Annotated in this window: 43 protein-coding genes, 1 tRNA gene, 3 pseudogenes and 1 riboswitch (2 of these 48 cut by a window edge); of the genes and pseudogenes, 35 read left to right on the plus strand and 12 right to left on the minus strand. The window is 70.7% G+C overall.

The window, feature by feature from the left end; all coding sequences use genetic code 11:
• Window positions 1-1,003 carry the 5' portion of a class I adenylate-forming enzyme family protein gene (locus BJY16_RS19315; RefSeq protein ID WP_185040913.1) on the minus strand. Its footprint begins 416 nt before the window's first position, so the window shows 1,003 of its 1,419 coding nt (coding positions 1-1,003); it begins with the start codon at window positions 1,001-1,003; its stop codon lies beyond the left edge, outside the window.
• 262 nt (window positions 1,004-1,265) lie between these two features.
• Between BJY16_RS19315 and BJY16_RS19320 the strand changes: the two genes are divergently transcribed.
• Entirely contained in the window at window positions 1,266-2,453 is a 1,188-nt protein-coding gene (locus BJY16_RS19320; protein ID WP_203759064.1) for a sensor histidine kinase, read from the plus strand.
• Between the two features lie 12 nt (window positions 2,454-2,465).
• On the opposite strand, the gene BJY16_RS19325 is transcribed toward BJY16_RS19320, so the two are convergent.
• Window positions 2,466-3,152, minus strand: coding sequence for a response regulator transcription factor (locus BJY16_RS19325; protein WP_185040915.1), 687 nt, complete (start codon window positions 3,150-3,152; stop codon window positions 2,466-2,468).
• Between the two features lie 179 nt (window positions 3,153-3,331).
• Between BJY16_RS19325 and BJY16_RS19330 the strand changes: the two genes are divergently transcribed.
• Both BJY16_RS19330 and BJY16_RS19335 read left to right on the plus strand, forming a co-directional pair.
• The gene (locus BJY16_RS19330; protein WP_185040925.1) at window positions 3,332-4,294 is read left to right on the plus strand and encodes an ATP-binding cassette domain-containing protein; all 963 of its coding nucleotides are present in this window, start codon (window positions 3,332-3,334) and stop codon (window positions 4,292-4,294) included.
• A gap of 35 nt (window positions 4,295-4,329) precedes the next feature.
• Window positions 4,330-5,073: an ABC transporter permease gene (locus BJY16_RS19335; RefSeq protein WP_185040926.1), complete on the plus strand. Its 744-nt coding sequence runs from the start codon at window positions 4,330-4,332 to the stop codon at window positions 5,071-5,073.
• Window positions 5,074-5,124: 51 nt separating this feature from the next.
• Here BJY16_RS19335 and BJY16_RS19340 read toward each other — a convergent pair whose 3' ends face one another.
• The 3 genes from BJY16_RS19340 to BJY16_RS19350 form a co-directional block, all read right to left on the minus strand.
• Window positions 5,125-7,815, minus strand: a complete 2,691-nt coding sequence (locus BJY16_RS19340; protein WP_185040927.1) for a helix-turn-helix transcriptional regulator — start codon at window positions 7,813-7,815, stop codon at window positions 5,125-5,127.
• Window positions 7,816-8,288: 473 nt separating this feature from the next.
• Entirely contained in the window at window positions 8,289-8,948 is a 660-nt protein-coding gene (locus BJY16_RS19345) for a 4'-phosphopantetheinyl transferase family protein (protein ID WP_185040928.1), read from the minus strand.
• Complete coding sequence (locus tag BJY16_RS19350) at window positions 8,945-9,793, minus strand: metallophosphoesterase family protein (protein ID WP_185040930.1); 849 nt, start codon at window positions 9,791-9,793, stop codon at window positions 8,945-8,947. The genes BJY16_RS19345 and BJY16_RS19350 overlap by 4 nt, the downstream gene beginning before the upstream one ends.
• Window positions 9,794-9,898: 105 nt before the next feature.
• On the opposite strand from BJY16_RS19350, the gene BJY16_RS19355 reads away from it, so the two are divergent.
• The 8 genes from BJY16_RS19355 to BJY16_RS19390 all read left to right on the plus strand — a co-directional run bounded on the left by BJY16_RS19355 (window position 9,899) and on the right by BJY16_RS19390 (window position 20,697).
• Entirely contained in the window at window positions 9,899-11,755 is a 1,857-nt protein-coding gene (locus BJY16_RS19355) for a methylmalonyl-CoA mutase subunit beta (protein ID WP_185040932.1), read from the plus strand.
• A gap of 26 nt (window positions 11,756-11,781) precedes the next feature.
• Entirely contained in the window at window positions 11,782-13,926 is a 2,145-nt protein-coding gene (scpA, locus tag BJY16_RS19360) for a methylmalonyl-CoA mutase (protein WP_425551366.1), read from the plus strand.
• Window positions 13,923-14,939 carry a methylmalonyl Co-A mutase-associated GTPase MeaB gene (meaB, locus tag BJY16_RS19365; RefSeq protein WP_185040936.1) on the plus strand — a complete coding sequence of 339 codons (1,017 nt, stop codon included), beginning with the start codon at window positions 13,923-13,925 and terminating at the stop codon, window positions 14,937-14,939. Before scpA ends, meaB begins: the two co-directional genes overlap by 4 nt.
• A gap of 407 nt (window positions 14,940-15,346) precedes the next feature.
• Window positions 15,347-16,099 carry a hypothetical protein gene (locus BJY16_RS19370; protein ID WP_185040938.1) on the plus strand — a complete coding sequence of 251 codons (753 nt, stop codon included), beginning with the start codon at window positions 15,347-15,349 and terminating at the stop codon, window positions 16,097-16,099.
• Between the two features lie 187 nt (window positions 16,100-16,286).
• The gene (locus BJY16_RS19375; RefSeq protein ID WP_239177548.1) at window positions 16,287-16,547 is read left to right on the plus strand and encodes a hypothetical protein; all 261 of its coding nucleotides are present in this window, start codon (window positions 16,287-16,289) and stop codon (window positions 16,545-16,547) included.
• 172 nt (window positions 16,548-16,719) lie between these two features.
• Window positions 16,720-17,538, plus strand: a complete 819-nt coding sequence (locus BJY16_RS19380; protein WP_185046555.1) for an IS5 family transposase — start codon at window positions 16,720-16,722, stop codon at window positions 17,536-17,538.
• A gap of 316 nt (window positions 17,539-17,854) precedes the next feature.
• Window positions 17,855-18,520 (plus strand): nucleotide exchange factor GrpE, encoded by a 666-nt coding sequence (locus tag BJY16_RS19385; RefSeq protein WP_185040940.1) that lies wholly within the window; start codon window positions 17,855-17,857, stop codon window positions 18,518-18,520.
• 11 nt (window positions 18,521-18,531) lie between these two features.
• Complete coding sequence (locus tag BJY16_RS19390) at window positions 18,532-20,697, plus strand: GmrSD restriction endonuclease domain-containing protein (RefSeq protein WP_185040942.1); 2,166 nt, start codon at window positions 18,532-18,534, stop codon at window positions 20,695-20,697.
• Between the two features lie 77 nt (window positions 20,698-20,774).
• Here BJY16_RS19390 and BJY16_RS19395 read toward each other — a convergent pair.
• Window positions 20,775-20,962, minus strand: a pseudogene (locus BJY16_RS19395) (transposase family protein); the annotation flags it as partial.
• Between the two features lie 484 nt (window positions 20,963-21,446).
• On the opposite strand from BJY16_RS19395, the pseudogene BJY16_RS47235 reads away from it, so the two are divergent.
• The 5 genes and pseudogenes from BJY16_RS47235 to BJY16_RS19415 form a co-directional block, all read left to right on the plus strand.
• Window positions 21,447-21,530 (plus strand): annotated as a pseudogene (locus BJY16_RS47235) (RHS repeat-associated core domain-containing protein); the annotation flags it as partial.
• Window positions 21,531-21,602: 72 nt separating this feature from the next.
• Entirely contained in the window at window positions 21,603-22,493 is an 891-nt protein-coding gene (locus tag BJY16_RS19400; RefSeq protein ID WP_260418710.1) for a polymorphic toxin-type HINT domain-containing protein, read from the plus strand.
• A 95-nt stretch (window positions 22,494-22,588) separates the two neighbouring features.
• The gene (locus BJY16_RS19405; RefSeq protein WP_185040946.1) at window positions 22,589-23,197 is read left to right on the plus strand and encodes a hypothetical protein; all 609 of its coding nucleotides are present in this window, start codon (window positions 22,589-22,591) and stop codon (window positions 23,195-23,197) included.
• 330 nt (window positions 23,198-23,527) lie between these two features.
• On the plus strand, window positions 23,528-23,710 hold the full coding sequence (locus tag BJY16_RS48965) for a hypothetical protein (RefSeq protein WP_373873459.1): 183 nt from the start codon (window positions 23,528-23,530) through the stop codon (window positions 23,708-23,710).
• 204 nt (window positions 23,711-23,914) lie between these two features.
• Window positions 23,915-24,262, plus strand: a complete 348-nt coding sequence (locus tag BJY16_RS19415; RefSeq protein ID WP_185040950.1) for a hypothetical protein — start codon at window positions 23,915-23,917, stop codon at window positions 24,260-24,262.
• A 2-nt stretch (window positions 24,263-24,264) separates the two neighbouring features.
• Here the strand turns inward: BJY16_RS19415 and BJY16_RS19420 are convergent.
• Window positions 24,265-24,347: transfer RNA gene (locus tag BJY16_RS19420), tRNA-Leu, on the minus strand.
• A gap of 284 nt (window positions 24,348-24,631) precedes the next feature.
• Between BJY16_RS19420 and BJY16_RS48970 the strand changes: the two are divergent.
• From BJY16_RS48970 to BJY16_RS19450, 7 genes and pseudogenes are all read left to right on the plus strand, one after another.
• Window positions 24,632-24,886 (plus strand): annotated as a pseudogene (locus BJY16_RS48970) (tetratricopeptide repeat protein); the annotation flags it as partial.
• Between the two features lie 726 nt (window positions 24,887-25,612).
• The gene (locus BJY16_RS19425) at window positions 25,613-27,541 is read left to right on the plus strand and encodes a hypothetical protein (RefSeq protein ID WP_239177549.1); all 1,929 of its coding nucleotides are present in this window, start codon (window positions 25,613-25,615) and stop codon (window positions 27,539-27,541) included.
• A gap of 185 nt (window positions 27,542-27,726) precedes the next feature.
• Complete coding sequence (locus BJY16_RS19430; protein WP_373873460.1) at window positions 27,727-30,315, plus strand: fibronectin type III domain-containing protein; 2,589 nt, start codon at window positions 27,727-27,729, stop codon at window positions 30,313-30,315.
• Between the two features lie 22 nt (window positions 30,316-30,337).
• Window positions 30,338-31,312, plus strand: a complete 975-nt coding sequence (locus BJY16_RS19435; RefSeq protein ID WP_185040956.1) for an AAA family ATPase — start codon at window positions 30,338-30,340, stop codon at window positions 31,310-31,312.
• The gene (locus BJY16_RS19440) at window positions 31,309-32,418 is read left to right on the plus strand and encodes a DUF58 domain-containing protein (protein ID WP_185040958.1); all 1,110 of its coding nucleotides are present in this window, start codon (window positions 31,309-31,311) and stop codon (window positions 32,416-32,418) included. Before BJY16_RS19435 ends, BJY16_RS19440 begins: the two co-directional genes overlap by 4 nt.
• Window positions 32,412-34,739, plus strand: coding sequence for a transglutaminase TgpA family protein (locus BJY16_RS19445; RefSeq protein WP_185040960.1), 2,328 nt, complete (start codon window positions 32,412-32,414; stop codon window positions 34,737-34,739). The genes BJY16_RS19440 and BJY16_RS19445 overlap by 7 nt, the downstream gene beginning before the upstream one ends.
• 192 nt (window positions 34,740-34,931) lie before the next feature.
• Window positions 34,932-36,728 (plus strand): hypothetical protein, encoded by a 1,797-nt coding sequence (locus BJY16_RS19450; RefSeq protein WP_185040962.1) that lies wholly within the window; start codon window positions 34,932-34,934, stop codon window positions 36,726-36,728.
• 48 nt (window positions 36,729-36,776) lie between these two features.
• Here the strand turns inward: BJY16_RS19450 and BJY16_RS19455 are convergent, their stop codons facing one another.
• Window positions 36,777-37,484, minus strand: a complete 708-nt coding sequence (locus tag BJY16_RS19455; RefSeq protein WP_185040964.1) for an alpha/beta hydrolase — start codon at window positions 37,482-37,484, stop codon at window positions 36,777-36,779.
• 52 nt (window positions 37,485-37,536) lie between these two features.
• Here BJY16_RS19455 and BJY16_RS19460 point away from each other — a divergent pair, with 52 nt between their 5' ends.
• The 4 genes from BJY16_RS19460 (at window position 37,537) to BJY16_RS19475 (ending at window position 42,773) form a co-directional block, all read left to right on the plus strand.
• A complete protein-coding gene (locus BJY16_RS19460) occupies window positions 37,537-38,703 on the plus strand; it encodes a sensor histidine kinase (RefSeq protein WP_185040970.1) in 1,167 nt (388 codons plus the stop codon).
• Between the two features lie 7 nt (window positions 38,704-38,710).
• Complete coding sequence (locus tag BJY16_RS19465) at window positions 38,711-40,354, plus strand: sensor histidine kinase (RefSeq protein WP_239177552.1); 1,644 nt, start codon at window positions 38,711-38,713, stop codon at window positions 40,352-40,354.
• A gap of 127 nt (window positions 40,355-40,481) precedes the next feature.
• Window positions 40,482-41,702 (plus strand): putative hexosyltransferase, encoded by a 1,221-nt coding sequence (locus BJY16_RS19470; protein ID WP_185040972.1) that lies wholly within the window; start codon window positions 40,482-40,484, stop codon window positions 41,700-41,702.
• 309 nt (window positions 41,703-42,011) lie between these two features.
• Window positions 42,012-42,773: a class I SAM-dependent methyltransferase gene (locus tag BJY16_RS19475; protein WP_185040974.1), complete on the plus strand. Its 762-nt coding sequence runs from the start codon at window positions 42,012-42,014 to the stop codon at window positions 42,771-42,773.
• Window positions 42,774-42,878: 105 nt separating this feature from the next.
• Here the strand turns inward: BJY16_RS19475 and BJY16_RS19480 are convergent, their stop codons facing one another.
• Window positions 42,879-43,883, minus strand: coding sequence for a hypothetical protein (locus tag BJY16_RS19480; protein WP_185040976.1), 1,005 nt, complete (start codon window positions 43,881-43,883; stop codon window positions 42,879-42,881).
• A 37-nt stretch (window positions 43,884-43,920) separates the two neighbouring features.
• Between BJY16_RS19480 and BJY16_RS19485 the strand changes: the two genes are divergently transcribed.
• Both BJY16_RS19485 and BJY16_RS19490 read left to right on the plus strand, forming a co-directional pair.
• Window positions 43,921-44,766, plus strand: a complete 846-nt coding sequence (locus BJY16_RS19485; RefSeq protein ID WP_239177553.1) for an aminoglycoside phosphotransferase family protein — start codon at window positions 43,921-43,923, stop codon at window positions 44,764-44,766.
• 38 nt (window positions 44,767-44,804) lie between these two features.
• A complete protein-coding gene (locus BJY16_RS19490) occupies window positions 44,805-45,668 on the plus strand; it encodes a class I SAM-dependent methyltransferase (RefSeq protein ID WP_185040980.1) in 864 nt (287 codons plus the stop codon).
• A 71-nt stretch (window positions 45,669-45,739) separates the two neighbouring features.
• Here the strand turns inward: BJY16_RS19490 and BJY16_RS19495 are convergent, their stop codons facing one another.
• Window positions 45,740-47,332 (minus strand): glycoside hydrolase domain-containing protein, encoded by a 1,593-nt coding sequence (locus BJY16_RS19495; RefSeq protein ID WP_239177554.1) that lies wholly within the window; start codon window positions 47,330-47,332, stop codon window positions 45,740-45,742.
• 252 nt (window positions 47,333-47,584) lie between these two features.
• Between BJY16_RS19495 and BJY16_RS19500 the strand changes: the two genes are divergently transcribed.
• Window positions 47,585-47,908 (plus strand): STAS domain-containing protein, encoded by a 324-nt coding sequence (locus BJY16_RS19500; protein ID WP_185040983.1) that lies wholly within the window; start codon window positions 47,585-47,587, stop codon window positions 47,906-47,908.
• 76 nt (window positions 47,909-47,984) lie between these two features.
• Window positions 47,985-48,584 carry an HDIG domain-containing metalloprotein gene (locus BJY16_RS19505; protein WP_185040985.1) on the plus strand — a complete coding sequence of 200 codons (600 nt, stop codon included), beginning with the start codon at window positions 47,985-47,987 and terminating at the stop codon, window positions 48,582-48,584.
• 31 nt (window positions 48,585-48,615) lie between these two features.
• Here BJY16_RS19505 and BJY16_RS19510 read toward each other — a convergent pair whose 3' ends face one another.
• Both BJY16_RS19510 and BJY16_RS19515 read right to left on the minus strand, forming a co-directional pair.
• Complete coding sequence (locus BJY16_RS19510; protein ID WP_185040987.1) at window positions 48,616-49,758, minus strand: M20 family metallopeptidase; 1,143 nt, start codon at window positions 49,756-49,758, stop codon at window positions 48,616-48,618.
• A complete protein-coding gene (locus tag BJY16_RS19515; RefSeq protein ID WP_185040988.1) occupies window positions 49,703-50,497 on the minus strand; it encodes a DUF1684 domain-containing protein in 795 nt (264 codons plus the stop codon). Before BJY16_RS19515 ends, BJY16_RS19510 begins: the two co-directional genes overlap by 56 nt.
• Before the next feature lie 39 nt (window positions 50,498-50,536).
• A riboswitch (SAM riboswitch) is annotated at window positions 50,537-50,651 on the plus strand.
• 33 nt (window positions 50,652-50,684) lie between these two features.
• Between BJY16_RS19515 and BJY16_RS19520 the strand changes: the two genes are divergently transcribed.
• The 4 genes in view from BJY16_RS19520 to BJY16_RS19535 are tightly spaced (at most 53 nt apart) and all read left to right on the plus strand, a layout consistent with a single transcriptional unit that may run on beyond the window.
• The gene (locus BJY16_RS19520) at window positions 50,685-51,911 is read left to right on the plus strand and encodes an aminotransferase class V-fold PLP-dependent enzyme (protein ID WP_185040990.1); all 1,227 of its coding nucleotides are present in this window, start codon (window positions 50,685-50,687) and stop codon (window positions 51,909-51,911) included.
• Between the two features lie 53 nt (window positions 51,912-51,964).
• Window positions 51,965-54,199: a putative bifunctional diguanylate cyclase/phosphodiesterase gene (locus BJY16_RS19525; RefSeq protein ID WP_239177555.1), complete on the plus strand. Its 2,235-nt coding sequence runs from the start codon at window positions 51,965-51,967 to the stop codon at window positions 54,197-54,199.
• A 44-nt stretch (window positions 54,200-54,243) separates the two neighbouring features.
• On the plus strand, window positions 54,244-56,460 hold the full coding sequence (locus tag BJY16_RS19530) for a GH92 family glycosyl hydrolase (protein ID WP_203759068.1): 2,217 nt from the start codon (window positions 54,244-54,246) through the stop codon (window positions 56,458-56,460).
• Window positions 56,461-56,487: 27 nt separating this feature from the next.
• Window positions 56,488-57,671 carry the 5' portion of a glycosyltransferase gene (locus BJY16_RS19535; protein ID WP_185040992.1) on the plus strand. 70 nt of this gene lie beyond the right edge of the window, so 1,184 of the gene's 1,254 nt are visible here — the first part of the coding sequence; the start codon lies at window positions 56,488-56,490; its stop codon lies beyond the right edge, outside the window.

Genomic DNA, 57,671 nt, shown 5'->3' on the forward strand with positions numbered 1-57,671 from the left:
GGCCCTGCATCGCGTCCGGGGTGTCGACCTCGACCTCGCCGGCCACACCCGGGCCGTTCTCGTGTCCCTCGTCGTCGACGATCCGGACCCGGATGCCGTCCATCGCCCGGCCGCAGGCGACCGGGTTGTCCAGGGTGGCGAACGAGATGTTGCCCAGTTCGGTGCTGCCGTAGCTGTCCAGCAGCGGCATCCCGAACTCGGTGGTGTACCGGTCGACCAGGGCACTGTCCAGGGGAGCCGCGCCGACGCAGAACATCCGGACCCGGTCCAGGCAGGAACGCAGCTCGGGGTTGCGGGTCACCAGGTTCAGCATGCTGCGGTAGCTGGCGGGGGTGGCGTCGATGACCGTGGCGCCGCTGATCCCGGCCAGCAGCAGCGAGCGGTCCAGCCGCCAGTACGGTGCGACGACCAGCGAGCACCGGCGCAGCCAGGCGATCAGGACCATGGACAGGCCGTACTGGTGGGCGAACGGCAGCAGGGGGAGCAGGACGTCGCCGGAGTGGTGTCCCACCTGGTCGGCGTTGCGCTCCAGGTTGCGCAGGAAGCTGCGGCCGGTTTTCACCGCGCCCTTCGGCGAGCCGGTCGAGCCGGACGTCCACATGATCAGGCCGTCGTCGAGAGAGCGCCAGATGCCGGCGTCCACCCGGTCGCCGAGCACCGTCCGGCCCGCGCCGGCGACGAGGAGTTCGGTCAGAGTGATCGGCTGAAGCGCGGGGTCGACCGGCGCGTCGTTGTCGACCAGGACCACCTTCACCCGGGCGCGTTGCGCGATCCGAGTGGTGGCCTCGACCTGCTCGCGCTGGTCGGCCAGGACGATCGAGGCGCCGACGTGCATCAGTCCGAGCAGGGTGGCGACCCAGGCCGGCGAGTTGCCGGCCTTGAGCATCACCCGGTCGCCCGGACCGACGCCGTAGTCCTGCAGGACCGCGGCGATGCGCAGCGCCTCCAGCTCGAACGCCGCCATGGCCTGTGCCGAATCAGGGCTGATGATGGATGCGGTCATCGGTGGCGAGATTCCTCTCCTGCCCGGCCCGCCGGGACGGCGCGCACGGCTGTGCCGCCGGCTCCGGCTGCGCGGCTCCGCGTTCGTCGAGAGACCAGCGTCGCGGCGACGGCCAGCACCCGGTAACCCCTACCGTCCCTTGCCCGGACCCGTGACCGGCGCCGCATCGGCGGAGTCGCGACTGCGTGTGCCGGGTCGGCTACTGTGACCGGATGTTTGGTTTGCCGCCGTCCCGAATGTCCGCACTTTTCCGGCCGGCGCGGTGAGCCGGAGCGCTGCCGACAGCCCACCCCCGCCGGCCGGTGGTGACGCGCGGGCCCACCTGATCGACCGCCTCGCGCCCAGCTGGCTGGTCATGCAGCTGTTCGGCACGGTGGTCCTGCTCGGCGCGCTGGCGACCAGCAGGGAAAGCCGGTTCTGGATGTGGTCGCTGTACTGCGCCAGCCTGGTGTGCTGGCTGGTCTACCTGGTCAGCGGCCGGCGTTTCCCCCGCTTCGCCTGGATCGAGCTGGCCGTCGGCACGCTGCTCGCGGCGGCCACCCTCGGGCACGCCGACGACGTCACCGCGAGCGTGCTGGCCAGCGTCTTGATCGGACGATTCACCGCGCTGGCCGGACCACCGGCACGGGTCATCACGATGGTGGTGATCCTGGCCGTCAGCATCCCGGCGGTCACCACGCTGGCCACCGGCCGATCCACCTCGGAGCTGATCACCTACGTGGCGCTGTTACTGACCGCGGCCCTGCTCGGGCTCAACCGTCGGCAGTACCTGCTGCGCCTGGTGCAGACCGAGGAACTGCTGGCCGAGACCCGGCAGCGACGGGCCGAGGAGGAGCGGGCCGCCGCGCTGGGAGAACGAGCCCGGATCGCCCGGGAGATCCACGACGTGCTGGCCCACTCGCTCGGCGCGCTCGGCGTCCAGCTGCAGGTGGTGGAGACGCTGCTGGAGCAGAACCGGGACGTCGACACGGCGCTGGTCCGGGTCCGCCGATCGCAGGAACTGGCCCGTGAGGGGGTGAACGAGGCGCGGCGGGCGGTCGCGGTGCTGCGCGGCGACGTTCCGGAGCTGTCCAGCGCGCTCGCCGAACTGGTCGCCGCGCACCGGCACGATCACCTGGTGGCCGTCCGTGCGGAGGTCGAGGGGCTGGCCCGGGCGCTGCCCAAGGAGGTGGCGACTTCGCTGATCATGGTGGCCCGGGAGGCGCTGACCAACGCCGCCCGGCACGCGCCCGGCGCCGAGGTCACGATCACCCTGAGCTATCGGCCGGGTAGCGTACGACTGCGGGTCCGCAACGGCATCCCGGCCGCGCCGGGCAGGACCGCGGTGCCGCGCACCCACGGGTACGGGTTGGTCGGCATGCGGGAACGGGTGGCGCTGGTCGGCGGCACGCTGACCGCCGGCCCGCTGGCCGGCCAGGCCTGGCAGGTGGAGGCCGAACTGCCCGGCTGAGTCCGGCGCCGGCTATCGCCCGAGGTGGTGGTCGTTGGCGTAGCGCGCCGCCTCGACCCGGTTACGCACACCGGTCTTGGCGTACGCGTTGTTGAGGTGTGTCTTGACCGTCGCCTCGCTGATGAACAACTGCCCGGCGATCTCGGCGTTGCTGAGACTGCGCGCCACCATGCTCAGTACCTGGGCCTCGCGCCTGGTCAGGCCGTCCGGCAGCGGGCCGTCGGCCGGTGCCTCGTCCCGAGCGACCGGCGAGTGTTGCCGGGCGGTCAGCGCGTCGATCACGGTCCGTGACACGTTGGCGTCGAGCGTCCAGTTGCCGGCCGTCGCCGAGCGGATCGCCGCCAGGATCTCCTGCCGCCCGGAGTTCTTGGTCAGGTAGCCGCGGGCCCCGGCTCGCAGCGCGTCGGCGACCGACGCGTCGTCGGCGAAGGTGGACAGCACGACCACCGCGACACCAGGGCAGGTCTCGGTGATCACTGAGGTGGCCGCGACCCCGTCCATCACCGGCATCCGCAAGTCCATCAGCATCACGTCCGGCGCGGCCTCACGGGCCAGCCGCACCGCCTGCTCGCCGTCGGTCGCCTCGCCGACCACCTCGACACCGTCGAGCAGTTCGGCCAGCGCCACCAATCCTTCCCGGATGGTCTGCTGATCGTCGACAATGGCCAGCCGGACGACCGGCGTCTGGTGCTCCTGCACGGATGTCCCTCGGGGGTTCGAGAAGCGGGTACCGGCTGTCAGGGTAGCGGTTACGCCTGATCCGTCCCGATCTCCGGCCGCCCCTCACTGGGGCGGCTAGGGGTTGTTGGCCGATCCCGGCGCTTCCTACGGTTTGACCCACCGGCTCGCCGGCAGCCGCTTTCAGACAGGGTGCATTGATGATCAAAGTGCGGGGCCTGGCGAAGACGTTCAAGACCCGGGGCCGGACGGTCCCGGCGGTCCAAGGCGTCGACATCGACGTCGCCGAGGGCGAGATGGTGGGTTTCCTCGGCCCCAACGGCGCGGGCAAGAGCACCACTCTGCGGATGCTCGCGACACTGCTGCGGCCGTCCGCGGGGGAAGCCGTGGTGGCCGGCTGCGATCTGCTCTCCGACCCCTCCGGGGTACGCCGCCGGATCGGCTACGTCGGGCAGGGCAACGGCGCCGGCGCCGGTCAGCGGGTCGCCGAGGAGTTGATCACTCAAGCCCGGCTCTACGGCATGCCGGCCGCAGCCGCCCGCGAACGGGTCGGCGAGCTGCTCGAACGCTTCGACCTGGCGGCGCTGGGCGAGCGTACGGCCGGAACGCTCTCCGGTGGCCAGCGGCGCCGCCTCGACATCGTGATGGGCGTGCTGCACCAGCCCCGGCTGATCTTCCTCGACGAGCCGTCCACGGCGCTCGACCCGCAGAGTCGAAACAACCTCTGGCAGCACATCCGGTCGTTGCGCGACGAGCACAACTGCACCGTCTTCCTCACCACGCACTATCTCGACGAGGTGGACGCGCTGTGCGAGCGGATCCTGATCATTGACGCCGGCCGGATCATCGCCGAGGGCAGCCCGGACGTCCTGAAAGCGGAGATCTCCGGCGACCAAGTCACGCTGGGCGTGAGCGATCCGGCGGAAGCCGCGGCGACGGTCACCCGCGAGCCGGAGGTGCAGGACCTGACCACGCACGGCACGCACCTGAGCTTCCGGGTGCCGGGCGGGGACACCGTGGTGCCCGTGCTGATGCGTGCCCTGGACGCGGCCGGCGTCACCGTCACCTCGGTGCAGATCCAGCGGCCGACCCTCGACGACGTCTTTCTCACCCTCACCGGCCGCAGTCTGCGCGAAGCCGGCCCGACTCCCGACCCGGCGTAGGCCGGGTCCCGACCCCTGGCCCAAGAGGGATGACCATGCAACTAGTGCGGCAGACCGGCCTGATCCTGCGGCGCACGGCGCGTACCTGGTATCGCAGCCCCGTCGCGATCTTCGTTGGGTTCTCCGGTCCACTCATCTATCTCGTTCTGTTCGGGCCGCTGCTGGAGGGCAGCCTCGGCGGTGACCCGTGGCAGTGGTTCGTCCCGGGCATGCTGATGCAACTCACCGTCTTCGGTGCGGCCTACGCCGGTTTCTCCCTGACGCCCGAACTGCGCAACGGCGTGATGGAGCGACTGTGGGTCGCCCCGGTCAGCCGCATGGCTCTCCTGCTCGGCCGGGTGCTCAGCGACGTGGCCCAGCTGACGCTGCAGGGTGTGCTTCTCCTGGCGGTGGCGGTGGCGCTGGGCTTCCGCACCTCGCTGCCAGCGATGATCTGCGCGTTGGCGCTGGCCGCTCTGCTCGGCGCCGGGCTGAGCGCGGCTTCGTACGCGATGGCCCTGCGGATCCGGGAGGAGAATCGCTTCGCGCCGCTGCTGAGCATGCTGCTGCTGCCGTTGATGCTCCTCTCCGGGGTGCTGCTGCCGATGGAGTCGGCGCCGGGCTGGCTGCACGCGCTGTCGCTGGCCAACCCGCTGACGTATGTCGTTGACGCGTTGCGGGCCATCACCGCGCAGCAATACGCCACCGACGACACGCTGACCGGCCTGGCGGTCACCGCCGGGCTCGGGGTGCTCTGCACGTTCTGGGGCCTGCGGGCGATGGCCCGCGAGCAGACCTGATCGGTGTCGGCTCGGCCGGCCCCGTTCGTCACCGGACGGGGCCGCTCCATGTCAGCCGCGGGCGACCAGGCGGTCGAAGGCGGCCGGCAAGGCGTTGCGGCCGCTGAGGTTCAGTTTTCGATACACCCTGGTCAGATGCTGTTCTACGGTGCTCATCGTGATGTAGAGCTTGGTAGCGATCTCCCGGTTGGTGTGCCCGGCCGCGGCGAGGGTGGCGACTCGGTGTTCCGCGTAGCTGAGGGCCGGATGCCCGTCGAGCTCGGTCACCGGGCCCTCGTGGGTGGCCCCGTCCGAGCCGGAGGACTCCGCCACCAGTCGTTCGAGCAAGGGGATCACCCGCGGCTCCTCGCCCGGGCGGTCCGCCTGCCGGGACGTGGTCCGTATCCGGCGATGCTCCCGGATCGACCGGTACGCCTCCCCGAGATCGGACAGCGTGCACGACAGTTCGGCCCGGTCCGTATCCGGAGCCGGTCGTGCCGGGGCCGGGCGATAGCGGCTGTCGGAGACCGGGCTGTGATGCCTCAGCATGGTGCCGAACCCGCGAGCCGGCTGTGCGCCGGTCCGGCGGCTCTGTTGCGGCCGGTTCAGCCGTGCGTTGGCCCGGCTCGCGGCGGCCCGCCAGGGAACCAGTGTGGCCAGGTCGATGCCCCAAGCCCGCATCAGCTCACCGCAGCGGAGAAAATCGGCGAGCGCGGCCTGCGGGCGGTCGGCGGCCAGGTGGAACTCACCTCGGGCGTACAGGTAGTGCAGGCCGTATCGCGTCCCGAGCATCTCCTGGGGAAGCGGGCGGCCGGCGTACTCGGCAGCCGCGGTCAGGTCACCGCTGATGGTGGCGGCGAGCAGCAGCACCGAGATCGGACCGGCCACGGCGACTCCCCAAGCCGGCTCCGGCAGGTGCCGCAGGGCGAGCCGCGCTTGGGTCACCGCCGTGGTGAGGTCGCCGTGTCGCAGCGCTGTCTCGGCATGCAGCCCGGCAAGCCGCGCCCGCCACGCCGCGCTGCCGGTGCGCGCGGCCCGGTCCAGCATGACCTCACCGGCCGCCGCGGCCCGGCCCAGCTCATCTGAATAGATCAGGGCGAGTAGAGCGGATTCGACGTCCTCGAAGGCAGCCGACGTCGGCTCCGCGGCCTGCAGCAGGCGCTCGGCGGCGATCGGGTCTTGACTGTCGGCCTGCTGGGTGAGCACCCGGTGCAGGATCGCCGGGCCGGTCCGCTGATACGCCCGCGGGCCGGGCTCGGGATAGCCCAGGTGGTCGACCAGTGCGGGGTAGGAGACCGCGATCAGCAGGCGCAGGTCCTGGAGATCCGCCGGGTGGAGGTCGCCGGTGCGTTCGCCGACAAGCGTGACTGCCTCCACCGCGTCCGCGTAGTGGCTCTGCCGCAGCAGGTAACGCAGCATGGCAGCGGTGTACGCGCCGCCGGAGCGGATCTCTTGCAGCGCGCCGCGCACGTTGGCCGTGCACCTGGCCATGCTGAATGCGGCGAGCTGCCACTCGACCCCGGTCAACCGAACCAGGATGCCGGCCAGTCGCCGGTCGTCGGCGCCCTGTGCCCGGGCCTGTTCCAGGCAGCGGTGCGCGAAGTCGGCGTCGTCGGCGATCGCCTCGTCGGCGGCCTGGCACAGGACATCGACCATCGGATCCGGCCCGGATCCGGCAGCCAGCAGGTGCCGGGCGACCCGCCGGGCGCTCGCGCCCCGAGTGTGCAGCAGCTGCGCAGCCCGGCGGTTGAGCCCGGCGGTTTCGCTGGTCGCCACATCGTCCAGGACGGCGTCGCGGACGGCGGGGGACACCGGCTTGTCGTGCCGGGTGAGCCCGGCCCGGTCGAGCTCGGCGAGCAGACGCACCACCCGGTCCGGGGCGAGACCGATCAGATGCGAGACCAACTCCGTCGAGCTGGACTCGCCGAGCACGGCTGCGGCCCGGGCAGCCCGGGTGACCGTCTCGTCGTAGCGGCCCAGGCAGGTCAGCACAGCGTGCTGGAAACGATCGCCGTACCCCAGCGTGGCCCGGTGGGCCACGTCAGGGCTGTCGGCCGGCGCCGCCTCGCAGTCGTCGAGCAGCGCCTGCAGCAGGGTCGGGTTGCCGCCGCTGACGCTGTGGCACCGAGCGCTCAGGGCGTCATCGGGCGTGCCCGTCCGTTGCGCCACGACCCGGCCCACGCCGGCGCGGGACAGCAGCTCGAGCTGGATGCGTTGGTCGGCGGCTCCTCGCAGCCGGCTGCCGAGCGAGCCGTCCTGGGCGGTCGGCAGATCGCTGACTACCAGGAGGATGCGGCGTCCGTCGAGTCGCCGGGCGAGCGCCACCAGACACTCCAGCGACTCGGTGTCGGCCTGGCCGATGTCGTCGACGCAGATCAGCAGCGGGGCTTGGACGGCCAGTTCGAGCAGGATCGTGCTGAGGTCCTCGGACGACGGCCGGCTCTCGACGGGCGGTCCGGCATCACAGTCCGTATCGGTCAGGTACGGAACAGCGAACCGTGGAGTGGCCGGCCCGGCGAAGGCCTCGGTCATCAGCTGGCCGAGCACGCCCAGCGGGAAATCGGCCTCGCTGCTTGAGCTCGCGGCGAACAGCACGGTCGCGCCGGAATCGGCGGCGTCGGCGCACAGGGCGGCCAGCAGGGCGGTCCGGCCACTACCGGCCGGACCGGTGACCGCGACCAGGCTGCCACGTCCCCGGCCGGCCGCGGCGAGCCGATCGCGGAGCGCCCGGCCCGGGTCCTCTCGTTCGACCAGTACATGCAAGTGTGACAACTGATCCCCCGTACCATGAACTTCTCTCGGCCTTGCCTTTTGGGCGCGACCATTGCCAAATGTTTCCATCCCGTTAAGCGGGACCTGGGCTTCGCCTTCCTTGCGGTGTGAGGAATGGCGGAACGACCAGGAACCTAGCACGCGAATAGTTCGTTCGGGTGATCCAGAACATTTGACAGAGTGATGCCACGGCAAGATCGAGATTGCGATTCGACTGCACAGAGTGGGTCTGGGGCGCGGTCGCTGCTCGCATCGCTATTCACTGTGATGAATAGCACTCCTGTGTCCGGCCTCCTCGCGGCGCCGCTGAGCAGGCGCTCTGTCGGCGTTCCGGCCGGTAGGGGTTGCCTCGCGAAGCGAGTTGTGATTAGCGGCCGCGCGGAGCCTGCGGATGCTCGGCGAGAGCATGAATTTGTTCCGCAAGACAATCATCGTGGGCGATTGATAATGGCACGATGCAAATTTCAGGCGTGGACCGTCACCGCGGTCAGCATGAGATCTCCGCGGACCAGCCAGCGCCCCGTGAAACCGGTCAGAGCGGGCCCGCCGTCGAGCCGATCTCCCGGGACGCGCAGACGCGCGGAGAACTCCGCGGCGAACGGGTCGATGCTCAGCTCCGCCTCGTCGAATCCGAGCATCCGCCCGGTCAATGGGAACCATGCCTTGAACACGGACTCCTTGGCGCTGAACAGTAGCCGGTCCCAGCGGATCGCTGGATACCGCAGGGCGAGCCCGGCCAGCCGGCGCCGTTCGGCGGGCAGCGACACCGCCTCCAGGATCCCCTCGGGCAGCGGCGCGTGCGGCTCGGCGTCGATACCCAGCGAGGTCAGATCGGTGCGGGCGGCCACGGCGGCACCCCGGTACCCGGCACAGTGCGTGATGCTGCCGATCACCCCGGACGGCCACACCGGATCGCGCCCCGGCCCGGCCGGGATCGGCACGGGCGCGAAGCCCAACTGGGTCAACGCCTCACGGGCACAACGCCGGGCGGTCACGAACTCGCGCCGCCGAGACTCCACGGACCGGCCGACCGACGCCTCCTCGCCGGGGAACACCGGTTCGCCGGTCCGATCGGAGAACGCTTCGGCGACGCACACATCGGCCGGAAGGATCTCGCCGATCATGACGCGTACTCCGGCGCCGCCAGGACGGTGCGCAGCACGGTGGGGTGCTCGCCCCGGCGGGGCAGCCACTCCCGCGGATAGCCCAGCGAGACCTCCTCGAACCGAACACCGTCGTAGTGGGTGGTCCGCGGGATGTGCAGATGGCCGTAGACGGCGACCTCGGCACGGAACCGCACGTGCCAGTCCGCGGTCCGTTCGGTGCCGCACCACTGCGCGAACTCGGGATGGCGCAGCACCGCGGTGGGCTGCCGGACCAGCGGCCAGTGGCTGACCAGGACGGTCCGCATCCCCGGATCGCAGGCTTGGAGCCGGCGTTCGGTCGCGGCGAGACGGGCCCGGCACCACGCCTCGCGGCTGGGGTACGGATCCGGGTGCAGCATCATCTCGTCGCTGCAGACCACCCCGGTCTGGTACGCGTACCGCAGCGACTCGGCCTTGGTCCGCGTTCCCGGCGCCCGGAAGGTGTAGTCGTAGAGCAGGAAGAGCGGTGCGATCACCAGCGGACCATCCGGGCCTGGCCAGACGGCATAGTCGTCCTCGGGCGTCAGCACACCCCATTCCTGCACGGCGGCCACCAACGCGCGATACCGGCCTTCGCCCCGCAACGTCACCGGATCCTGCGGGTGCGTCCAAAGCTCGTGGTTGCCCGGAGTCCAGATCACCCGGGCGAAGCGCCGGCTGAGCATCCGCAGCACATCCACCACGTCGTCGAACAGCTCGCCGACGTCACCGGCGACGAGCAGCCAGTCCTGATCGGACCGCGGCTGCAGCGCGTCGGCGAGCCGGCGGTTCTGCGGGTACGTCACGTGCAGGTCGCTGACGGCGAACAGCGTTCCGGCGCTCATGGCGGACACCGTAGGCAGCCACCGGCACCGACGGCCATCACCCCTACCCGGGTCAGGGGTTCACACCGGGTGAGATGTGGCTCGGCCCGCCGTTATGTTCGGCCCATGATCGTGCCGTCGCCGGAGTCCCCGGGCCGGACCACCGCCACGCCGCAGTTTCCGCCCCGTACCACCGCGGACTGGCGCCGGACCGCCCTGCTCGTGCTGCAGCGCGCCGGCCGAGCGGACGAGCGAACGAGCGCCGACCAGGTCGACGCATTGCTGGCCACGACCAGCCCGGAGGGCATCCGGTCGGCGCCGCTCTACACCGTGGCCGACGCGCTGCCGGACCCCGGGATTCCCGGGCGGTTCCCGTTCGTGCGGGGCGGCCGGCCGGTGGACCAGAGCGTCGGCGGCTGGGATGTCCGGCAGCGGTACGCCGACCCGGACCCGGCCAGCACGCGCGACGCACTGCTAGCCGATCTGCGGCACGGCGTGACCTCGCTGTGGCTGGTGCTGGGCGAGGCCGGCCTGCCGGTTGACGCTCTCAGCGAGGTGCTGGCCCCGGTTCAGCTCGACCAGGCCGGCCTGGTGCTGGACGCCGGGAACGAGGCTGCCGAGGCGGTCGAAGCCTGGCTACGGATCGCTCCGGCCGGCGCCCACGGCAGCCTGGGACTCGACCCGCTCGGTGTCCGGGCCCGGCTCGGCCGGCCGGCCCGGACCGATCCGGCAGAGGCCGCGGCCCTGGCGCTGCGCTGCGCGACCAGGCACCCCGGGATGCGCACGTTCACCGTCGATGCGACCGTCCACCATGACGCCGGCGCCGGTGACGCCGAGGAGCTGGGGTTCGCGCTGGCCACCGGTGTGGAGTACCTGCGGGCGCTGACCGCGGCCGGGTTCGACGTCGCTTCGGCTCTCGACCGGCTGGAGTTCCGGTACGCGGCTACCGCCGACCAGTTCGCCACCATCGCCAAGTTTCGCGCCGCCCGCCGGTTGTGGGCCCGGGTCGCGCAGGTCTGCGGGGTGCCCGCCGCCGGAGCACAGCGGCAGCACGCGGTCACGTCGGCAGCGATGATGACCGTCCGTGCCCCGTGGTCGAACCTGCTGCGCACCACGATCGCCACCTTCGCCGCCGGGATCGGCGGCGCTGACGCGATCACCGTCCAGCCGTTCGACCTCAGCCTCGGCCTGCCCGGCGCGGACGCCCGTCGGCTGGCCCGCAACACACACGCCGTGCTCCTGGACGAGGCCGGCTTGGCGCGGGTCGCCGACCCTGCCGGAGGCTCCTGGTATGTCGAGCGGCTGACCGCTGACCTGGCCGCCGCGGCCTGGGATCGGTTCACCGAGATCGAACGGGCCGGTGGTATGGAGGCCGCCCTGGACAGCGGGATGATCGCCGACCGGCTGGCAGAGACCTGGGATCGCCGGCACGTCGCCATCAGCAGCCGAGCCGCGCCGATCATCGGGGTGACCGAGTTCCCGGACCTCGACGAGCAGCTACCGCTGCGCGTTCCGGCCCCGGCCGGGCTCGCCGGCGGGCTGCCTCGGCACCGCTACGCCGAGACGTTCGAGGCGCTGCGCGACCGGGCCGAGATGCACACCGCGGCGACCGGGCGGCGACCCACCGTCTTCCTGGCCACGCTGGGCCCACCGGCGGTGCACAACGCCCGGGCGGCCTTCGCGGCCGGCCTGTTCGCCGCCGGTGGCATCGCGGTACTGCGCGACGAGACCGGCGACGCCCCGGCGGACCTGGCCGCCGCGTTCCGCGCCAGTGGCCTCTCGATCGTCTGCCTGTGCTCTTCGGACAAGCGGTACGCCGAGGACGCCGGCCGGGTCGCGGCCGCCCTCGCCGCAGCCGGCGCGCGGCGGGTCTGGATGGCCGGGCGACCCGGCCCCTACGAGGCCGTCAATTCTTACTTGTACGCGGGATGCGACGCCGTGGACGTGCTGCGCACCACGCTGAGCGACCTCGAGGTGGCCTGATGATCCCGGATTTCTCCACCGTCGGCCTGGGCGAGCCCCGTTCCGAGGATGCCGCGCCGTCGGCGGTGCCGGCCCGGCCGACGCCCGAGGGCATCCCGGTCAAGCCCTTGTACACCGCGGACGACCTGGCCGGGATCGACTTCCTGGATTCGCTGCCCGGCTTCGCCCCGTTCGTTCGCGGCCCCTACCCGACGATGTACACCACCCGCCCGTGGACGATCCGGCAGTACGCCGGCTTCTCCACCGCGGAAGAGTCCAACCAGTTCTACCGCCGCAACCTGGCCGGCGGTCAGAAAGGTCTGTCGGTCGCCTTCGATCTGGCCACCCACCGCGGTTACGACTCCGACCACCCGCGGGTCAGCGGTGACGTCGGCATGGCCGGAGTCGCCATCGACTCCATCCTCGACATGCGTGAGCTGTTCGACGGCATCCCGCTGGACCGGATGAGCGTCTCGATGACCATGAACGGCGCGGTCCTGCCGATCCTGGCGCTGTACATTGTGGCGGCTGAGGAGCAGGGAGTGGCGCCGGAGCAGCTGTCCGGAACCATCCAGAACGACATCCTCAAGGAGTTCATGGTCCGCAACACTTACATCTACCCGCCCGGGCCGTCGATGCAGGTGGTCTCGGACATCTTCGCCTATACGTCGGCCAGGATGCCGCGGTACAACTCGATCTCCATCTCCGGGTACCACATGCAGGAGGCCGGGGCCACCGCCGACCTGGAGCTGGCGTACACGCTCGCCGACGGTCTGGAATACCTGCGCGCCGGGATCGCCGCCGGGCTGGACGTCGACGCGTTCGCGCCCCGCCTGTCGTTCTTCTGGGGTGTCGGGATGAACTACTTCATGGAGGTCGCCAAGCTGCGCGCCGCCCGGCTGCTCTGGGCTGGGCTGGTCCAGCAGTTCGGGGCCACCGATCCGAAATCGCTGAGCCTTCGCGCGCATTGCCAGACCTCGGGCTGGTCACTGACCGCCCAGGACCCCTGGAACAACGTGATCCGGACCGGTCTGGAGGCGATGGCCGCGGTGCAGGGTCAGACCCAGTCGCTGCACACCAACGCGCTCGACGAGGCGCTCGCTCTGCCGACCGATTTCTCCGCCCGGATCGCGCGCAACACCCAGTTGCTGCTGCAACAGGAATCCGGCGCGACCAGCGTGATCGATCCGTGGGGCGGCAGCTACTACGTCGAGCGACTCACCCACGATCTGGCGCGCCGGGCCACCACACATCTGGACGAGATCGCCGCGGCCGGCGGAATGACGCAAGCGATCTCCGAAGGCATCCCGAAGCTGCGGATCGAGGAGGCCGCGGCCCGTACCCAGGCTCGCATCGACTCCGGCCGGCAGCCGGTCATCGGGGTCAACAAGAATCTCGCCCCGGAGGAGAGGCGGCTCGACGTTCTCAAGGTCGACAACGCGGCGGTGCGAGCCGGTCAGCTGGCGAAACTACGACGGCTGCGCTCGGAACGAGACGGTGCCGCGGTCACCGCAGCGCTCGGAGCGCTCGCTGACGCGGCCCGCGCGGCTCTTGCGAATCGGCGTGGGTCCGGGCTCGACCAGAACCTGCTCGCCCTGGCGATCGACGCGGCCCGGAACAAGGCCACGGTCGGGGAGATCTCCGCGGCTCTGGAGGAGGTCTTCGGACGTTACGCCGCCAACCCGCGTACTGTCTCCGGCGTCTATCGATCCGAGGCCGGACCCGAGGCCGGCCTGGAGCGGACCCGGTCCGCGGCGGACGCGTTCGCCGCGGCCGAAGGCCGCCGGCCGCGGATCCTGATCGCCAAGATGGGCCAGGACGGGCACGACCGCGGCCAGAAGGTGATCGCCTCCGCGTTCGCCGACCTTGGTTTCGACGTGGACGTCGGCCCGCTGTTCAGCACCCCCGCCGAGGTCGCGCGCCAGGCCATCGACGCGGACGTGCACATCGTCGGGGTCAACTCGCTCGCCGCCGGCCATCTCACCCTGGTGCCGGCGCTGCGCGACGAACTGGCCGCCCTCGGCCGGGGCGACATCATGATCGTGGTCGGTGGCGTCATCCCGCCGCAGGACGTCGACGCTCTGGTCGAGGCCGGGGCGACTGCGGTCTTCGGCCCCGGTACTGTCCTCGGCACGGCCGCCGGCGACCTGCTCACCGCATTGGCTCGATCACTCGGACACCCGGCGGGATGACCAGCGGCCGGCCCGTCGATGTCGAGCAGTACGCGGCCGGGGTGCGAGCCGGCGCCCCGGCATGGGTCTCCCGCGCCATCACGCTCGTGGAGTCGGTCCGACCGGATCACCGCTCCGCCGCGCAACGGCTGCTGACGCTTCTACAAGCCACACCCGCCGCCGCCGTCCGGGTCGGCGTGACCGGTGTCCCCGGCGCCGGCAAGTCGACCTTCATCGACGCGCTCGGCAGCCGACTGGTCGAGAACGGCCACCGGGTCGCGGTACTCGCGGTGGACCCGTCGTCGACCCGCACCGGCGGAAGCGTCTTGGGGGACCGGACCCGGATGGCGCGGTTGAGTGCGCATCCCGCGGCGTTCGTCCGGCCGTCACCCTCCGGCGGTACTCTGGGTGGCGTCGCCCGGGCGACCCGTGAGGCGATGGTCGTCGTGGAGGCGGCCGGCTACGACGTGGTGCTGGTCGAAAGCGTCGGCGTCGGGCAATCGGAGGTCGACCTGGCCGGGATGGTCGACACCATGCTACTGCTGACCCTGGCCGGCACCGGTGACCAGCTGCAGGGGATCAAGAGGGGGATCCTGGAGTCGGCCGACATCATCGCGGTGAACAAGTCCGACGGACCCAACCTGGCCGGCGCGCGCCTGGCGGCCCGTGAACTGGCGGTGGCGTTGCGTCTGCTCACCAACCACACCACCAGCTCCTGGCGGCCACCGGTCCTCACCTGCAGCGCTCGGGAGAACACCGGCATCGCGGAGATCTGGCGATCAGTGACCGAGCATCATGCCCGATCCGCCGCCTCGGGTGAGCTCTCCGCTCGACGCGAACGCCAGCGGGTGGACTGGTTGTGGGCCTTGGTCCGCGACGGACTCGCTGAGCTGCTGACCGAAAATCCCGTTGTCCGACGCGAGGCTAGCGCCATGGAATCCGAGGTGGCCGCGGGCAAGTTGCCTCCGGCGACAGCGGCCGAGCGGATCCTGGCAGCGCTCCACGGCAACTACCGCGCTGACGACGGCGAATGAACGGGTGGGCCGCGGTTGCAACAGCCGTGAGCGGCGGCGTTGTTGGGGACGGCCCAGCTGCGGTTCTCTGCGGTTCGCCTTCCGATGCTGACCGGATGGGCGCGAGTCCCGAATCAGAAGAAGCCCGACCGGAGGCGAGAAACAAACCCCCATCGAGATCCACAGAATGTGAACGATCTCTTTGGGGGTTAACGTGTCCGGAGCCCAACACGTCGGATACGCACACCATTATTGCGGTCAGAGATCTGATCATCGCAAGTTGAGGACGATCGCCTCCGGCGCTGTTCAATGCTGATGGTCGGCATGGCCTGCGGTTACCATGCCGTGTTAGGTGCAGACGCATACTGATATCCACGGGCCTCGCCGGATTCGCTGCACTGTGGCAGGTGCGCTGTACCGTTTCGATCATGCTCTTCGATGAATCGGTGGATGACAAGCTGAGAAGGTTTGAGCACGACGTTCTCCACAAGCCCGGTAGAGCACGGAAGACCCTGTCGCAGTGGGCCGGTTCGGTTTGGTATCAAGATAGGTACGGCGAGCGATACGGCGTCGTAACTCCAGAATCAGCGGAAACAGCCATGACCCGTCAGCGCCTCCTGTCGGTGATTGCAGCTAGGCTGCCGTATGTCGCCCCTACGAGGAGATGTATCGGAAGATCATGCGAGTGCCGCTATCTCCGGCTGGCCTTATCGGCGTTTGACCGCGAGCGACTGGCGATGATCCGGCGACGTCGACTGACTACTTCCTCAACTGCGGTGAGCAGCGTATTCGCGGCATTCGCACTGATCCTGGCCTTCTGGTTCCTTGGCAACGCGAACACGCTGCCTTCAGACCGGGCTTTCGGCTTCATAGCGGGAATCTCCGGCGGACTCGTCGTGGCCACCATCCAGATGATCTTTGCGATCACAACTCTGCTGACGGACCGTGTCGCGGAGACGGTTGAGTGGCGCTGGTACCACCCGGACAGTGACTGGCAGCTTCTCGGCCTCTTGAACCCCCGCCATCGTCGGCGACTGCGGCATGCTCACCTACGTCGGGCCGCGAGCGTCGTACTGGGGCCGGTGGCGAGGGAGTCGGCAAACCCAACGCCAGCTCCTGGTTTCGTTGCACGGTTGAGCCGCGCCTACCGAGCATTCAAAGCCGGTAGCGAGCCCTCGTGACCTCCGAAACAACTCACTGGGTGCATCCGTCCCCCTCCTGGCAATCGGGAGCAGACTTGCCTGACGATGTGGCCGAAAGCCAAGTGCGTCACCGCGACCGGTTGCCGGCCGGTTCAAGGCTGGCGATGGCGTGATCGCCGGCAGGTGATCACGCCATCTGCTGGGTCAAACGCACCGGTTCATTCAGATGATCTCCGCGCACTGGCTCCGGCACACGACACTGACGTGGGTTGAGCGGGTCTACGGTTACGCGGTCGCGCTTGCGTATGCCGGCCACGCCGAAACACCTAACGACGCTGGCACTACCGCCCGGTACGTGGAGGCGACCTTGCAGGAGATCGCGACGGCGCTGTCCAGGCTGACGGGTGAGCCGCACCCGCTCGCGTTGCCGGGCAACCTGCCGGTACTCGATCTTCCTGGTGATGCTCTGGTCGGCGACTACGACTGACCGAGAGTGAGGCCTGGCGGCGGACTTCGGTCCGCCGCCAGGCCGGAGTGCCGAGGCGCTTCTTCGCCATCCCGAAGACCTCCTTCGCTTAAGAGGGCGTCTGATCCTCTAAGGGGATAGTTCACGTTTGCGCACGTCATAGGCCGTGATCGTTCGTTGGTCAGGCATGGGGATGGAGCGACTTCCATATCGAACGGATCTGTCGGATGCCCGGTGGGCGTTGATCGAGCCCGTGCTGGTGCAGTGGCGTGAGGCCCGGCGGGGTCTAGGGATCAAGCCGCCAGTGCACGATCTGCGGGAGATCGTCAACGCGATCTTGTACGTGGCGAGGACCGGCATGGCGTGGGAGTACCTACCGCACGACTTTCCGCCAGCGAAAACCGTCTATGACTACTACGCCAAGTGGGAGTCCGATGGCACGACGGCTCGCATCCACGACCTTCTGCGGTCTCGGGTGCGCGAGACGATGGGCCGAGATGCTGAGCCGAGCGCTGCGGTGCTGGACGCTCAGAGCGTCAAAACGTCCTGCAACGTAAGGGAATCCGAGCAGGGCATCGACGCGGCGAAGAAGATCAAAGGGCGGAAAAGGCACATCGCGACCGACACCCTTGGACTACTGCTGGCGGTAGTGGTCACGGCGGCGTCGGTATCCGACTCGGCCGCCGGCAAGGGCCTGCTGAGCACGCTGGCCGCCGAGCATCCGACGGTGAGCAAGGTCTGGGTCGACGGCGGCTACCAGAACACGGTGCTGCGCCACGGGGCAGGACTCGGCATCGACGTCGAGGTGGTGCCACGCCGTGCCGAGCGGGGATTTCATGTCCTTCCGCGTCGATGGGTGGTCGAGCGGACGTTTGGATGGCTGATGCAGCACCGGCGCCTGGTCCGCGACTACGAGGCACTCCCGCGCCGTTCGGCGGCGATGGTCCAATGGGCGATGTCTAACACGATCATGCTCAGACTGACCGGAGAATCCGCCCAATCCTGGCGCTGAGTGACTCATATTTCGCTGCCGAACGGACATGTCGGGATCAGATGCCCTCTAAGACCGGATGTAGATGAACCGACCTGGGGTGCATCGAGGCCGTCTGTGGGGCACCCCACGTTGATGGTGGTTAGAGGCGGGCCGGCTGGATGATGAGCGGGATCAGCGCGCCGGTGAGTTGTTCGGTGTCCATGCGTCAGCTGGCGTAGCAGTTCGTTCTACATATTGCTACGCGAACTAGATGTCGCAACGCTGACAGTGACTACCTTCAAACCGCTTGTTTAGCATGCGAGTACGTTCAGGTCGGGTCTGGGGGTAATAGGCGTTGGATACGAAAACCCTCGTCAAGCAGTTCGCAGACGACCATGGAGCCGTATTCCTTGAGGTGATCCGAACTTCGCCTGAGCCGATCCGCGCGCAAGCCATCAAGGCGCTGCTGGTCGAGGCCGGTGTCAAGAAGGCAGATGTCGATCGCCGTTGGACGGCTTTTCAGCGTGTCCTCAAGCTGCATCCACAGATCACCGCCGTCAATGGCAAGTACGGCTGGTCTGTCGGGCGGAAGCCCGCCCGGGACTCCCTCGATGTGCTGGCAGGAAACCTGCTCGCGAAGCTGCCGCCGTGGTTGGTTCAACCTCTCGTGCACAATGTGGCGGCTGCTCTCGATGCCGGCGAGATGACCGTCTCCGGGCCGACGAGTCACGACTTCGAGGAGGCCAGGCTGGTTGCCGATCTCGCCGTGGCTGTTGAGGTCCTGCAGTCTCGCGGCGACACCATTGCTGAGGTGGCGAAGCTCTTGATGGATGAGACGCGCCGCAAGCGGCTGTGGCCGCTGGGCCGGCCCGGCGAGACGGTCCCGTTCGACCCGGACTCTCACGAGGCCGAAGTGACGATGCCCAGTCCCGGGACCGTTGTCCGGGTTGTGCGCCCCGGCTACCTCTGGCGTGGCGGCGGTGAACCGGTGGTGGCCGCCAAAGCGGTCGTGGCCCTGTAGTCGGGGCTGTCATGGCCAGGAGTCGCGGTGGCAAGAAGCTGGTCAGTGCCCGCGAGCAGTCCGTTGACGCGTTGTTTGGTACGGAGTCGTTCGGTCTCGACTACTACCAGCGTGAGTATGTCTGGGAGGAGCCGCAGGTCGCGCGGCTGATGAACGATCTCTCCCGAAAGTTTCTCGACCAGTTGAGTGATGAGCATTCGCTGGGCGACGTGAAGTCCTACGATCCGTACTTCCTCGGTCCGTACATCATCTGCACCGCGGACGGACGGACCTCGCTGGTTGACGGCCAGCAGCGCATCATCACGCTACTGCTGTTGTTGATCTATCTCCATCGGCAGGCGGTGGCGGCGCCGAAGGCGAGGAGCAAGGCCGGCCAGCTTTTGACCTTGATCATGTCCGAGCGGTTCGGCAGGCGCACGTTCCGCGTGGATGTCGACGAGTACGACGCCTGCTTCAACGCTTTGCTGAACGGGCGTGGGTTCGATGTTGCCGGTGCCCGGCCATCGGTCCGGCGTATCTGGCAGGCGTACCAGTACATCGATCTTCATTACCCGGCACAGCTGCGCGGCGATGTCCTGATCATGTTCATTGACTGGCTGCTCTACCGGGTCTCCCTGGTCGTGATGGATGCGGGGGACCGGGAACGTGCCGAGGAGATGTTCCAGTCGATCAACGACTGCGGCGTTCGTCTCTCGCCGATGGATCATCTCAAGCGTTTTCTGCTCAGTGATGCCGAAGAGGATCCGCGTGAGATCGAAGGCGCGTGGACCACGATGGTGTCGGCTCTGGAGGACGTCGAGAAAGGTGCCGCGTTCGCCTATTTGCGCGCCGTCTTCCGGGCGAGGTTCCCCGAGGCCGTGGGAAGGCCGGGGCCGAGCCTGAACGATGCGACTCACGAGTGGGTGCGGGCGCACGAGCGCGAGATCTGGCCCAACCGCAAGAGCGGCGATCGGGCCCGCCTGGTGACCGAGGTGCTCTACCCATTCCACACCACGTACGTCACGATGCTACGCGCGCGATCCGAGATCAACCGGGGTCTGCGGGCGGTGCGGTACAACGCTTTCAACGGCATTGCCGAACAGTTCGATCTCACCCTTGCCGCGCTGAGGTCTGGCGATTCGGAGATCGAGCGAGAGCAGAAGGCCGGTCTTGTAGCCAATTTTCTGGACCTTTTCTATGTGACGCAGACGCTTGGTGACGAATCGGTCGAGCAACGGCACGTCGATGAGCTTGTCTCCTCTGTCATGCCCGCAGTACGGCTGTCCGAGTCGGTTCAGGAGCTCGGCCGTGTACTCGGGGACCAGGCCGCAGACTGGCCAGTCCGGCTGGACCTCATCTCGGAACTGCGCTACGACACCAAGCGAAGATTCGTGCATTACGTGCTGACCCGTCTGACCGCGTGGGTCGAGATGGGCGCGACCAATGGGGAAACGGATCCCACCGACCGCTTCCTGCTGCGTCGGCACCATGACCGCGACTTCGAGATCGAGCATCTCTTCACCAAAACGGCGTCGAAGTATGCACACAAGGTGTCGGACGCTCGCTACTACGGCTTCCTGCGGAACCGGATCGGGGCGCTTCTGCTACTGGACGGCCTGGACAACGGAAGCTATGGCGGGATGCTGTTGGAGGACAAGCTCGCGTTGTACCGGAAGGACACGCGATTGGCCGGGATGCTCAACCCGGACTTCTTCCAACGAGGCAACGTCCGGCTCCGGAGGTTCCTCACCAACGAAGGCCTGTTCACCATGATCGCCACCTATGACCCGAGCACCGCGTTGGAGCCGTTCATCGACGCTCGCGGTCGTTTCTACCGCGAAATCGCCAAGAAGATCTGGAGCCTGGATGCGATCGGACTGGCGCCGCCACCGGCGCCCGGACCGGTGGCGACTGGGAGGCGCACCCGCTACGGAGTCCGGTTCCAGGACTTGGTCCAGACCGGTTTGCTGAGCGCGGGAGACAGGCTCTTCGGCAGCCGACGTGGCCAGATGTACTACGCCCGGGTCCGCCCGGACGGGCGGATCGAGACCGCCGCCGGCGTCGCAAGCGCGCCCAGTAAGGCGATGGAGGACGCGGTGGGCGTTGCCGGCAACGGCTGGGCCTTCTGGTCGGCCGAAGGTACCAAGGAGCGGCTCGATGCGATTCGGCAGCAGTACCTCGAACAGTTCGGGCGATAGTGCGTCGCATGCCGCACTGCTCGTGGCGCGTTCCTGCTTGAACAAGGCGCAGGCGCCGGGTCATGTCTTGCGCCTTTTCATCCTGCGTAGCGGTTGTCTTCGACGTGGTGCAGAACGAGGATGGCCTGCACGATCGCGATCGCTCGGCGGGGGCAGCAGCGTAGCTTGGTCAGTAGTTTCCAGGTCTTCAAGGTGGCGATGGCTCGTTCGCCGCAGGCGCGGATCCGGCGTGCTGGCGGTTGTAGCGCTTCTGCCAGCGCTGGAGTACGGCCGATCCCAGGCATCCCGCAACCGACGGCGAACCCGTGGGGCCGTATGGCACCCCCTGACACCGGTCGGCCAGCCGTGGTGGATGAACGAGATGACGGCCATGTTTGTCGGCTTCGTAGCGCCAGCTGTGGTCGTCGGCATCGTCGTGAGCGGACCGGAAGTGGCCGGGGCGCGGCTGGAGCTGGTGTTGTGACCGGTTTGCGGCCTGCTTTTGGGCAAGATTCCCGACATGAGTTTGGTCCGGGATATGTGCCGAGGTCGGCAGGAGGCTGGCTGACCTCGGCGTACAGCCGAGGTACGAATGAGGTTACCTGTGCCCGGCGAGCGTGGCGACGCGATCTTCGTCGACCCGCAGCGGAAGCAGTCCGGTCTACCCGATGTGGAAGAGTTCATGGTGGTCCTCACTCACCATCTAAGCAGGTAGCCGGAAGTTCGGTACGTAACGCGCTCGGTTAGAGGGACATACCAACACAGGCCGCTTCCTCAGCCGCGACCCGCTCGGCCTCGCCTCCGGCGACACCAACCCCTACACCTACGTGCTCAACCAGCCCACCGGCCTGGTCGATCCGATGGGCACCAAACCTCAGTCGTCGGACTGCGTCAGCAACAGCTTCGTCGCAGGCACACCAGTGCTCATGGCCGACGGCACCACCAAACCGATCGAACAGATCCAACCCGGCGACCGGGTCATGGCCGGCACCCCGAACTCGACCCGGCTCACCCCCGAGCCGGTATCCGCCACCATCGTCGGCAACGGCGACAAAAACCTTGTCGACATCGACGTCGAAACCGCCGACGGCACCCCCACCACCATCACCGCCACCGACGGCTACCCCTTCTGGACCGACGACGACGGCTCACCCCAAACCCCCGGCGGCGACTGGATCAACGCCGCCGAACTCCGCCAAGGCAGCTGGCTCAAAACCTCCACCGGCACCCTCGTCCGCGTTGCCGGAGCCCACGCACACGCACAACACGCCAAGGTCTACAACCTTACCGTCGAAAATCTTCAAACGTATTATGTGCTTGCGGCTAATGAGCCGGTACTCGTGCATAACTGTGTTGCAGGAAAGGCCGGCGGGCATGACATTGTCGAGGACCAGGATTGTGTCCATGTATGCCTCGGAGTGAATCCGTATTCCGATAGACTGGCTGCCCGGCTCGGCTCGCACACATTCAACGGGAATCCGTGGGGAAGTGCGAATGCCGCGTCTGGATCCCCGCTGTGGATGGAAGGAGTCAGTCGTGTGGTTCGTAACGGAAGGATCAGACTTTCTATCACGTTGGACGATTTATTTGGCGAGGATGGCAGAAATCCGGCTGATTCTGCTCAGGAAGCATTTGAGGTGAACTATGCTCGGGGTTCGCAGATGGACAGGGTCAGCGGATGTATGGGTGGTAATCAGACTGCTTGGGAAATTGGTGAGGTTGGAAAGGCTGTGATATTTGGACATCGCGACTGGGAATCAATCGATTGGTATTGGGGCGGAGGGCGGGTTGATGTAGCGAATCCTTTCGGTGGATAGCATGAATATCGACGGTGCGCAGGTGCCGGTTGACCCGTTAGAATAGAGGCGTCCATCAGCTCCTGATCGGGAGTGGCTGAAAGGGTGGTGCATCGGTGACGCTGGTTGAAGAAATAATAAAGAATGCTGCGTTGTCCGGTGCTTCGCTGGATGGCCTGTACAGCGGCAACGATCGATTCGGTTCCGCCGACGCTCTCTTGCCGACAGTCGACGGACACGTCACTGTGCGGCTAGGTTGCGACACTAGCTATGAATTATCGGTCTGGGTGCGCGACGAAATCGTCGCAGAGGGCAAAACGTGCATCTTAAATCAATTGGTGAGCACCATGATCGGCATTCAGAACGGGGTTTCGGTCGGGGAGCTCTGCCTGCGTCACGGCTACCTTAGCGTCACCGATGCTGAAGCCGCTAATGACGCGTTGTGGCACCTTCTGATCGAGCACGGCGAGGAGCACCTTCGTGCAGAGGCCGCCGTGGTTGGTGCGAACCCGGTACTACGCCGGCTGCGGCCATGGGTCAGTCACGGCACCTTGCATTTAATCCATCCTCGCGACCGAGTCGAAGCGGTGCGGTACGGATTGGTGTTCTATCCGACCGTCGACAACATGTTTCAGCTCAACGTCTACAATGAGTCGCTTGGGCCAGCCGAACCGCTTGGCTCCGCCGTTGCCAGAGCTGCAGCGGTGGCCGAAGGTTGGCACTGAAGGCTATCGTTGACGCGCGTTCTCGAGTCTGATCAAGCCGTACCCGCGCTTACTGGCAGCCATGGTGCGAACGCAGCGGCTCCAGTCACAGTCTGAAGATGTTCGGTCGTGCGGAGGAGCGCGCTCGTAGGGCGAGATGCCTTCGTAGGTGCTTTCGCAAGGATCCTCGTGTTGCAGCTGCACCCATGGGCACGTGCGGTGGATCTTCGCCAGGCGTCGCGAGGGGATGAGTGCCGCGGCGATCGCCCGCGCGCTCAACGATCGCGGTGTCGCGTCGCCGGGAGCGTATGACCGGGTGCGGAATCGGCATCGGTCGATTCGGTGTGGACGGTGCGGACGGTGGCGGCGATTCTGGCCAATCCGCGGTACACCGGCCGGCAGGTGTGGAGCCGGCAGTTCACCGATCACCGGGAGGCGGTGCCGGGCGACAAACGTTCAGCCTCGGTCCGGTCCGGGTGTGGAACCAGCGCTCGGACTGGGTGGTGTCGGACGAACGAACTCATCCGCCGCTGATCAGCGACGATGAGTTCCTGGCCATCCAGCGGGTCACCGCGCTGAGCGTGCCGGGGGATGGGCAGCAGCGGCGGTACGCGTTCACCGGTCTACTGGTGTGCGGGCGCCGGCTGGAAGGCCATTGGGTGAACCAGCAGCCGGTTTACCGATGCCGGCACGGGCACACCAGCGCGCGTCCCTCCGGCGAGGCGGGGGCCGCGGTGGGTGTACCGGTCGCAGGCGCGCCTGGGCCGGGAACTGGCGGCGACCTATCCGGAACTCGCGGCAGTCGACAACGTCGAGGAGATGGCGTCATTCCTGCGGGCGCGGGACCTGGTCGTCGTGTGCGCGGCGGACCGGTTGAGGATCGAGGCAGCCATTCCCGATGGCGGCAGCCCGGCGATCGAGGCGAGCGACGTACAGCTCGCACTGCCGATGCCGGCGATGGGCCGGCGCCGTGGCCGGAAGAAGGCCCGCACGCCGAAGAGCCGAACTCCGGGACGGCGCCGGAAAAGCAAAAAACCCCCGGTCAGGCCGTACCTAGAAACCGTGCGATGCCCTCTTGGGGGTTAACGTGTCCGGAGGGGGACTTGAACCCCCATGCCCTTGCGGGCACTAGCACCTCAAGCTAGCGCGTCTGCCATTCCGCCACCCGGACTTGCCTGTCTAAGCCTAGCGGCATCCTTGGCCCGGGTTCCACCTGGGTCTTGGCTGCCTCGTCGGCCTGACAGGTGAGAACAGTACACGGTCCTCGGGGCGGGCTGCGGGAGGGGGTGGGGGAGAGGACATTGCGGCGGATATGGGGACGGAAGGGGATGCGGCCTGGTTTCTCGGGGGAGGAGCGGGCAGCATGGCGGGGTGTCCCACCCCTCCCCGTTGACTCCGGCCCTGGAAAGGGCGCACTCGCTGGTCGCCGCTGGTGATCTGGCGGGGGCTGCCGAGATGCTGGAACGTGCTGTTGAAATCGGTCAGGCGACGCTCAGTCAGGGTGATCCTGACGTGTTGGCCACGCAGCGGGAGCTGGCTGCGGTGCACCACCAGCGCGGGGATGCGGCGGCGGCTCGTGGGGTGCTGGAGGCGGCCTACGGGGTGGGGCGGTTCAGCCTGGGGGACGACGACCCGCTGATGCTGCAGATCTCCTATGACCTCGGGGTGGTCGCGGAGGAGCTGGGGCAGCGGGACGAGGCTCGGGCGGCGTTCGGGCGGGTTGCCGACCACGGGCCGATGATGCTCGGGGCCGGGCACTGGGCGGTGACGCGTGCACAGGCCTATCTCGGACAGGACCCGACAACGCCGTTCCGGGTCGAGCCAGCACACCAGATGCCGCAGGGCGGGTTGACCATTCCGGCAGTGCCCGCCGCGGAGCCGCAGCAGCCGCTGGTCACCCCGCCGGACGCGCAGCCGACGGTCATCTGGCCGGCCCAGCCCGGGCCCGCCAACGCGTGGACTTCGACCCAGCCACCCGCGGCGGAGTCTCAGTCACCCCCGGCTGAGGCATGGCCAGCCGCGACGGAGGCACAGGCGCCGGCGGCAGAGGCGCGGTCACACCCGGCTGAGGCGTGGCCAGCCGCGACGGAGACACAGGCACCGGCGGCAGAGGCGCGGTCACACCCGGCTGAGGCATGGCCAGCCGCGACGGAGACACAGGCACCGGCGGCAGAGGCGCGGTCACGCCCGGCTGAGGCATGGCCAGCCGCGACGGAGGCGCGGTCAGCCACGACCGACCAGCCCGTGGCGTCGATCCCCGCGCAGGCACAGCGGACCCAGGAGCCGTCGGGCCACGGTGACCAGCCGCCTCGCACGCTTCCGGCGCCTGCCGAACTCCCGGCCTGGCTCCAGAAGCCGGAGGCAGCCCATGGCGCAGAGCGGGCAGACCAGGCCGAACCGCGCATGGCGACGACCGGAGAGTCAGCCACGTCACAGGTGACGGAGCGGCGGACGGCCGAGGGCCGCCCTTCGACGCCGACAGAGCCGGCGATCCCGGCGCAGCGGCAGCCGGAGGTGCAGCAGCGAGAGGTGCAGCAGCACTCGGAGGTGCAGCAGCGAGAGGTGCAGCAGCACCCGGAGGTGCTGCAGCAGCGAGAGGTGCAGCAGCACCCGGAGGTGCCGCAGCAGCGAGAGGTGCAGCAGCCCGGGGTACAGCAGCAGCCCGAAGAGCAGCAGCAGTCGGAGGTGCGGCGGCAGCAGCCGGCAGCGCCCGCGCCGCCGAGCCCGTTCGGGCTGTTGCCGCCGCCCAGCGCGCTGAGTTTTCCGCCGGCCGGGCAGGGCGGCTCGGTGCTGCCCCCTCCGCTCAACCCACCACGGGCCGACGCGGACCGCGCCCAGGGGACGGCGCAGGATGGTCCCGAATCGTTCCGGCCGGAGTCTCCGTGGGGCCCCGCTCCGCGGACCGGCAAGGAGCCGGAGGAAAGCCCGTTCCAGCAGTTCAAGCCGGAAACGCCCGAGACCGCGGCGCCGCCCGCGCTCTATCACCGTGGCGCCAATGATTCCGTGGTCGTCCAGCGCCCCGATCCGGTGATCATGCCGCTCGGAAACGAGCCGGACGCCGGGCCGCGGGCCCGACCGGATTCGATCACCGCAGGCGATCCGGTTCCGGGTCAGAGCCCTTTTCCGGTACGACCCGAGCACCCGCCCGTAACCCGACCAGAATCGGTCACGCCGGGCGTGTCGGCTCCTCCTGGCTCGGCCACTGCGGAATCAGGCGTCCCCGATCGGGTGACCGCCCCTGCGGACGCCAAGCCGGCGGCACCCGGCCCGTGGAGCGGTGAGCCGCAGACCAGGCACCCGCAGCCGCCGTCCCCGCTGACCGAGCCCACGGCGAAGCAGCACACCATCACGCCCGCCCGCGTCGACGACCAGCCCGCCGCCGATGGTCCGGCGGCGAAGCGGCAGCCCACCAGCCAGGCGGGCGTCTACCGGACCGGCGACGTCCAGCAGCACGTCGGTGGACAGCCCGGCACCGTCCAGCCGCCGACCCCGCAGCGCGCGGACCTCGGCCACCAGGGCGGCGTTCCGGAGCGGCCGGTCAGCGGCGCCGCCCGCGTCTACCAGAGCGGCGAAACAAGGCAACCGGTCAGCGGCCCGCCCGGCATCCAGTCGCAGCCGGTCAGCCCTCCGCCCGGCGTCTACCGCACCGGCGACCTTCCGCACCAGGTCAGCGCCGCCCCGAGTCAGCCCGTCGGCTACCAGCCGATCCAGCCCGGCGTCTACCAGCAGGGTCACGCTGCCGGTCAGCAGGCGTTCCCGTACGGACCGTCCGCCCACCAGGCCGGATACCAGCAGTCCGGCACGGCCGGTGTCTACGAGCAGGGCCAGCAGGGCGTCTACCACCAGGGTGAGGGCGGCGTCTGGCAGCACGGCCCGGGCGGCAATGCCACGGCGAGCGCGCTCAGCTCGTACGAGAAAAGTCAGGAAGCGCAACCGGCGGCGAACCGGAAGCGAGGGATGGCGCTGTTCGCGGTGATCGCGGCGACCCTGGCGGCGGTCGTCGCGGTGGCGGCGATGGTTTTCACGCTGGCGCAGCGCACCCAGGAGGGTGAGGAAGGCGACACCGGCGGGAACTCGCCGGCGCTGGCCGGGAACCCGCCGACCGGGGTGAAACTGAGCGATCTGGGCACCAAGATCGACGTGTCCTGGACCGATCCGGCGAACGCCACGGCGAGCTTCATGGTGACCATGGCGCACCCGGGTGAGCAGTTGAAACCGGTCAGCACGGTGGGTCCCGGACAGACCTCGCGGCGGATCGAGGGGCTCAGCTCGTCGCTCGAATACTGCTTCGCGGTGGTGGCCGTTTATGCGACCAACAAGTTCGCCACTTCGGCGCAGGTCTGCACCGATCGCGGCAAAAAGTGATCTAGCTGGTTGTCCACAGGCGGGAACGGTGGGTATCGACGCCTGCCGCAATCCCCCTATGATGGCCTGCGTCCTGGACACGCCAAGCTCTGCTGAACGGGGGGACAGCCGCAGTGAGCAGCGCAGACGCCGCACCGACGACGGCTAGCAAGCGCCGGTTACCGAGTCGTGGTTACCTGGTCACGATCGGTACGGTGCTGGCCCTGACCGCCGGTCTCGGCCTGACGGTGCTCGGGCTCGGCGCCGCCGACGAGGCGGTGGCCAGCTTCGACGCGGCCTCCTGGGTGTGGAGCCGGGGCAAGGGCGAGGTGTCCCGGGTCAACGGCGTGACCGCGAAGATCGACACCCGGGTCGACATCGGGCAGGCCCGCGGGCACAGCCTCGAGGTCAGCCAGAGCGACCGGTTCGTCATCCTGCGTGACGTCAACACCGGCGCGATCGCGTCGATGGACCTCACCCAGCTGCAGGCGTTCTGGAACCAGCAGACCTCCCCGGGCGTCGGCGTCAGCGTCGCGCTGCACGACGACTCGGCGTTCATCGTCGACTCGGTGCAGGGCAAGGTGCAGCAGGTCGACCCGGCCAGCCTGCAGGCGATCGGGCAGCCGATCAACTTCCCGCCGGGGATCACCGGCGGCGCCTTCGACGGCAAGGGCCGGCTCTGGATCGTCGCGCCCAGCGAGGGCACCGCGACCGCGATCACCCCCGCGCCGAAACCGACCGAGGGCGGCGGCGGGCAGGGCGGCAGCGCCACCGGCGAGCCGCAGCGGGTGCGCACCGAGTCGGTCGGCGGCCCGAGCCACGACTTCAAGGTGACCACCCTGGGCGACGGCATCGCGGTCCTCGACCGCACCACGAACGAGCTGGTGCGGGTCACCGACGCGCCGACCACGCGGACCACGCTGCCGCTGACCGGGCCGGGCACACTGCCGGAGCACACCGCCGGCGGCACCGTCGCGGTCACCGTGCCGGACTCGCGCCAGGTGCTCGGCGTCGACCCGCAGGGCGGGGTCAAGGCGAAGTTCACCGTGCCGCCCGGCGCCGCCCAGTCCGAGCTGCAGCCGGCGGTCGCCTACGAGGGCTTCTACTACGTCGCCGACGCCGACGGCGGCACGGTGCACGTCTTCGACCAGGCCGGTCAGGCGCAGAAACCGATCACCTTCGCCAACCCGGGCGGCTCGCTGGAGCTCGAGGTCCGGGAGAACTACCTGTTCATCAACGCGCCCGGCTCGCCGGTCGCCCAGGTGGTGGACAACCAGCACGGCGTCCGGCCGGTCGACAAGTACGCCGACGACGTGCTCGGCGGCGACCCGCCGCCGGTGAAGACGCCGCCGGCCACCCCGCCGAAGCAAAAGAAGAAGAAGCCGCAGAAGCCGGCGATCAGCAAGCCCGGCCCGCCGCGCAACGTGAAGGCCGCGGCCGGCAACGCCGAGGCCCGGGTGACCTGGCAGGCCGCCGCCAACAACGGCGCCCCGATCACGAAGTACGTGGTGGCCGGCAACAACCAGACCTTCCAGGTCGGCGCGGACCAGCGGTCCCTGGTGGTGACCGGGCTGACCAACGGCGAGACGTACCAGTTCCAGGTCCACGCGGTGAACTCCAAGGGCGACGGCCCGGCCCGGGCCAGCAACCCGGTCAAGCCGACCGCCGAGGTGCCGGACCCGCCGGGCACCCCGGCCGCCGAGGCCAAGCCGGACGGCTCGGTCACGGTCACCTGGCCGGCGGCGAACGGGCAGGGCCTGGCGATCGAGCGGTACACGGTGACCGCGATCGCCGAGGGCGGCACCGCGCCGATCGGCGACGCCAAGGAGACGTCGCTGACCATCCCGGCCGGCCAGTTGGAGTACGGCAAGCAGTACGCCTTCACCGTTGTCGCCGTCAACGAGCGCGGCGCCGGGTCGAAGGTGTCCGCGGTGAGCAACAGCGTCGTGCCGTTCACCAAGCCCGGCAAGCCGGAGAACGTCGAGGCGGCCACGGTCGGCACCAAGGCCGGCACGATCAAGGTCACCTGGGCCGCGCCGGCCGACAACGGCCGCCCGATCAGCAAGTACGTGGTGAAGGCCGGCGGCAGGAGCACCGACGTGACCGGCGGCACCTCGGTCACCCTGGACGGCTTCGGCGCGGGCGAGAACGTGACCGTCGAGGTCATCGCGGTCAACGAGGGCGGCGAGAGCGAGGCGGGGTCGGCGACGGCCCGCACGGTGGCCAAGCCGACGATCACCGTCACCGGGGTGGACACCACCTTCAACACCGCCACCGTCAAGCTCAGCGTGGACGCCGGTGGTGGCACGGCCACCTGCGCGCTGGCCGTCTCCGGCGGCACCGGGTCGAACGGCAGCTGCAGCAGCCTCAAGGCGACCAAGCTGGCGCCGAGCACCAAGTACACGTTCACGGTGAAGGCGTCGAACGCGGCCGGCGAGGTGACCAAGACCGCCACCGGCACCACGGAGGCGCTCTACGGCACCGCGACCTGCATCAACGGCAGCACCGGCGACCAGAAGACGTACTGCAACAAGGACGTCGACGGGCGGAACGGCAACGAGATCTTCAAGGTCACCAAGCAGGACGACGACCAGCAGGCCGGATGGGTGGCCAACGGCACCCGGTTGCAGACCTACTGCAAGAAGTCGGGCGAAGAGGTCTACGCGTACGTCTACAACAACGACAAGCGCAGCACCTGGTGGATCCAGATCGACTACAAGGGGAAGACCTACATCCCGTGGGCGTGGCTGAACCTCGACGGCGGCGACGACCTGGACAACCTGCCCACCTGCTGACTGCTGTGATGAGGATCGAACTGTGACCCCGGAACCGCTGCCACCGTCGTACGTCACCGGCTTCGCCCAGGTGGCCGGCCAGCTCGCCGATCGGATCGGCTCGGTCGTGCTGGGCAAGCCGGAGGTGGTCCGGCTGGCCCTGACCGCGCTCTTCGCCCAGGGCCACGTGCTGCTCGAGGATGTCCCCGGGGTCGGCAAGACCACGCTGGCCCGGGCGCTGGCGGCGTCCATCCGCGGGCAGTGGCGGCGGATCCAGTTCACCCCGGACCTGCTGCCCTCGGACGTCTCCGGCGTCACGATCTTCAATCAGGGCAGCCGGGCGTTCGAGTTCCACCCCGGCCCGGTGTTCGCCAACATCGTGATCGCCGACGAGATCAACCGGGCCTCGCCGAAAACCCAGTCGGCGCTGCTCGAGGTGATGGAGGAGCGCCGGGTCACCGTCGACGGCGTGCCGCACCCGGTGCCGCAGCCGTTCCTGGTGGTCGCCACGCAGAACCCGGTCGAGATGGACGGCACCTACCGCCTGCCCGAGGCGCAGCTGGACCGCTTCCTGGTCAAGCTGTCGGTCGGCTATCCCGACGAGGAGGTCGAGATCGAGGTGCTGCGCGGCGCCGCCGGTCGCTCGCCGGACACGCTGGAGCCGGTCACCGACACCGCCACGATCGGCGAGATGGTCAAGATGGCGCTCCAGGTCCACGTCGCCGACCCGCTCTACGCGTACGCGGTCCGCCTCGCCGCCGCGACCCGCAACCACCCGCAGGTCCGGGTCGGGGTCAGCCCCCGCGGCGTGATCGCGCTGACCCGCGCGGCGTGCGCCTACGCGCTGATCAACGGCCGCGGCTACGTCCTCCCGGAGGACCTGAAAGCGCTGGTCGAGCCGGTCTTCGCGCACCGCGTGCTGCTGTCCCCGGACGCCCAGCTGCGCGGCGTCACGGCCGCCGAGGTGCTGGCCGACGCGATCGGCGCGGTGCCGGTCCCGCTGCCGGCCGGCACGTGACCGCTCGCGGCATCGGCCTGCTGGTCGCCGCGGTCGCCCTGCTCGCCGCCGGCTTCACCTTCGGCTACCCGGATCTCGCCCTGCTCGGCGCGGCCGCCCTGGTCGCGGCCGGGTGCGCGCTGGCCTTCGCCTTCTGGCGGCCGCGGCTGGGCGTGCAGCGCGTCGCCGAGCCGGATCGGGTGGCCCGCGGCGAGCCGGCCCAGATGCGGCTCACCGTCAGCAACACCAGCCGGCTCCGCGCGGCCAGCCTGATCGCCACCGACCGGTGCGGCAGCACGACCGTCCCGGTCCCGCTGCTGCGGCTGCGGCCCGGCAACGACACCACGGTCGAGTACCCGGTGCCGACCAGCCGCCGCGGCGTCGTCCCGATCGGCCCGCTCCGGGTCACCCGGGGCGACCCGCTCGGCCTGGTCACCCTGGCCCGGACGTACGGCGAGGTGGCCCAGGTCTGGGTGCACCCGCGGATCCACCTGCTGCGGGCCAACCCGGCCGGGATGGCGCGCAGCCTGGACGGCCGGATCGACAAGGTGCCGCACGGCACGATCACCTTCGACGCGCTGCGCGAGTACGTGGTCGGCGACGAGCTGCGGCGGGTGCACTGGCGCAGCTCGGCCAAGGTGGGCGAGCTGATGGTCCGGGAGCAGCTGGACACCTCGGAGCCGACGATCGTGGTGCTGCTCGACGACCGGGACACCGCCTATCCGGACCCGGAGGCGTTCGAGTCGGCGTGCGAGGCGGCGGCGTCGATCGTCGCGGCGGCGGTGCGCGAGGACCTGCCGGTCGGGCTGCACCTGGTGACGTCGGTGGCGACCGGGCCGTACCTGGACGTGCTCACCGAGGTGGTCCCGCGGCCCGGCGACCTGGACGCGACGCTGCGGCGGCTGCGGGCGCAGCGGCTCGGCGACACCCTGGTCTTCCTCACCGGGCCGGGTGGGCGCGCCGACCTGGCCACGGTCAGCTCGCTGCGCGGGACGTACCCGGTGGTGCTGGCCGGGCTGTTCGGCGACCGGGACGCCGCGCCGGTGGCCGGCGACCGGTTGATCGTCATCGAGGCCGCGGACGGGACCGAGTTCGCCGCCGCGTGGGACGGGGTGCGCGGATGGTGAGACTGCTCCGCGCGGCCGTGGTCCCGGTGGCGCTGATCGGCATGCTGGCGCTGTCCGGCGTGGTGCTCGGCCGGATCTACGCCGACGACCTGCTGTTCCGGCTGGTCGCCGGGGCCGCTGTCGGCTCGATCGGGGCCGGGCTGGCGACCAGGCGGCTGCCGTCGTGGAGCGCCGCGCCGGTCTCCGCGGTGCTGCTGGCCGGCTACACCGCGCTCGCGCTGAAACTGGCCGCCGGGCACGCCGGGATGACCACGCCGTTCCCGGCGATGGTCCGGGAGGCGCTGGTCAACGGCATCCCGCGGCTGCTGACCGCGATGATCCCGGTGGAGTCCACACCGGACACCGTGGTGGTGCCGGTGGTGGCCACCTGGCTGGCCGGGCTGGCGGCGGCCGAGGTCGGCGTGCGGGCCCGGCGGGTGCTGCTCGGGTCGCTGACCCCGGTGCTGCTCTACGTGGGTGCGCTCTACGTGGTGGGGCCGAACGCGGGGGCGGCAGTCGGACCGACACTCGGGTTCGCCGCGCTGGTGGTGGTGGCGCTGGCGGTTTCCGCTCGGCAGCCCGACCAGGCGTACCAGAAGATGTCCGCGAAAATCCGGGCACGATCACTGGCTGGCGCGGCGGGCGGATTGGTCGCGGTGCTGGCCCTCGGGGCGGTGGTCGGCCCGTGGATCAGCGGCCAGGTCGGCGCCGACCCGGTCGACCCGCGTAAATACGTCGAGCCGCCGCAGGTGGACAGCCTCGACGAGAGCCCGCTGAACCGGATCTCCGGCTGGATGCTCGCGCCGAAACAGCAGCTCTTCGCCTACCAGCCGGAGACCGCGCCGACCGGCAAGGCGCCGACCGTCAAGGTGCGGCTCGCGGTGCTCTCCGACTACGACGGCGTGACCTGGAAGGTCGGCGGCGTCTACCGCAACGCCGGGCGGGTGCTGCCGGACCAGGCCGCGCTCTCCGGCGCGGAGACGGCGGAGGTACGCCAGCGGATCACCGTGTCCGGCCTGACCGGGCGGCTGCTGCCCGCCGTGGCCACACCGGCCGAGGTGTCCGGCGCCCGGGTCGCCTACGACGCGAGCACCGGCACCCTGATCCGGCCGGAGGGACTGAGCAGCGGCCTGACCTACACGGTCACCTCCCGGGTGCAGTCGCCCGACCTGAACATGCTGCCCACCGCCCAGTCGCCGGCCGGTGACGCGGTGGTCCGCTACCTGGCGCTCGGCTCCAACGTGCCGGAGCCCATCCAGCGGCTCGCCGAGCACCTCGCCGACGGCAACGGCGGCTCCTACGACCGGGCCGTGGCGATCGAGCAGTTCCTCGCCGAGCACTACCGGGAGACCCCGGAGGCGCCCAGCGGGCACGCCTACCTGAACCTGCAGTACTTCCTCTTCGGGCCGCGCGGCCAGGGCGGCCAGGAGGGCACGTCGGAGCAGTTCGCCGCGTCGTTCGCGCTGCTCGCCCGGCTGACCGGGCTGCCCAGCCGGGTGGTGGTGGGGTTCGAGGCGCCGGCCAAGGGCGGCGAGGTGACCGGGGGGAACGCGGTCGCCTGGCCGGAAGTGCTCTTCGACGGACTGGGCTGGGTGGCGTTCGACCCGATGCCGACGACCGACGATCCGACGCCGGTCGAGCAGGACTTCTCCCCGAAACCGACCACGCCGCCCACCACGCCGCCCGAGACGGCCACGCCCTCGACCTCGGCGGCGCCGTCGGTGCCGGCCGCGGCCGCACCGGCCGAAAAGGACGGTGGCGTGCCGGCCGGGGTGGTGGCCGGCGGGACCTCCGGTTCGCTGCTGGTGCTGCTCGGGATCGGGGCGCTGGTGGTGGCGCGGCTGCGGCAGGCGCAGCGACGCCGTCGGCTGTATGACGGCAGCCCGGACGAGCGGATCACCGGGGCGTGGCTGGAGTTCACCGACGCGTTGCGGCTGGCCGGGCAGCCGGTGCCGGACCACCTGTCGGCGACCGAGATGGCCCGCTACGCGGCGGAGCCGCCCGCGCCCCGGCGCGGTGGGCTGCTGCGGCGTGCGGTCCCCCCGGCGGACTCCGCCGCGGCCGGCTCGCCGTCCGGTGCGCCGGGTTCGGTCGCCGTTCTGGACGGTGCGCCGGAGGCGACCGGGGATCGGCCCGGCGACGGTGGCCCGCTGCCGCCGCTGGACGAACTGGTCGGCGCGCTGAACACGGTCGGTTTCGCGCCGGGCGCGGCCGACACCGGGCAGGCGGACCGCGCCGGGGCACAGGCTTTGGCGTACGCCGCCGCGCTCCGCGAACGCCGCTCCTGGTGGCGCAAGGCGTGGTGGAGCGTCCACCCCGGCCCGTTGCGCTGGCACCGCTGACCGCCGCCCGGCCGGGCTGGCCGGTAAACGAGTCGGGGAGCGGGGCATTTCGGCTGGTCACCCGCGGGGTGGGAAGGAACGCTCGGGTGGGTGTGTCGAAGATCTAACGCCCGCACTGTCGGGGCTGGACGGTGGATAGTGAACCCGCCCGGATGCTGATCATGGCGTCCACGGAGGGGGAGTGGACCACACATGCAGAGCACCGACTTGAACCCGCGCCGGATCGGGGCCGCGCTGGGTGCGGCGCTGTTGATGACCGTCGCCGGGTGCACCGGGGACGACGAGAAGCCGTTCGCGGGTGAGCTGGCGCCGCCCGGCGCGAGCTGGGAGCCGCTGGAGCCGGCCCAGCCGGACATCGCGGACGGCGGCGGCGCCGAGGTGCCGGACACCACCGATCAGGACCAGACCGACGCGACCAGCGGTGGCGGGAACGGCACGGCCGATGGCGGCGGCATCGGTACGGCGGCCGGCGACGGCCCGTCCGCGACGAACTCCGGTGGAACCCGGGCGCTGGGCCCGGCCGGTACGGTGGTCGCCACTCCCGGGACGGACCGCAAGGGTCTCGGGGTCGGCGGGGCGGTGGTCGACAACCCGCGCATGCTGATGCCGGCGGGTCCCGGTGTCGGTGGGCCCGGGCTCGGCGGTCACCACGCTGTCGAAGTGCCCATTGCTGGCGGTGCTGGTGGAACGAATCCCGCGGGTCCGGCAACGGCCGGCGCGGGAGCGGCCGGCGGGGGAGCGGCCGGTGCGGTGACGCCCGGCGCGGGAACAGCCGGCCAGGCCACCGGCCAAGGCGCGCCGGGCCAGGGATCCGGCCAGGGCACCGGTCCGGGCGCGACCGATCAGGGAGCCGGCCAGACCGGCCCGGGCGCCGGACAGAGCACCGCGGGCCAGGGCACGACCGGTGCGGGCGGCACGCAGGGAACCGGCCACGGCGCCACCGGGACGGACCAGCCCGGACCGCCCCCGGCCCAGGCCGGCGGCGGGCAGCCGCCCACCGTCGCCCAGCCGATCGTGGCCCACAACCCGCCGCCCGGCGAGCCGCCCTTCGTCGCCGACCCGGCCGACCGCCCGGCCGCCGGCCAGCAACCGGCGGTCCAGACCCACACCCAGACCCGCCCGATCCGGAAACCCGCGCAGGTCAAACGCCCGGCCACCGTGCACCGCCCGACCCGGCAGCGCCCGGCCTGGGTCCGCGACCTGGACGCCCCGATCTCGGCGAACCGGAACTGCGACACGTTCCACGGCGGGATCACCGACGTGACCCTGAGCCACGGCTGGCTGGACAACTCGCGGCTGTGCTTCGACACCGACCGCGGGGACCTGGACTCGCAGATCTACCTGCTCACCCACGCCGGCATGCCGATCGCCCTGCCGCGGTCGGACCCCTACGCCCGCTGGCACCGCCGCGACCACGTGCTGGCCCGGATCAACGATGACGCGTTCCCGTTCGGCGACGACGAGGGCGACTGGAACGGCGGGGACCGCTGGGACCAGGGCTTCGACGAGTGGAACGACCTCGACGACCTCGACGACCTGACCGACTTCGGCTTCGGCTTCGGCCGCAAGGCGAACCAGAGGCACGCGGCAAGCCAGAGGCACGCGGCAAGCCAGAGGGACGCGGCAAGCCAGAGGCACGCGGCAGGTCAGAGGGACGCGGCAGGTCAGAGGCACACGGCGGATCAGAGGCACTCGGCAGACCGCAGCGGAGCGGCGAGCCCGGGAGACACGGCGAGCTGGGAAGACACCGGAAGCCGGACCGGAAAGGCGAGCCGGGAAGACGCCGGAAGCAGGACCGGCGAAAGGAACTCGGAAGACAAGACGGGCTGGGAAGACGCGTCGAGCAGCGACGACGCGGGCACCTGGGAGAAGACAGCCGAGCAGGGGACCGACCTCAGCGACACCTACTCCGAGGAAGGCGAAACGCCCGACGAAACCGGCGTCGAAAGCGACTTCCAGGCCGAAATGATCGACCTCACCGGCGACTAGCCCGAGGGAGCGGCTGCCGCCCACGACCCCGGGCGGCAGCCGGCCCCGTCACGCCAGCGTCGCGAAGACCAGATCCATCGCCCGCACGACCGCCGCCCGCGACTCCTCGGTGTGGTCCACCACGTCGAACGAGTGATGCCCGCCCGGCACGTCCACGATCGCCAGGTTCGCCTTCCCGGCCGCCTCGACGAACGCCTCCACCGTCCCGGCGATCCCGGCGTCCTCCTGACCGACCCGGGTCAGCACGATCGGCAGCTCGCCGGCCTGCGCCACCGCCCCGATCGGGTCGAACCGCGGCTCCACCGGCCACCCCGGGAACGGCGCCAGCAGCGGATAGTTGAACGCCAGCGCGCGCAGCCAGGACGGCGGCTCGCGCAGCCAGTCGGCGGCGAGCAGGCTGCCGCCGGAGAAGAACCACAGCGCCAGCCGCGTCTCGTCCACCCGCTCGTCGCTGCGCAGGCTCTCCAGCGCCGCCTCCACCTGGGCGGCGCCCACCGCGTACTGATCAGGGCTGTCCATGTGGTGGTCGACCACCGCGCCCACCGCCCCGCGGCTCGCCGCGAGCGCGCCGTAACCCCGGAACATCGGCCAGTCGCGCTGCCCGGGCCGGACCTCGGCGGGCAGCGGGCCACCCGGCACGAAGAGGATGGCCGGGCGCGGGGCGGCGATGTCGTCGGGCAGATAGAGATCGAGCGCGTCGTGGCGCTCGGGGTCGTGGGCTTCGACTGGCAGAACGAACGGCTTCCGGAAGTCCATTGACCGACCTTAACGTCCTCAGCAACCGGGCGGAACGGACGAACAGGGAAGGGTGGAACAGGAGCGGCTTGCCGCGCTGCACGAGTACCGCCTGCGGGACACCCCGCCGGATCCGGAACTTCAGGCGGTGCTGCGGATCGCGGCCGAGGTCGCCGGCGTTGCCTCGGCCAGCCTGAACCTGATCGACGAACATCGCCAGGTGCAACTGACCGCGATCAACTCGGCGGCCTCCGACTGCTCCCGGGACGACTCGATGTGCGCGGTCAGCTTCCAGTCCGGCGCCGTCACGCACGTCCCGGACGCCCGGCTGGATCCGCGGTACCGGGACAACCCGTGGGTGACCGGACGGCTCGGGCGGATCCGGTTCTACGCCGCGGCCCCGCTGATCACCCCGGACGGGCACGCCCTGGGCACGCTCTGCGTCTTCGACACCGTGCCGCGCGAGCTGACCGCCACCCAGCTGGCCCAGCTCGCCGACCTGGCCGGGATCGTGGTCGCCTTCTTCGAACGGCGTCGGCAGGGCCGGGTCACCGCCGAGCTGGCCGCCGCCGTGCGGGCCAAGCAGCAGTGGACCGACACCCTGCTGGACACGGTCGACGCCGCGGTGATCGCCTGCGACGAGAACTACCGGGTGACGCTCTGGAACCGGGCGGCCCGGCAGATGCACGGGCAGAGCGGGGCCGGCGATCTGGCGCCGGTCGACGAGGCCGGCCGGTTCCGGCTGTTCGAGCCGGACGGGCGGACCCCGCTGCCGGAGAACGAGCTGCCGCTGCGCGCGGCGGTCCGCCAGGGTGTCACGGTCAGCGGCCGGGAACTGATGATCCGCCGCCCGGGCGGCGAGCCGGTGTACGTGCGGGTCAACGCCAGCCCGCTGCGCGGCCCGGACGGGCAGGCGGCCGGCGCCGTGATGGCGCAGATCGACATCACCGCCGAGCGCACCCGGCGGGAGCTGATCGAGCAGGCCCGGGAGCGGCTCGCCGAGGCGAACGCCGAGCTGGAACGCTCGAACGCGGACCTGACCAACTTCGCCGCCGCGGTCGGCCACGACCTGATCGCCCCGCTCTCCGCGGTCGGCGGCTTCCTGGAGCTGCTGGCGATGGACGGCTTCGAGGCGGCGGCTGCCGGATCGGCCGAGGTGGCCCGGATGCGGGACGTGATCGACGGCCTGCTGGCGGACGCGCTGGCGGCACGTTCAGGACCGGCCGCGGAAGGCCGATAGGGAAGAGGTGGGTCTCGTCACGGGTCTGGATGAGCGGGAGCAGCGGCGGCTCGCCGCGCTGCACGAGTACCGCCTGCTCGACTCGCCGGCCGGGGACGAGCTGGAGGCGGTCGTCCGGGTCGCCGCGACGGTGGCCGGGGTGCCGACCGCCACCCTCAACCTGATCGACGAGAACCGGCAGTGCCAGCTCACCACGGTCGGCTTCGAGGGCGGCGACTCGGCCCGCTCCGACTCGATGTGCGCCATCCGGTTCGAGACCGGCGAGTTCACCTATCTCCCGGACGCCAGCCTGGACCCGACCTTCCAGGTCAACCCGTGGGTGACCGGGCTCTACGCGAACGTCCGGCTGTACGCGTCGGCGCCGCTGATCACCCCGGACGGGTACGCGCTGGGCTCGCTCTGCGTCTTCCACGACCGGCCCGGGACGCTCACCGGCGAGCAGATCGCCCGGCTCAAGGACCTGGCCCAGGTGATCGTGGCGCTGTTCGAGCGCCGCCGGCAGGCCCGGCTGAACGGCGAGATCGCCGCGATCGCCGAGGCCCGGCAACGCTGGACCGACACCCTGCTGGACACCATCGACGTGGCGGTGGTCGCCTGCGACCAGGCCGGCCGGCTCACCCTGTTCAACCGGGCCGCCCGGGAGTGGCACGGCCTGGACGCCGACCCGGCGGTGGACCCGAGCCACTTCGCCGACCGCTACGCGCTGTTCGACTCCGACGGCGTCACCCCACTGCCGCCGGACCGGATCCCGCTGCTCCGGGCGCTGCGCGAGGGCACGGTCAGCCACGTCGAAATAATCATCCGGCCGGGGAACGGCGATCCACGGCACGTCAGCGTCAACGGCCGGGCGCTGATCGCGCCGGACGGCACCCCGCTCGGCGCGGTGATCGCGATGAACGACGTCACCACCGACCGGGCCCAGCAGCGGGTGATCGAGCAGGCCCGGTCCGAGCTGGCCGCGGCCAACGAGGAGCTGCGCCGGTCGAACACCGACCTGACCAACTTCGCCGGCGCGGTCAGCCACGACCTGGTCGCCCCGCTCGGCGCGGTCGGCGGCTACCTGGAGCTGCTCGAGGACGAGGTGGAGGGGCAGCCGCGGGCCTGGGTGGACGCCGCGTCCCGGGCGGTGACCCGGATGCGCGACCTGATCAGCTCGCTGCTCGGCTACGCCCGGGCGGGCAGCGCGCCGGTGCGGTGGATGACCGCGGACCTCGGCGACGTCTTCGCCAGCGTGGTCGCCGACCTGGGCGCCGAGATCAAGTCGGCGGAGGCCGAGGTGACCACGCAGGGACCGCTGCCGTCCGTCTCCTGCGACCCGGTGCTGGCCCGCCAGCTGCTGCAGAACCTGATCGCCAACGCGATCAAATACCGGCATCCGGACCGGCCGCCCCGGGTGCGGGTGTCCGCCCGGCACGAGGGCTCGTGCTGGGCGATCACGGTTGCCGACAACGGCCTGGGCATCCCGCCGGAGCAGCGCCAGCGGGTCTTCGACATGTTCACCCGCCTCGACGGCACGAAGGCTTCCGGTCACGGCATCGGCCTGTCCAGCTGCCTGCGGATCGTCGACCGGCACGGCGGCACGATCCGGGTGGCCGACAACGACGGTGGCGGAACCCGGGTGATCTTCACACTCCCGGACCAACCGGCCTGACCCGATCGGCTCCACCCGGCTCGGTCACCCGTTCAGGATCCCGCACCAGCTCTCTGACCAGGGCTGACGCGCTGGGTAGGCTCGCCCGGCCGTCGGTCGAGTCGCGCGGGAGCACAGCTTGTCAGTGGTGAAACTCAAGGAACGGCCGGTCACCGCCGACCTGAGCTGGATTCCGGCGCCGCGGTCCGGGGACGGCGACGTACCGTCAGCATCGGTCAGCTATCCGGCGGCGCACCGTCGGGTCGGTCTCCGGGCGGCCTGGCCGGCCCTGGCCGGCTATGCGCTGCTGCGGGCCGTCGGACTGGTCACGCTCTGGTACTTCGCCGCCGCGAAGCACCGCGGGATGGCGTTCATTCTCGGACGCTACGACGCCAACTGGTATGCCGGCATCGCCACCCGGGGCTACGACCCGGCCATCCCGCTGCACCCGGACGGCTCGCTCGCCACCACCAATGTGGCGTTCTTCCCGCTCTACCCCGGCCTGATCGCGCTCGCCGACCCGATCGTGCCGGGTGACGCGCACGCGGCCGGCATCGCCGTCGCCTGGCTGGCCGGCCTCGCCGCCGCCTGGGGCCTCTACGCGGTCGGCACCCACCTGCGCGGCCGCCGCACCGGCGTGCTGCTCGCCTCGCTCTGGGCGGTCGTCCCGCACGGCCTGGTCGAGTCGATGGGTTACACCGAGACGCTGTTCACCGCGCTCGCCGCCTGGTCGCTGTTCGCCGTGCTGCGCCGCCACTGGCTCACCGCCGGCCTGCTCTGCGCGCTGGCCGGCCTGACCCGCCCGACCGGCGCCGCCCTGGCCGCCGCGGTCGGGATCGCCGCGCTCGTCGCGGTCCTGCGCCGCCAGGACGGCTGGCGCCCCTGGGCGGCCGGCTCGATCGCGCCGCTCGGCTTCGCCGGATACATCGTCTGGGTAGGACATCGGCTGGGCCGCGCCGACGGCTATTTCCACGTCCAGAGGGACGCCTGGAAAATGAGCTACGACAACGGTTCCTACACCCTGTCCATGGCCCGCGATCTGCTCACGAAACCGTCCCAGCTGGCCTATGTGATGTGCACGCTGGTGCTGCTGGCCGCGATCGCCCTGTTCATCGCCCTCTCCGCGAACCGCCAAGCCTGGCCGCTGGCCGTCTATTCCCTGGTGGTCATCGCGATGGTCTTCTTCGGCGACGGCTATTTCCACGCCAAGGGCCGGCTGCTGATGCCCGCCTTCCCCTTGCTGCTGCCGATCGCCGCCGCCCTCGCGGCCGCCCACCGCCGCACGGTGATCGCGGCCCTGCTGTTCCTGACCGCGATCTCTACGACGTATGGGGTTTATCTCGCGCTTTACTGGACCCATTCGCCATAGGCGAGGACCGATTTGCTGTACGTTCGCGGCGGCCGCCCGTGCCCGCTCGGTTTCCGTCCGTGACCGTCTCCCGCGAGGTCGCGGAAACCTCTCGGCCGCGGCGCGCCTCCCGGTTGCAGGGTGCCTGCTGCGCGGCGCGCCTCCCGGTTGCGGCGTGGCCCCTGCGCGGCGGCGAGTTATCCACATCAGCCCGTCGTCCACAACGTCGCCTCCGGAGATCCCGCTCTCGCGCCACACTGTCTTCGGGGAGCCCCCCTGGGTGGGCGGGGACTGGAAAATGGCCGGACCTGGGGCTTGGATCGTGTCAGGATGCGTCGCGTGACGGAGCGGGCGTTGAGTTTCGGGGCGGTGGCGCAGAACTACGAGCGGTTTCGGCCGGGGTATCCGGCGGAGCTGTTCGAGCTGGTCGCGGGTTATGCCGGGCGGCCGCTGCGGACGGCGCTGGAGATCGGGGCGGGGACCGGGAAGGCGACTCGGCTCTTCGTGGCGCACGGGGTGCGGGTGACCGCGAGCGAGCCGGACGCGGAGATGCTTGCCGAGTTGCGGCGGCACCTGGACGTTCCGACCATGCGGGCGGCCTTCGAGGAGATCGGGCCGGGGCAGCGGTATGACCTGGTCTACGCGGCGGCCGCACTGCACTGGACCCGGCCGGGAGGGCGCTGGGCCCGGGTGGCCGGGCTGCTGGAGGCGGGTGGGGTGTTCGCCTCGTTCGGTGGGCCGTTCCAGCTGGCCGATCCGGAGGTCGAGCGGGCGGTCCGCGCGGCCCGTGCGCCCTTCCTGGAGAGCGACGAGTTCCCCTCGCCGGACGGCACACCGCCGGAGCACGCGATGCAGTGGCCGGGCACCGAGCTGCTCGCCTCGGACCTGTTCACCGACGTCCAGCAGCACCAATTGGAGCGGCGCCGCACGATGACCGCCGCCGACTACGTCGGCCACCTCGCCACGATCTCGGCCTATCTGGAGCTACCGCCCGAAGTGCGCGCGCAGGCCTTCGACGCCATCCTGCGGGTCCTGCCGGAGACCGTCGAGATATCCGCTGACCTCACGGCCCATCTCGCCCGCCGCCGCTGAGCCCACCGACGTGAGCCGGTCGGCTGGCTCGGTCGGGGTGGGCCGGTCAAGGTGGGGGGTCTGGTGAGGTCGGGCGGGTTGAGGGCGGACCGGTCGGGGGCTGGGTCAGCTGCGGGTGACTCCGGGCAGCAGACGCTCGAAGGCGGGCTCCGCCTCGGCCCAGGCCCGGAGTACTTCCGCGCGCCGGACCGGCAGGCGTCTCCGGGTCCCGGGGCGCGGCGCCCACGGCGGCGGGTTCCCGCAGCCCGACCACACCCCGACCTCGAAGATCAGGTCGTCGTCGGTGGCCTCCAGGGTGACCTCCAGGTAGTCGAAGGTGTCGCCGAGGATCAGCGGCCGCGGGGGCCGGCGGCCCGGACGCGCCGCCTCGGTGGCCAGCTCGCGCAGGTCGGCGACGTGTGGATGGAGCGCGGTCGTCGTCGCGTCGCCGAGGGCCTCGCCGCGGACGTACAGCTGGAAGGTGCCGAACCGGGGGTCGGCGTGGCCCGGGGTGAACTCCGCCCGGAACTCGCGGGCGTCGCCGCCGCCGGCCGTCCGCCCGGTCCGCAACTGGCGGTACCAGGTGAGCCGCCACGGGAAGGTGCTGGTGTCCGGCAGCCGGCGGAAGCCGGGACGCCAGGAGAGGACGCCGCACTCCGGGCAGGTGCCGTACGGCCGGGGTGTGCCGCAGGCCGGGCAGGTGGGCGCGGCGAAGTCCCCGGTGCGGTAGGCGGCGATCAGCCGCCCCACCACGACGCCCAGCCGCTCCCGGGGATGCTTCTCGTGGTCCGGGCAGCCGGCGAGCAGTTGCGGCACCAGCAGCCAGCGGTCGGCCGGGTCCCTCTCGTGACGCCCGGCCGCCTTCTCCCGGTGGCGGCGCGCCTCGAAGGCCCGCAGCTCGGCGAACCAGAGCGCCCGCGCCTCGGCCAGTTCCTCGACGGCCCGCCCGAGCGCGTCCGGGTCGTGGTCGACGTACGGTGACACCCCGGCGTTCAGCATCAGGTGGTGCCAGGTGGCGTGGAACCCGTACGGCGCGAAGCGCAGCACGCAGTCGCGCAGCAGCCACAGCCGCCACCGCGGCTCCAGATCCGGGTTACCGGCCCGGGCCGCCTGGGCAGGAAAGCTACTCATCGATGACATGATCGCAGGATCGAGCGGGGGAGCCACGGTGATCACTACCGAGTTGGTACGGGCGCTGGTGGACCGGCAGTTCCCGGAGTGGGCGGGGTTGCCGCTGCGGCGGGTCGAGCCGGCCGGGTCGGACCACGTGATCCACCGGCTCGGCGACGAGCTGGCGGTCCGGCTGCCCCGGCACGAGGGGGCGATCGGGCAGGCCGCCAAGGAGCTGGCCTGGCTGCCCCGGCTGGCCCCGCACCTGCCGATCGCGGTGCCGGAGCCGGTGGCGGTCGGCGAGCCGGACCTCGGCTACCCGTGGCGCTGGGCGGTGGCCCGCTGGCTGGACGGCCGGGTGGCGACGGTCGAGGCGTTCGGCGACTCGGTGCCGACCGCGGTGCGGCTGGCCGAGTTCCTCGCCGCGCTGCAGCGGCTGCCGCGGGACGGCGCGCCGTCCGGTGGTCAGTCGCTGGCCGGCCGGGACGCCGAGACGCGGGCCGCGATCGAGCGGGTCGGGGACGTCTTCGACGCGGCGGCGCTCGATCGGCTGTGGACGGCGGCGGTGGAGGCGCCGGCCTGGGACCGGCCGCCGGTCTGGTTCCACGGCGACTTCCACACCGGGAACCTGCTGACCGTGGGCGGAGAGGTCAGCGCGGTGATCGACTTCGGCGGGCTGGGGGCGGGTGACCCGGCGGTCGACCTGATGATGCCGTTCTCGCTGATGTCGGCGCGCAGCCGGGCCGCGTTCCGGGAGACGCTCGGGGTGGACGACGCGACCTGGGTGCGCGGGCGGGGCTGGGCGCTGACCGGCGCGCTGATCGCCTACACCGCCTACGCGGCGACCGACGCGCGGATCGCCGCCGCGACGACCCGGCAGATCGAGCAGGCCCTGATCGGCTGAGGTTGCCGGGTGGCCGCCGGGTTCCTAGCGTCGACCGGGTGACAGCGGATCTCTTCGATGCGGCAGCCATGTACGACGACGACTATCTGCACTTCTTCGCGCCGGCGCGAGAAAACGAGGCGCGGCGCGGGCAACGAAGCGAGGCGGGGAGCGGGCAAGGAAGTGAGGCGGGGAGCGGCCCCGCCACCCGGGTGACCCACGGCCCGGCGGTGCCGACGGCCTTCGGCGGCACCGCCACCGAGGACCTGCTGTGGCGGGTGCTCGGCCTGGAGCCCGGCATGCGGGTGCTGGACCTGGCCTGCGGGCACGGCACGCTGGCCAACGCCCTGGCCCGGCGTGGCTGCCGGGTGACCGGGCTGGACTTCTCCGAGGTGTTCCTGGACCGGGCCCGGGCCGACGCGGCGGCGGCCGGGGTCACGGTCGACTACGTCGCCGGGGACATGCGGGAGCTGCCGGCCGGCTGGACCGGGCGCTTCGACCGGGTGGTGAACTGGTCGACCGCGTTCGGCTACTTCGACGACGCCACGAACCGGCGGGTGCTCGACGAGATCGTCCGGGTGCTGCGGCCGGACGGGCGGCTCGCGATGGACCTGGACAACCTGGTCCGGTTCCTGACCTCGTGGACGCCGTCCCGGGTCACGGTGGCCCGGGACAACGGCGACAAGCTCGTCGACCAGCACCACTTCGATCCGCTGACCGCCCGGTTCCGGGTGCGGCGGACGATCATCCGGGACGGGCGGGTGCGCGAGCTGACCTTCCTGAAGCGACTGTTCGGCTTCCCGGAGCTGCGGGACTGGTGCGCCGCGGCCGGGTTCGGCGCGGTGACCGGGATCGGCGAGGACGGCGAGCCACTCGACGCCGGCCACCACCGGATGATCATCGTGGCCGCTCGGCGGGGCTGAGGGCGTACCGGAAACGCGTGATGGCGCCGGGATGAACCCGGCGCCATCGCAGCGGTCGTGCGGGACAGCGGTCAGAGCAGCGGCGAGCGGCCCTTGTAGCCGGTGGCGATCCGGACGCCGGCGGACAGGCCCTTGGGGTTGCCCCGGTAGAGGAACAGGTAACCGGTGCTGGACTGGACCGCGACCAGGTCGTTGTAGCCGTCCCGGTCGAAGTCGCCGACGCCGAGCAGGTCGCGCAGCCCGGACGCGGAGCCGAGCTTCAGCCGGGACTGGAAGCCGCCCGACTTGCCGCGGTAGAGGTACAGGTAACCGGACTTGATCTCCTTGACCACCAGGTCCTGGTACCCGTCCCGGTTGAAGTCGCCGATCCCGGCGAACTCGGTGCGGTCGTTCCAGTTGCCGTAGGCGACGGCCTTGCGGGTGCCGAACTTGGCGCCGCTCTTGCCCGGGTAGAGGTAGAGGTTGCCGTTGCTGATCTGCTGCGCGAGCAGATCCGGGTAACCGTCCCGGTTGAAGTCGCCGATCGAGGTGAACTCGCGCAGCTTGCGCTGGTCCTTGTAGAGCTGTTTGCGGGTGCCGAGCTTCCCGCTGCTCAGGCCCGGGTAGAAGTAGACCGCGCCGGACTTGCGGTTGCGGGCGATCAGGTCGGGCAGGCCGTCCCGGTTCAGGTCCATCCGGACCAGCTGGTCCATGCCGCCCTTGCTGCCGGCGATCAGCGCGCGCTGGTTCTCGGCGATGAAGGAGCCGTTGCCCGGGTAGGTGAACAGGTTGCCGGTGCTCTTGGTCAGCGCCACCACGTCGGACCAGCCGTTGCGGGTCCAGTCCGACTGCTTCGCCGGGGGCAGGATCCGGAAGTCCAGGTAGTCGGTGTCGATGTTGATCGACACGCCACCGTACGTCTCGATGTGCCCGCCCTGGTACTGCTTCATCCGCCTGCCCGGCGACCAGTAGCCGGCCGGGATCACCGGGTCGCTGACCGTGACCTTGTTGTCCCAGCGGGCGAAGTCGACGTAGTCGGGGCGGACGTACCCGGCCTTGTTGTAGACCGCGACCTGGTCGGCGATGCCGGATCCGGCGCTGCTGTAGTAGCCGGAGAGGTAGCCGAGGTCGTGCAGCCGGGCGCTCCACGCGCTCATGAAGGACAGCACGCCGGCCTTGCAGGCGGCGTTGTTGCTGTCGTAGGCCTCCATGTCGTAGATCAGCACGCTCTGCGGCGACAGCCCGAGGGCCCGCGCCTGGTTGACCGCGTCGGTCGCGGCGGCGGTGCCCTGGGACGCCGCGGCGGCGTTGTTGATCAGGCTTTTCTTGGCGACCTTGGTGCAGGTGGCCTGCGGACCCACGTAGATCGGGAACAGCTTCCAGCCGCGGTTGATCTGCTCGCGGACCCAGTCGGCGGTCAGGTTCGGCTGGGCGCAACCCCGGCTGACCCCGCCGATGTAGATGCCGGCCGCCCGGTACGGCGACGACTTCAACCAGGTCGCCATGGTGTCGCTGGACGGGGCGGTGCAGGCGTCGAAGCCGTACCCGGTGAAGTTGCCCGGCTGCGGCGGCAGTGCCGCCGCCGCGCCCGCGGTGTTCATGAACGCCAGCGGGGTGAGCGAGAGCAGCACGACAGCAGCGCCGACCAGGCGTTTGCGGTGCCGCTTCAGCCAGGGAACATTCATCCGGTGACGCCCGGGCTTGGGCGCATCGCTCATGGGGGACCTAACGTCGGCGACAGCGGAAACCTGAAGATCCAACCAGCTCTATCGACAAGATCCAAGGACCGTTCGGACGATCTTTTCCGGTACGAACGGGCCGCCTGTTCCGTTGATCATGTTGCTTCCCGTTCATCCAGCCGACACGATCCGTTGGTTCGCCGACGGGATGGTGTCCGGGAAGCTGAAACCGACGGAACGGTAAGGAAAGGCGACCCGATGCTCAGCTCGGTGCTGGAGGTCCGTACCGGTCCGGACGGCAGTGTGGTGATCCACCCGCACGGCTCGATCGGGGCCGACAAGGCGGTGGAGCTGCGCCAGTTGCTGGTGCACACGGTCCGCCGGGTCCGGCCGTTGCGGCTGATCGTCGACCTGGCCGACGCGCCGGAGCTCGACTCGATCAATCTCGGCTCGGTGGTGGCCGCCTGCGACCTCGGTGACGATCACCAGGTGGCGGTCTTCGTCGACAACGCGTCGGTGTCGCTGGCCGACAAGCTCACCGCGGCCGGGCTGCCGCGGCAGCGCGTCCGGGGGATCTGCTGAGCCCCGGCGTGCGGATTCAGGGTTCGCTCATGCCGAGTTGGGCTGTTGTTAACCATCCGGTGCCTACGATCCGCGGATGACGGCCACCAGCGTGCTCCTCTCGGCAATCCCGGACGCCGCCCCGGCGGGGCCGCTGACCGTCACGGCGCGACGGGTCGCCGAGTCACTGATCGGCGAGATGGGCAACCGCTGGCTGCACACCCAGGGCGTCGCCCGGCGGGCCGCCGAGCTGGCCGGCCCGCTCGGTGTCGACGCCGACCTGCTCACCGCGGCCGCCTGGCTGCACGACATCGGGTACGCCGAGGCCACCGTGGTCACCGGCTTCCACCCGCTCGACGGCGCCGACCACCTGACCCGCCGCGGCTGGCCGGTCCGGGTCGCCGGGCTGGTCGCCTACCACTCCGGCGCGCGTTTCGTCGCCGCCGCGCGCGGGCTCAGCGAGCTGCTCGCCGCCTATCCCGACGAACGCACCGTGCTGGCCGACGCCCTCACCTACGCCGACCAGACCGTCGGGCCGTCCGGGCTGCGGGTCGACCCGGCCGCGCGCTACGCCGAGGTGCTGCACCGCCACGGCCCCTGCTCGTGGAACGCCCTGGTCGACGCCGACCGCGGCCCCTATCTGCGGGCCATCGCGCACCGCGTCGAGCACCTCCTGGCCTTGCCGGCCGCGGCCTGACGGTCCGTTCCGGTTCGCCGGCCGGGGGCGGTCAGGGACGGAACGGGTCCGGTGCGGTCGGGGTGGGTGCGTCGCCCGTACGGAAAAGGGAATCTGATCGCAGGAACGCGTGCAGGGCGTCGTGGTAGGGACGCAGCGAGCTGATCTCCAGGTATTCCGACGGGCCGTGCTGGCCGTCGCCGGTCGGACCGAAGATGACCGCGTCGACGCCGAGCGGGAAATAGAACCGGCTGTCCGCCGCGCCGTGTTTGCGCAACAGCGATCCGGGCTGCCCGACGGTCCGCACCGCCTCCCGCAGCGCGCGCACCTCGACGCTCTCCGGATCGGCCCGGTGCGGCGTGCCCACCGCCTCCACCAGCACTTCCACGGCCGAGTCGGTGATCCGGCGCAGGTGCGCCTCGATCTGCTCCGGGGACCGGCCGGTGAGGTCCGGATCCTCCGGCGGATAGCGGATGTCGAGCCACGCGGTGGCATCGGCGGGCACCTGGTTGACCGCCTCGTTGGTGGTCTCGATCCGGGCCAGGTTGACCGTTGTCGCCCAGGCCTCGGCGGCCGGCAGCGGATAGCGGGCGAGCAGTTTCTCCACCGCGGCGATCAGCGTGAGCAGCGCGTTGGAACCCAGCCACGGATAGGCGGCGTGCGCGGCCTGACCGGGAGCGATCAGGCGCGCCCGGACCAGGCCCTTCGACTCGGTGACCACCCGCAGCCCGCTCTGCTCGCCGATGATCACGAAGTCGCCGCGGACGCCCGCCTCCAGCTGGTGCCCGGTGCCGTCGAAACCGCCCACCTCCTCGTCGGTGACCAGCTGCAGGGCGATCGGGAAGGGCAGCTCGCCGGCCAGTTCGCGGAAGACCGTGGCCAGCACCAGGGCGGCCGCCTTCATGTCGTGCGTGCCCCGGCCATAGAGCCGGTCGCCGTCCCGGTGCGGCCGGAACTGATCAGGGGTGCCGGGAACCACGTCGAGGTGGGCGTTGAGGATCACCCGGGGCCGGCCGGGCCGGTCCGCGAAGGTGACCAGGGCGCTCGGCTTGCCGCCGGACTCGAAGCGGCTGATCTCGAAACCGGGGCCGAGCAGGTCGAGCACCAGGCCGAGGGCCCGGTGCAGCTCACCCGGCCGGTCAGCGGTGGAATGGATGCCGATCAGCGCCTCCAGAGGCGCCAGCAGTTCCTCCATCCACCGAACCTAGTCGCTCACCGGCCTCGACCGGGACCGGCAACCGGTTCTCGGCCGGCGGCAGCGGGCAGGTGGCGAACTCGGTGTAGGCGCACGGCAGGTTCGTGGCCCGGTTGAAGTCGATGGTCACCGACCCGTCCGGCTCCGGCGCCGGGACGGTCAGGCTGCGGTTCGCCGGATAGGTGGTGATCCCCGAGGTGGCGTCGGTGAACAGCACGAACAGCGAGCCGGGCGTGCTCCCGTTGAACGCGGTCAGCGACAGGTCCCGGCCGCCGACGGTGAACTCGAGGCGGCCGGGGGACTCGTAGACGTGCTCCAGGCCCTCGACGACCGAGCCGACGGTCACCGGGCGAGGCTCGTCGAACGGGACGAAACGGCCCGGGACCGCCCACTTCTCGTCCGGGGCGTAGGCGGGGGTGCCCCGGTACTCCACCCGGGTCCGGTGTGCGGGATCGCGGGGTCGCAGCACGCCCTGACCGCCCCGCCAGGTCACCTCGATCTCCAGGTCGCCGTGCCGCAGCGTGGCGTCCTCGCCCGCCGGGAACCGCCGCTCGCCGGACTCCAGGGCCGCCACGATCGCGTCCGGCTCGGCGTGCCACTTGCCGGGCACCCCGGGGAACCGCTGCGGGGTCCCGGTCAGCCAGTGCAGCCCGGTGATCGCGAGGAATCCGTGCGGCGCGGCCCGTCGCCGCTCGTGCTCGTCGTGCCACCGCGCCCACTGCTCCGCAAAGCTGATCATGAGTGGCCACTCTAATCCGATGTGCTAGCTTCTCTGCCAGGTCATGAGTGTCAGCGACAAGCCCCGGCTCGCTGACCGGCAACCCTTCCGTCCGCGATGGGGTGCCCCGGGTGAGGACCGGGCCGGCGTCGACCGACGACGGCAAGCGCGGACCCGGTGGGGTCCCTGACCTCGGCGGAGGCATGCCATGTCGGCTCTCGACATCGTCGGCGACGACCTGAAGACCGAACTTCCCGGCGGCGAGACCGTGCGCTTCGCGCACCTGGACTACGCGGCGTCGGCGCCGTGCGCGGCGGCGGCCGCGGACGCGGTGGCCGAGCTGCTGCCGCGGTACGGCAGCGTGCACCGGGGGACCGGGGTGCGGTCGCAGACCTCGACGGTGGCCTACGAGGTGGCCCGGGACGTGGTGGCCGAGTTCGTCGGCGCCCGGCCCGGCGACCAGGTGATCTTCACGCGGAACACGACCGACTCGCTGAACCTGCTCGCCCGGGCGTTGCCGGCCGGCACCACCACGCTCCTGTTCGACGGGGAGCACCACGCGAACCTGCTGCCCTGGCCGAACCCGGTGCGGCTGCCCACCCCCACCTCCCCCTATTTCGCGATCAATGCCCTCAAGGCGGCGCTGCGCGACCTCCGGACGCCGGCGGTCCTGGCGATCACCGGTGCGAGCAACGTGACCGGCGAGATCTGGCCGGTCCGCGAGCTGGCCGACGTGGCGCACACCTACGGCGCCCGGGTGATCGTCGACGCCGCCCAGCTGGCTCCGCACGCCCCGCTCGACCTGGACGAGCTCGGCGCCGACTACCTGGCCTTCTCCGGGCACAAGCTGTACGCCCCGTTCGGCGCGGGCGTGCTGGCCGGCCGGTCGGACTGGCTGGACGCGGCCGACCCGTACCTGCGCGGTGGCGGCGCCAGCGCCACGGTCGGCTCCCTGCCCGGCGAGCTGACCTGGGCGGACGGGCCGGCCCGGCACGAGGGTGGCACGCCGAACCTGCTCGGGGCGGTGGCGCTGGCCGCGGTCTGCGGGGCGCTGCTGGTGGCCGATCGGGACGCGCTGCACCGGCGGGAGCAGGAGCTGCTGCGGCGGCTGCGGGACGGGGTGGGCTCGGTGGCCGGGGCCCGGGAGGTGAGCGTCTTCGGTCCGGCGCATCCGCGGGTGGGGATCGTGTCGCTCGCGCTGCCCGGTCATGATCCGGCGCAGGTGGCGCACCGGCTGGGACGGGAGCACGGTGTCGGCGTCCGGGCGGGGAAGTTCTGCGCGCATCCGCTGGTGCGGCGCTTGACCGGGAGCGACGCCATCAACGCCTGCGAGTCGGAGGAATCGGGCTTGTTGCGGGCCAGCTTCGGCCTCGGTAGCACGGTGCAGGACGTCGACCGCTTCGTCGGCGCGCTCGCCGAGGTGCTGCGCACCTGAGAAACTACCCGGGTCCTGCTGTCGCCATCGCGGAAACATCCGATAAGGCGAGGGTGACCTGGCTGCGATGGCTCCCCACCGGCGGCAAGCTGCGCGCCGAGGACTGGACGGCACGGCACCGCCTGCTGACCGTGATCCTCGCCGTGGTGGTGGTCGTGGTGACCGTCTTCGGCGTGCTCGGCCCGGGCGACGGCGTCACCCTGCTCGCCACCGACCTGCTGGTGCTGCCCTGCGTGGTGGCCGCCACCCTGCTGCCGCACCGCCGGCTGCGCTCGGTCTGCGTCGCGCTCGGCTTCACGGTGGCCTGCGCCGGGTTCGTCTCGCTCAGCAACGGCCTGACCGAGGCGCACTTCGCGTTCTTCGTCGCGGTCGCGGCGCTCGCCCTCTACCGGGACTGGGCGCCGTTCGGCGCCTTCCTGGTCGCCACCACCCTGCACCACGGCGTGTTCGGGGTGCTGATCGGCGGGCACACCTACGACCACAGCTCGGCCAAGGCGCACCCGCTGGTCTGGGCCGCGCTGCACGGTCTCGCGGTGCTGCTCGCCGCCGGCTTCCAGGTGGTGCAGTGGGGGCTGACCGAGGCCGAGGAGCGCCGCGCCCAGGACAACCTGGAGGAGAGCCAGGCCCAGCTCACCGTCGCCTTCGACGAGACGCCGGTGCCGATGGCCATGTTCGCCCCGGACGGGCTGGTGCTGCGCACCAACGCCGCCTACCGGCAGTGGTTGCGGTTGCCGGACGAGCTTCCGGCCGGATTGACGGTACGCGATCTGCCGCTCGTGCCCATCGGCGAAGCGAGCGCCTTCCCGGAGGCTGTGGTGTCCCGGGACCCGCTGACCTTGGTGCGGCAGTATCGGCGTACCGATGACGGGTCGTTGATCTGGGTCCAGGTGCACAGCACCCCGCTGCACGACAAGAAGGGCCGCCTGCGGTTCGTCTTCGCCCACTGCATGGACATCACCAACTCCCGGAACCACGAGGCCGAGCTGCGCCGCCAGGTCCGGCACGACTCACTCACCGGGCTGCTCTCCCGCAAGGCGTTCGAGCACGACCTGGCCGAGCTGCTGGCCGGCCGGGAGCCGGTCAGCGTGATCTACCTGGACGTGGACCGGTTCAAGTCGGTGAACGACGGCTCCGGCCACGCGGCCGGCGACGACGTGCTGCGCGCCCTGGCCGGCCGGCTGTCGTCGGTGGTGCCGCCCGGCGCGCTGCTGGCCCGGCTCGGCGGTGACGAGTTCGTCGCCGCGCTGACCGGCCCGCCTGCCCACGGGCTGCGCCTGGGCCAGGAGATCCTCGCCGCGATGGGCGAGCCGCTCGACGTGGCCGGCTGCCCGCTGCCGGTCTCGGTCAGCATCGGTGTGGCGTCCGAGCACGGCGCCGAGCACGCCGACGACGTGGTGCTGGCCGCGGACACCGCGATGTACGCGGCCAAGCGGGCCGGCGGCAACCGCATCGAGGTGTTCACCGAGGACATGCGGGTGTCGGTACACGAACGGCTGGCCGCCGAGGCGCGGCTGCGCGAGGCGCTGGCCGGGCACCTGCCGTGGACGCTGCCGCTCTGGTTCCAGCCGGTGGTCTCCACCGTCACCGGGCAGATCATCGGCGCCGAGGCGCTGGTCCGGATGCGCACCCCGGACGGGAAGATCCTCAGCCCGTACCACTTCATCGGGGCGGCCGAGGAGACCGGCATGATCGTGCCGCTCGGCCAGCACGTGCTGCGGTCCGCGGTCGAGCACCTGATCTACTGGTCCGGCCACCTGGGCTACGTGTCGGTCAACGTCAGCCCGCGCCAGCTCGCCGAGCCGGACTTCGTGCCGGCGCTGGCCGGTCTGCTCGCCGAGCACCCGGAGCTGGACCCGTCCCGGCTGGTCCTGGAGATCACCGAGACCGCGATGCTGGCCTCGACCGTCGACGTCAGCGAGCGGCTGGCGACGATCAAACGGCTCGGCGTACGGATCGCGCTGGACGACTTCGGCACCGGCTACAGCTCGCTCACCTGGCTCAAGTCGGTCCCGGCCGACGTGGTCAAGCTGGACCGCTCGTTCGTCGCCGGTCTCGCCGAGGACCAGCGCAAGTCGTCGATCATCTCGGCGGTGCTCTGGCTGGCCCGGTCGCTGGGCATGTCGACGATCGCCGAGGGGGTCGAGGAGCCGGCCGACTGGACCGCCCTGCAGGCCGCCGGCTGCCCGGCCGTCCAGGGCTATTTCTTCAGCCCGCCGCGCCCGCCGGAGGAGTTCCAGGAGATGTTGATCAACGGAGTGTGTGTCACCCCTCTGGCGCAGTTCACCTGAACGAAACCACAGGAGGGCCTCCGGCCGGTTAGAGTCCCGCCATCCTGGACAACGTTGATCCCTTCATCGGCACCGCGGCGACCGGCCTGCCCCGCGCACTCGGTCTGGCCGCCACCTGGTGGTGGCCCAAGCCGCAGGTGGGTAACACCCACCCGGGCGCGACCTCGCCGCTGGGCATGGTCTCGGCCTGCGCCTACTCCGGCGCCTACCCGACCGGTTACGGCCGGTACGCGAAGAACACCGAGGGCGTGCCCGAGGAGATGTTCACGCGGACCCAGGCCTCCGGCTTCACCCATTTCCAGCAGTCCGGCACCGGCGCGATCCGCAAGTACTACAACTACGTGCGGGTCACCCCGATGGTCCAGCCGCTCGACGACCTCGGTCAGTCCTGGGCGCTGCACGACGAGCGCGCCGAGCCCGGCTACTACGCCGCCAACCTGGACACCGGGGTGCGCAGCGAGATCACCGTGGGGGAGAAGGTCGCCGTCCACCGGTACACCTTCCCCGACCACCACAGCGCCCGGGTGGTCATCGACCTGAGCTGCGGCGGCCTCGCCATCGACCTGGGCCGGACCGTGCCGCTGCGCGCCCAGGTGGAGAGCATGGGGCACGGCTGCGCGCAGGGCACCGTGGTGATGGAGGGCGTGCCGCTCTCGGTCTACCTGGAGGCGGACACCCCCGGCTGGCGGCAGATGCTCTGGTACGACCGGCGGCTGATCCCGGGCGGCACCCGGCTCGACTTCGACAGCATCCGGCAGACCACGCTGCGCCCGTTCGGTCTGATCTTCCTGGGCTCGGTCCGGGCCGGGCAGACCATCGAGGTGCGGATGGGTTTCTCGCTGCGCGGCTGCGAGCAGGCCCGGCAGAACCTGCGCCGGGAGTGCGGCGCCGGCACGCCGGCCTTCGAGCAGGTCCGGGCCCGCACCCGGCACCGCTGGCGGGACCACCTGGACCGGGTGCAGATCGACGGCGGCAGCCCGGCCCGGCGCACGGTGATGGCGACCGCGCTCTACCACTCGCTGATCAAGCCGTGCTTCGCCGACGACGAGAGCCCGTTCTGGCCGAACTCCGGGCCGTACGCGTTCGACATCTGCACCATGTGGGACATCTACAAGACGCAGATCCCGCTGCTCCAGGCGATCGCCCCGGACCGGGCCATGGACCTGCTCGAATCGCTGATCCGGGTGTGCGAGGAGGAGGGCAACTTCCCGATCGGCTACCGGATGGCCCGCGGCGCCGACCGGTTCTTCCGGCAGGCGTCGGCGCTGGCGCACACCGCGATCGCCGACGCGCACGCGCTCGGCCGGAGCGGCGTCGACTGGGGCTGGGCGCTCGTGCACATGGTCGACGACCTGCGCCGGATGTACGGCGAGGACTTCTTCGAGCACGGCGTGGTGCACCCGATCACGCACACCCTGGACCTCGCGTACGCCCACCACTGCACCGCCAAGCTGGCTCGCGCGCTCAACGACCGGCGCCTCGCCGACGACCTGGAACGCCGCGGCCACCAGTGGGTGAACGCGTTCGACCCGGCCGGCGGGCTGCTCCGCGACTCGGAGTTCTACGAGGGCGGCAAGTGGAACTACTCGTTCCGGCTGCTGCACGACATGGCCGCCCGGATCGAGTTGTCCGGCGGCGACCGGGGCTTCATCGACACCCTGGACACCTTCTTCGGGTACGGCGCCGAGCCGGTCACCCAACCCGGAGTCAGCCCGCCGCCGGCCGAGATGGCCCTCGGGTACGCCCTGAACCGCTTCGAGGGGCTGAACAACGAGCCGGACATGGAGGCGCCCTGGGCCTACCACTACGCGGGCCGCCCGGACCGCACCGCCGAGATCGTTCACTCCGCACTGACCTGGCAGTTCGGCACCGGTCCCGGCGGCCTGCCGGGCAACGACGACTCCGGCGGCCTGAGCGCCTGGTACGTCTGGGCGTCGCTGGGCCTGTTCCCGGTCGCCGGGCAGAGCCTGTTCCTGGTGAACGCGCCGGCGTTCGCCCGGGCCGCGCTCCGGGTCGGCGACGAGGAGTTCGTCATCGAGACCAGCGGGCACCGGGAGACACCGATCGGGGTGGAGGGCCCCGACGCCGACCCACCCGCGCAGTATGTCCAGTCCGCCACCCTCAACGGCACACCCCTGCACGCGGCACACCTGTCCGCGATCGACGTGCACCGCGGGGGCCGGCTGCACCTGAAGCTCGGTCCCGAACCATCGGCGTGGGGCCACGGGATCCGCCCGCCGTCCCACTCCTTCCACCCCTGACCGTCACCCCGGAACAAAGGAATGACCATGAGCCGTCCTACGCGGAGACTCGTGATCGCGGTCCGCGCCGATCCCGTCATCTGCGGGCACTCGGGTGAGGCACGCAACCTCGCCGAAGTCGCCCTGACCCGGGGCTTCGACGACGTCCGCCTGCTCACCTGGCCGATCCCCGCCCTGCAGGCGGCCGGCCTGCCGCTGAAGCCGCTCGACCGGCTGCTGCCGTACAGCGACGGGATCACCGTCGAACGGCCGGAGGCGGTCGGCGACTACCGGGTGCCGGACGGCCGGCACCTGGCCGGGCTGACCGGCCGGCTGGTCGAGTTGCTCAGCGACGGCGTGCCCACCGTGTGCCTGTCGATGTACCTGGTCCCGCACACCCAGGTGATCAACGACGCGGTCACCGCGGCCCGGGCGGCCGGCTTCAGTCCGCAGGTGCACACGATCGCCAAGGCGGTCGGCTCGGACGTCACCAACGTGATCCGCTCCTGCCTGCGCGAGGGCCGCTTCGGCGCGGCCACCGTGCTGCTCACCACGTTCCTGGCCAGCGACGAGGTGACCGCCGTCTCGCAGTACACCAAGGACGAGATCATCGCCTCGGCCGAGGAGGTGGACGCGCACTGCGGCACCGGGTTCGCCCAGCAGTGCCGGGACCGGGTCACGGTCAGCTACCCGCCGATCGACGCGTCCGCGTTCCTCGGGCTGGCCGACGACGCGATCGAGACCGCGCTGGCCAGACGCGGCCTGAAACGCGGCAAGTACCTGCTCTTCCTGTCCCGGGTGGCCCGCGCCAAGGGGATCTACGACCTGGTCATCGCCTACCGCCAGATGCGTGCCCGGGAGGAGGTCCCGCTGGTGATCGCCGGCACCGGGCCGGCCCTGGAGCACGTGCGCGCGATGGCCAAGGAGGACGACCGGATCATCTTCCTCACCGACGTGGACGACGACGAGAAACCGCTGCTGATGGCCGGCTGCGCCGCCTACGCCCTGCCCACCAAGCCGGAACCGGACTTCGTCGAGACCTTCGGCATCGCCCTCGCCGAGAAGATGCTGGCCGGCGGCGGGCCGATCGTCACCACGCTGACCGGCGGCACCGGTGAGGCGGTCGGCGACACCGCGGTGATCGTCGAGGCCGGCGACGTCGACGCCCTCGCCGAGGCCCTCGACCACGTGATCCTCGACCTGCCCGAGCCCGAGCGGCTGGCCATGGAGTC

The organism is Actinoplanes octamycinicus, from assembly GCF_014205225.1.
GTDB lineage: Bacteria > Actinomycetota > Actinomycetes > Mycobacteriales > Micromonosporaceae > Actinoplanes > Actinoplanes octamycinicus.

Coding starts and splice junctions, on each gene's coding strand:
- BJY16_RS19330 (WP_185040925.1), top strand. CDS start 3,332: ATGATCAAAGTGCGGGGCCTGGCGAAGACGTTCAAGACCCGGGGCCGG.
- BJY16_RS19335 (WP_185040926.1), top strand. CDS start 4,330: ATGCAACTAGTGCGGCAGACCGGCCTGATCCTGCGGCGCACGGCGCGT.
- BJY16_RS19345 (WP_185040928.1), bottom strand. CDS start 8,948: ATGATCGGCGAGATCCTTCCGGCCGATGTGTGCGTCGCCGAAGCGTTC.
- BJY16_RS19350 (WP_185040930.1), bottom strand. CDS start 9,793: ATGAGCGCCGGAACGCTGTTCGCCGTCAGCGACCTGCACGTGACGTAC.
- BJY16_RS19355 (WP_185040932.1), top strand. CDS start 9,899: ATGATCGTGCCGTCGCCGGAGTCCCCGGGCCGGACCACCGCCACGCCG.
- meaB (WP_185040936.1), top strand. CDS start 13,923: ATGACCAGCGGCCGGCCCGTCGATGTCGAGCAGTACGCGGCCGGGGTG.
- BJY16_RS19370 (WP_185040938.1), top strand. CDS start 15,347: ATGCTCTTCGATGAATCGGTGGATGACAAGCTGAGAAGGTTTGAGCAC.
- BJY16_RS19375 (WP_239177548.1), top strand. CDS start 16,287: ATGATCTCCGCGCACTGGCTCCGGCACACGACACTGACGTGGGTTGAG.
- BJY16_RS19380 (WP_185046555.1), top strand. CDS start 16,720: ATGGAGCGACTTCCATATCGAACGGATCTGTCGGATGCCCGGTGGGCG.
- BJY16_RS19390 (WP_185040942.1), top strand. CDS start 18,532: ATGGCCAGGAGTCGCGGTGGCAAGAAGCTGGTCAGTGCCCGCGAGCAG.
- BJY16_RS19400 (WP_260418710.1), top strand. CDS start 21,603: ATGGCCGACGGCACCACCAAACCGATCGAACAGATCCAACCCGGCGAC.
- BJY16_RS19445 (WP_185040960.1), top strand. CDS start 32,412: ATGGTGAGACTGCTCCGCGCGGCCGTGGTCCCGGTGGCGCTGATCGGC.
- BJY16_RS19450 (WP_185040962.1), top strand. CDS start 34,932: ATGCAGAGCACCGACTTGAACCCGCGCCGGATCGGGGCCGCGCTGGGT.
- BJY16_RS19455 (WP_185040964.1), bottom strand. CDS start 37,484: ATGGACTTCCGGAAGCCGTTCGTTCTGCCAGTCGAAGCCCACGACCCC.
- BJY16_RS19475 (WP_185040974.1), top strand. CDS start 42,012: ATGCGTCGCGTGACGGAGCGGGCGTTGAGTTTCGGGGCGGTGGCGCAG.
- BJY16_RS19480 (WP_185040976.1), bottom strand. CDS start 43,883: ATGAGTAGCTTTCCTGCCCAGGCGGCCCGGGCCGGTAACCCGGATCTG.
- BJY16_RS19495 (WP_239177554.1), bottom strand. CDS start 47,332: ATGAATGTTCCCTGGCTGAAGCGGCACCGCAAACGCCTGGTCGGCGCT.
- BJY16_RS19500 (WP_185040983.1), top strand. CDS start 47,585: ATGCTCAGCTCGGTGCTGGAGGTCCGTACCGGTCCGGACGGCAGTGTG.
- BJY16_RS19505 (WP_185040985.1), top strand. CDS start 47,985: ATGACGGCCACCAGCGTGCTCCTCTCGGCAATCCCGGACGCCGCCCCG.
- BJY16_RS19510 (WP_185040987.1), bottom strand. CDS start 49,758: ATGGAGGAACTGCTGGCGCCTCTGGAGGCGCTGATCGGCATCCATTCC.
- BJY16_RS19515 (WP_185040988.1), bottom strand. CDS start 50,497: ATGATCAGCTTTGCGGAGCAGTGGGCGCGGTGGCACGACGAGCACGAG.
- BJY16_RS19520 (WP_185040990.1), top strand. CDS start 50,685: ATGTCGGCTCTCGACATCGTCGGCGACGACCTGAAGACCGAACTTCCC.